The organism is Microbacterium sp. KKR3/1 (assembly GCF_021272365.1).
GTDB classification, from domain to species: Bacteria; Actinomycetota; Actinomycetes; order Actinomycetales; family Microbacteriaceae; genus Microbacterium; species Microbacterium aurugineum.
This window is the reverse complement of record NZ_JAJSDW010000004.1, coordinates 110,710-167,313: the sequence shown is the minus strand read 5'-3', so window position 1 is coordinate 167,313 and position 56,604 is coordinate 110,710. Positions and strand designations below refer to the sequence as shown.

49 protein-coding genes and 1 pseudogene (2 of these 50 cut by a window edge) are annotated in these 56,604 nt (G+C 68.1%); 17 read left to right on the top strand and 33 right to left on the bottom strand.

Annotation, left to right across the window (positions count from 1 at the left end; genetic code table 11):
• Nucleotides 1–2,966, top strand: partial view of a GH92 family glycosyl hydrolase gene (locus LVJ59_RS17375; protein ID WP_232763956.1) — the 3' portion only. It extends 241 nt beyond the left edge of the window; the window shows 2,966 of its 3,207 coding nt (coding positions 242–3,207); the start codon falls outside the window, past its left edge; it ends in the stop codon at nt 2,964–2,966.
• Here the strand turns inward: LVJ59_RS17375 and LVJ59_RS17370 are convergent, their stop codons facing one another.
• Nucleotides 2,967–4,175 (bottom strand): endo-beta-N-acetylglucosaminidase H, encoded by a 1,209-nt coding sequence (locus LVJ59_RS17370; protein WP_232763955.1) that lies wholly within the window; start codon nt 4,173–4,175, stop codon nt 2,967–2,969.
• Nucleotides 4,176–4,401: 226 nt separating this feature from the next.
• Between LVJ59_RS17370 and LVJ59_RS17365 the strand changes: the two genes are divergently transcribed.
• Nucleotides 4,402–4,647 carry a hypothetical protein gene (locus LVJ59_RS17365; protein WP_047524493.1) on the top strand — a complete coding sequence of 82 codons (246 nt, stop codon included), beginning with the start codon at nt 4,402–4,404 and terminating at the stop codon, nt 4,645–4,647.
• 24 nt (nt 4,648–4,671) lie between these two features.
• Here LVJ59_RS17365 and LVJ59_RS17360 read toward each other — a convergent pair whose 3' ends face one another.
• The 3 genes from LVJ59_RS17360 to LVJ59_RS17350 are packed head-to-tail and all read right to left on the bottom strand — an operon-like array spanning nt 4,672 to nt 10,360.
• Complete coding sequence (locus tag LVJ59_RS17360) at nt 4,672–6,306, bottom strand: fucose isomerase (protein ID WP_232763954.1); 1,635 nt, start codon at nt 6,304–6,306, stop codon at nt 4,672–4,674.
• Nucleotides 6,303–8,870 (bottom strand): GH116 family glycosyl-hydrolase, encoded by a 2,568-nt coding sequence (locus LVJ59_RS17355; protein WP_232763953.1) that lies wholly within the window; start codon nt 8,868–8,870, stop codon nt 6,303–6,305. The genes LVJ59_RS17360 and LVJ59_RS17355 overlap by 4 nt, the downstream gene beginning before the upstream one ends.
• A complete protein-coding gene (locus tag LVJ59_RS17350) occupies nt 8,867–10,360 on the bottom strand; it encodes an FGGY-family carbohydrate kinase (protein WP_232763952.1) in 1,494 nt (497 codons plus the stop codon). The genes LVJ59_RS17355 and LVJ59_RS17350 overlap by 4 nt, the downstream gene beginning before the upstream one ends.
• A gap of 194 nt (nt 10,361–10,554) precedes the next feature.
• Between LVJ59_RS17350 and LVJ59_RS17345 the strand changes: the two genes are divergently transcribed.
• Complete coding sequence (locus LVJ59_RS17345) at nt 10,555–10,962, top strand: hypothetical protein (RefSeq protein ID WP_232763951.1); 408 nt, start codon at nt 10,555–10,557, stop codon at nt 10,960–10,962.
• Nucleotides 10,963–10,968: 6 nt separating this feature from the next.
• Here LVJ59_RS17345 and LVJ59_RS17340 read toward each other — a convergent pair whose 3' ends face one another.
• Entirely contained in the window at nt 10,969–11,952 is a 984-nt protein-coding gene (locus LVJ59_RS17340; protein ID WP_047519780.1) for a LacI family DNA-binding transcriptional regulator, read from the bottom strand.
• Between the two features lie 101 nt (nt 11,953–12,053).
• Here LVJ59_RS17340 and LVJ59_RS17335 point away from each other — a divergent pair, with 101 nt between their 5' ends.
• A complete protein-coding gene (locus tag LVJ59_RS17335; RefSeq protein WP_134352431.1) occupies nt 12,054–13,187 on the top strand; it encodes a glycoside hydrolase family 172 protein in 1,134 nt (377 codons plus the stop codon).
• 3 nt (nt 13,188–13,190) lie between these two features.
• On the opposite strand, the gene LVJ59_RS17330 is transcribed toward LVJ59_RS17335, so the two are convergent.
• The 6 genes from LVJ59_RS17330 to LVJ59_RS17305 all read right to left on the bottom strand — a co-directional run bounded on the left by LVJ59_RS17330 (nt 13,191) and on the right by LVJ59_RS17305 (nt 19,459).
• On the bottom strand, nt 13,191–13,631 hold the full coding sequence (locus tag LVJ59_RS17330; RefSeq protein ID WP_232763950.1) for a DoxX family protein: 441 nt from the start codon (nt 13,629–13,631) through the stop codon (nt 13,191–13,193).
• Between the two features lie 131 nt (nt 13,632–13,762).
• Nucleotides 13,763–14,863 carry a DUF4185 domain-containing protein gene (locus LVJ59_RS17325; RefSeq protein WP_134352433.1) on the bottom strand — a complete coding sequence of 367 codons (1,101 nt, stop codon included), beginning with the start codon at nt 14,861–14,863 and terminating at the stop codon, nt 13,763–13,765.
• A gap of 30 nt (nt 14,864–14,893) precedes the next feature.
• Nucleotides 14,894–15,790: a carbohydrate ABC transporter permease gene (locus LVJ59_RS17320; protein ID WP_134352434.1), complete on the bottom strand. Its 897-nt coding sequence runs from the start codon at nt 15,788–15,790 to the stop codon at nt 14,894–14,896.
• A 1-nt stretch (nt 15,791) separates the two neighbouring features.
• Nucleotides 15,792–16,718 (bottom strand): carbohydrate ABC transporter permease, encoded by a 927-nt coding sequence (locus tag LVJ59_RS17315; protein WP_134352435.1) that lies wholly within the window; start codon nt 16,716–16,718, stop codon nt 15,792–15,794.
• A 70-nt stretch (nt 16,719–16,788) separates the two neighbouring features.
• Nucleotides 16,789–18,156 (bottom strand): ABC transporter substrate-binding protein, encoded by a 1,368-nt coding sequence (locus tag LVJ59_RS17310; protein ID WP_232763949.1) that lies wholly within the window; start codon nt 18,154–18,156, stop codon nt 16,789–16,791.
• A gap of 154 nt (nt 18,157–18,310) precedes the next feature.
• Complete coding sequence (locus LVJ59_RS17305; RefSeq protein ID WP_232763948.1) at nt 18,311–19,459, bottom strand: DUF4185 domain-containing protein; 1,149 nt, start codon at nt 19,457–19,459, stop codon at nt 18,311–18,313.
• A 71-nt stretch (nt 19,460–19,530) separates the two neighbouring features.
• Between LVJ59_RS17305 and LVJ59_RS17300 the strand changes: the two genes are divergently transcribed.
• Nucleotides 19,531–20,463, top strand: a complete 933-nt coding sequence (locus tag LVJ59_RS17300; protein ID WP_232763947.1) for a hypothetical protein — start codon at nt 19,531–19,533, stop codon at nt 20,461–20,463.
• A gap of 67 nt (nt 20,464–20,530) precedes the next feature.
• Here LVJ59_RS17300 and LVJ59_RS17295 read toward each other — a convergent pair whose 3' ends face one another.
• The 10 genes from LVJ59_RS17295 to LVJ59_RS17250 all read right to left on the bottom strand — a co-directional run bounded on the left by LVJ59_RS17295 (nt 20,531) and on the right by LVJ59_RS17250 (nt 30,921).
• On the bottom strand, nt 20,531–21,400 hold the full coding sequence (locus LVJ59_RS17295; RefSeq protein ID WP_232763946.1) for a dihydrodipicolinate synthase family protein: 870 nt from the start codon (nt 21,398–21,400) through the stop codon (nt 20,531–20,533).
• On the bottom strand, nt 21,397–23,052 hold the full coding sequence (locus tag LVJ59_RS17290; RefSeq protein WP_131493610.1) for a tripartite tricarboxylate transporter permease: 1,656 nt from the start codon (nt 23,050–23,052) through the stop codon (nt 21,397–21,399). The genes LVJ59_RS17295 and LVJ59_RS17290 overlap by 4 nt, the downstream gene beginning before the upstream one ends.
• Complete coding sequence (locus LVJ59_RS17285) at nt 23,049–23,597, bottom strand: tripartite tricarboxylate transporter TctB family protein (RefSeq protein WP_232763945.1); 549 nt, start codon at nt 23,595–23,597, stop codon at nt 23,049–23,051. The genes LVJ59_RS17290 and LVJ59_RS17285 overlap by 4 nt, the downstream gene beginning before the upstream one ends.
• A gap of 87 nt (nt 23,598–23,684) precedes the next feature.
• Complete coding sequence (locus tag LVJ59_RS17280; RefSeq protein ID WP_131493612.1) at nt 23,685–24,653, bottom strand: tripartite tricarboxylate transporter substrate binding protein; 969 nt, start codon at nt 24,651–24,653, stop codon at nt 23,685–23,687.
• A gap of 121 nt (nt 24,654–24,774) precedes the next feature.
• Nucleotides 24,775–25,437, bottom strand: a complete 663-nt coding sequence (locus LVJ59_RS17275) for a GntR family transcriptional regulator (protein WP_232763944.1) — start codon at nt 25,435–25,437, stop codon at nt 24,775–24,777.
• Nucleotides 25,438–25,486: 49 nt separating this feature from the next.
• Nucleotides 25,487–25,900: a heat shock protein transcriptional repressor HspR gene (locus tag LVJ59_RS17270; protein ID WP_232763943.1), complete on the bottom strand. Its 414-nt coding sequence runs from the start codon at nt 25,898–25,900 to the stop codon at nt 25,487–25,489.
• A gap of 40 nt (nt 25,901–25,940) precedes the next feature.
• Entirely contained in the window at nt 25,941–26,924 is a 984-nt protein-coding gene (locus LVJ59_RS17265) for a DnaJ C-terminal domain-containing protein (protein WP_232763942.1), read from the bottom strand.
• 7 nt (nt 26,925–26,931) lie between these two features.
• On the bottom strand, nt 26,932–27,585 hold the full coding sequence (locus LVJ59_RS17260; RefSeq protein WP_047519806.1) for a nucleotide exchange factor GrpE: 654 nt from the start codon (nt 27,583–27,585) through the stop codon (nt 26,932–26,934).
• 2 nt (nt 27,586–27,587) lie between these two features.
• Nucleotides 27,588–29,453, bottom strand: a complete 1,866-nt coding sequence (gene dnaK / locus LVJ59_RS17255; RefSeq protein ID WP_047519808.1) for a molecular chaperone DnaK — start codon at nt 29,451–29,453, stop codon at nt 27,588–27,590.
• 136 nt (nt 29,454–29,589) lie between these two features.
• Complete coding sequence (locus LVJ59_RS17250) at nt 29,590–30,921, bottom strand: HNH endonuclease signature motif containing protein (RefSeq protein ID WP_232763941.1); 1,332 nt, start codon at nt 30,919–30,921, stop codon at nt 29,590–29,592.
• A gap of 171 nt (nt 30,922–31,092) precedes the next feature.
• On the opposite strand from LVJ59_RS17250, the gene LVJ59_RS17245 reads away from it, so the two are divergent.
• Nucleotides 31,093–31,893, top strand: coding sequence for a MerR family transcriptional regulator (locus LVJ59_RS17245; protein ID WP_232763940.1), 801 nt, complete (start codon nt 31,093–31,095; stop codon nt 31,891–31,893).
• A 29-nt stretch (nt 31,894–31,922) separates the two neighbouring features.
• On the opposite strand, the gene LVJ59_RS17240 is transcribed toward LVJ59_RS17245, so the two are convergent.
• Entirely contained in the window at nt 31,923–32,384 is a 462-nt protein-coding gene (locus LVJ59_RS17240) for a DUF3817 domain-containing protein (protein WP_232763939.1), read from the bottom strand.
• Between the two features lie 145 nt (nt 32,385–32,529).
• Between LVJ59_RS17240 and LVJ59_RS17235 the strand changes: the two genes are divergently transcribed.
• Complete coding sequence (locus LVJ59_RS17235) at nt 32,530–33,450, top strand: helix-turn-helix domain-containing protein (protein ID WP_232763938.1); 921 nt, start codon at nt 32,530–32,532, stop codon at nt 33,448–33,450.
• 16 nt (nt 33,451–33,466) lie between these two features.
• Here LVJ59_RS17235 and LVJ59_RS17230 read toward each other — a convergent pair whose 3' ends face one another.
• Nucleotides 33,467–34,663: an MFS transporter gene (locus LVJ59_RS17230; RefSeq protein WP_232763937.1), complete on the bottom strand. Its 1,197-nt coding sequence runs from the start codon at nt 34,661–34,663 to the stop codon at nt 33,467–33,469.
• 283 nt (nt 34,664–34,946) lie between these two features.
• Here LVJ59_RS17230 and LVJ59_RS17225 point away from each other — a divergent pair, with 283 nt between their 5' ends.
• Complete coding sequence (locus tag LVJ59_RS17225; protein ID WP_232763936.1) at nt 34,947–35,819, top strand: serine protein kinase RIO; 873 nt, start codon at nt 34,947–34,949, stop codon at nt 35,817–35,819.
• Here the strand turns inward: LVJ59_RS17225 and speB are convergent.
• The 4 genes from speB to LVJ59_RS17205 are packed head-to-tail and all read right to left on the bottom strand — an operon-like array spanning nt 35,813 to nt 41,446.
• Nucleotides 35,813–36,769, bottom strand: coding sequence for an agmatinase (gene speB / locus LVJ59_RS17220; RefSeq protein WP_232763935.1), 957 nt, complete (start codon nt 36,767–36,769; stop codon nt 35,813–35,815). The genes LVJ59_RS17225 and speB overlap by 7 nt on opposite strands.
• 48 nt (nt 36,770–36,817) lie before the next feature.
• A complete protein-coding gene (locus tag LVJ59_RS17215; protein WP_232763934.1) occupies nt 36,818–38,434 on the bottom strand; it encodes a thiamine pyrophosphate-binding protein in 1,617 nt (538 codons plus the stop codon).
• A gap of 10 nt (nt 38,435–38,444) precedes the next feature.
• The gene (locus LVJ59_RS17210) at nt 38,445–40,112 is read right to left on the bottom strand and encodes an amidohydrolase (RefSeq protein WP_232763933.1); all 1,668 of its coding nucleotides are present in this window, start codon (nt 40,110–40,112) and stop codon (nt 38,445–38,447) included.
• The gene (locus LVJ59_RS17205; RefSeq protein WP_232763932.1) at nt 40,109–41,446 is read right to left on the bottom strand and encodes an MFS transporter; all 1,338 of its coding nucleotides are present in this window, start codon (nt 41,444–41,446) and stop codon (nt 40,109–40,111) included. The genes LVJ59_RS17210 and LVJ59_RS17205 overlap by 4 nt, the downstream gene beginning before the upstream one ends.
• 221 nt (nt 41,447–41,667) lie before the next feature.
• Here LVJ59_RS17205 and LVJ59_RS17200 point away from each other — a divergent pair, with 221 nt between their 5' ends.
• The 3 genes from LVJ59_RS17200 (at nt 41,668) to LVJ59_RS17190 (ending at nt 45,171) form a co-directional block, all read left to right on the top strand.
• The gene (locus LVJ59_RS17200; protein WP_153243084.1) at nt 41,668–42,564 is read left to right on the top strand and encodes an Lrp/AsnC family transcriptional regulator; all 897 of its coding nucleotides are present in this window, start codon (nt 41,668–41,670) and stop codon (nt 42,562–42,564) included.
• A gap of 145 nt (nt 42,565–42,709) precedes the next feature.
• Nucleotides 42,710–44,116: an MFS transporter gene (locus LVJ59_RS17195; RefSeq protein WP_134352448.1), complete on the top strand. Its 1,407-nt coding sequence runs from the start codon at nt 42,710–42,712 to the stop codon at nt 44,114–44,116.
• 137 nt (nt 44,117–44,253) lie between these two features.
• The gene (locus LVJ59_RS17190) at nt 44,254–45,171 is read left to right on the top strand and encodes a cation diffusion facilitator family transporter (RefSeq protein ID WP_232763931.1); all 918 of its coding nucleotides are present in this window, start codon (nt 44,254–44,256) and stop codon (nt 45,169–45,171) included.
• Nucleotides 45,172–45,428: 257 nt separating this feature from the next.
• Here the strand turns inward: LVJ59_RS17190 and LVJ59_RS17185 are convergent, their stop codons facing one another.
• Both LVJ59_RS17185 and LVJ59_RS17180 read right to left on the bottom strand, forming a co-directional pair.
• Nucleotides 45,429–46,106: a class F sortase gene (locus tag LVJ59_RS17185; protein ID WP_232763930.1), complete on the bottom strand. Its 678-nt coding sequence runs from the start codon at nt 46,104–46,106 to the stop codon at nt 45,429–45,431.
• A gap of 71 nt (nt 46,107–46,177) precedes the next feature.
• Complete coding sequence (locus LVJ59_RS17180) at nt 46,178–47,533, bottom strand: hypothetical protein (RefSeq protein WP_232763929.1); 1,356 nt, start codon at nt 47,531–47,533, stop codon at nt 46,178–46,180.
• A 277-nt stretch (nt 47,534–47,810) separates the two neighbouring features.
• Here LVJ59_RS17180 and LVJ59_RS18145 point away from each other — a divergent pair, with 277 nt between their 5' ends.
• Complete coding sequence (locus LVJ59_RS18145; RefSeq protein ID WP_232763928.1) at nt 47,811–50,207, top strand: helix-turn-helix transcriptional regulator; 2,397 nt, start codon at nt 47,811–47,813, stop codon at nt 50,205–50,207.
• 75 nt (nt 50,208–50,282) lie between these two features.
• Here LVJ59_RS18145 and LVJ59_RS17170 read toward each other — a convergent pair whose 3' ends face one another.
• Entirely contained in the window at nt 50,283–50,855 is a 573-nt protein-coding gene (locus LVJ59_RS17170; RefSeq protein WP_232763927.1) for a MarR family winged helix-turn-helix transcriptional regulator, read from the bottom strand.
• A 103-nt stretch (nt 50,856–50,958) separates the two neighbouring features.
• Here LVJ59_RS17170 and LVJ59_RS17165 point away from each other — a divergent pair, with 103 nt between their 5' ends.
• The gene (locus LVJ59_RS17165) at nt 50,959–51,672 is read left to right on the top strand and encodes a hypothetical protein (RefSeq protein WP_232763926.1); all 714 of its coding nucleotides are present in this window, start codon (nt 50,959–50,961) and stop codon (nt 51,670–51,672) included.
• Between the two features lie 97 nt (nt 51,673–51,769).
• On the opposite strand, the gene LVJ59_RS17160 is transcribed toward LVJ59_RS17165, so the two are convergent.
• Nucleotides 51,770–52,414, bottom strand: coding sequence for a TetR/AcrR family transcriptional regulator (locus tag LVJ59_RS17160; protein WP_232763925.1), 645 nt, complete (start codon nt 52,412–52,414; stop codon nt 51,770–51,772).
• 72 nt (nt 52,415–52,486) lie between these two features.
• On the opposite strand from LVJ59_RS17160, the gene LVJ59_RS17155 reads away from it, so the two are divergent.
• Nucleotides 52,487–53,548: an alpha/beta fold hydrolase gene (locus LVJ59_RS17155; protein ID WP_232763924.1), complete on the top strand. Its 1,062-nt coding sequence runs from the start codon at nt 52,487–52,489 to the stop codon at nt 53,546–53,548.
• Between the two features lie 23 nt (nt 53,549–53,571).
• Here LVJ59_RS17155 and LVJ59_RS17150 read toward each other — a convergent pair.
• A pseudogene (locus LVJ59_RS17150) lies at nt 53,572–54,672 on the bottom strand (MFS transporter); the annotation flags it as partial.
• A 147-nt stretch (nt 54,673–54,819) separates the two neighbouring features.
• Between LVJ59_RS17150 and LVJ59_RS17145 the strand changes: the two are divergent.
• Together LVJ59_RS17145 and LVJ59_RS17140 are read left to right on the top strand one after the other, a co-directional pair.
• A complete protein-coding gene (locus LVJ59_RS17145; RefSeq protein WP_232763923.1) occupies nt 54,820–55,182 on the top strand; it encodes a helix-turn-helix domain-containing protein in 363 nt (120 codons plus the stop codon).
• Nucleotides 55,179–55,493, top strand: a complete 315-nt coding sequence (locus tag LVJ59_RS17140) for an NIPSNAP family protein (RefSeq protein WP_047524237.1) — start codon at nt 55,179–55,181, stop codon at nt 55,491–55,493. The genes LVJ59_RS17145 and LVJ59_RS17140 overlap by 4 nt, the downstream gene beginning before the upstream one ends.
• A 50-nt stretch (nt 55,494–55,543) precedes the next feature.
• Here LVJ59_RS17140 and soxR read toward each other — a convergent pair whose 3' ends face one another.
• A complete protein-coding gene (gene soxR, locus LVJ59_RS17135) occupies nt 55,544–55,984 on the bottom strand; it encodes a redox-sensitive transcriptional activator SoxR (protein ID WP_047524236.1) in 441 nt (146 codons plus the stop codon).
• A 115-nt stretch (nt 55,985–56,099) separates the two neighbouring features.
• Here soxR and LVJ59_RS17130 point away from each other — a divergent pair, with 115 nt between their 5' ends.
• A protein-coding gene (locus LVJ59_RS17130) for an MFS transporter (RefSeq protein ID WP_232763922.1) crosses the window boundary here: on the top strand, nt 56,100–56,604 show its 5' end (the start). It continues 974 nt past the right edge of the window; the window shows 505 of its 1,479 coding nt (coding positions 1–505); the start codon lies at nt 56,100–56,102; its stop codon lies beyond the right edge, outside the window.

Below are 56,604 nucleotides of genomic sequence, written 5' to 3'. Positions count from 1 at the left end.
CGGCCGACGTGCGCTTCGACGACGGATCACGGCTGAGCGACGACTCCGCGGTCCGCGACCGCTACGACTTCCCGATCACCGCCGATGCCCAGTTCGCCGCGCGCTGGAGCATGCCGGAGCAGTGGAATGCGGACACCGTCTCCCTCGCTCCCCGCACCGGAGGACGCGGCACGGTCGAACTCGTGTTCGGCACCGACGCGCTGTCCGACGAGGCGGATGCCGCAGGCGTCACCGGCTTCGTGCAGGTCCTGGTCGAGGAGCGGATCGCACCGTCCGATCCCACTGCCGTCGAACGCGTCGACACCCGACGCGGCACACATGCGGGACCGCGCTTCTCGCGGGGCAACACCATCCCCGCCGTGGCTCTCCCGCACGGATTCACCTTCGTCACGCCGGCCACCGACGCAGCCGACTCCCGGTGGCCGTACCGTCCCTTCGTGCACGACGACGCGCAGGGACGCCGACTCGAAGCCCTCCAGTTCTCCCACCAGCCGAGTCCCTGGATCGGTGATCGCTCGGTGCTGCAGCTGATGCCCTATCTGGCAGATCCGGTGTCGAGCCGCGAGCAACGGCGGCGCTGGATCGTCCCGGGGTCCGAACGCGCGCGTCCGCACGAGTACGCGGCGGACCTCGGCGATGGTCTGACCGTCGAGATGACCGCGACGATGCACGCTGCCGCCTTCCGGGTGCGGTGCGCGGACCCCGACGCCCCGATCGGCTTCGTCATCGATCAGCTCACCGGTGAAGGCCAGCTCGCCTGGACCGGCGCAGACGGGTTCGAGGGATGGATCCCGGAGGGCTCGGCGGACTGGGGCAACGCGCCCCGGTGCTTCTTCGCCGGCACCGCCCTGCGCCGCACGGACGACGGCGTGATCGAGCGCGGCCCGCTCGACGACGACGGACGCGGTCGGGTCGCCGGGTATGTGGGCGGACGCGGATCGCTCGAACTACGGATCGGGATCTCCTTCCTCTCCGTCGCCCAGGCCCGGCACGCCCTGGAGACTGAGGCGCCCCCGACCCGTCCCTTCGAGGAGTTGCGCGCCGAGGGCGCCGCGATCTGGAATCGCCTGCTGGGCCGGGTGTCGATCCCCCCGCTGCCTGCGGAGGAGATCCCCTACCGCGGTCTCGCCGATGAGGAACACCGCGCCCGGATCGCCGCAGCACTGCATCGGATGCACCTGTACCCCAACAGCGCCGGGGAGAACGTCGGGACCGCGGCGGAGCCGCGCTGGCGATTCGCGGATGTCTTCTCCGACTCCGTCGACACGGTCGCCGACGGGGAACTCGTCGTGAACAACGGCTACTGGGACACCTACCGCACCGAGTGGCCGGCGCTCGCCCTGCTCGATCCGGCATCGACCGGCAGGCTGCTCGACGGCCAGCTCGAACAGTATCGACGCGGAGGATGGATGGCGCGGTGGAGCGCGCCCGGCTACGTGGACAGCATGGTCGGCACGTCCAGCGACCAGATCTTCGCCGATGCCGCGCGCTGGGGTGTGAGCTTCGACCGCGAGAGCGCGTTCGACAGCGGATGGCGCAACGCGTGCGAGCCGGGTCCGGATGCGCGACGGGGACGCAAGGGCATCGATCGCGGCCGATTCACCGGCTACATCTCGTCGGAGACGCCCGAGGGCATGAGCTGGAGCATCGAGAACGCACTCAGCGATGCCGCCCTCGGCCGGTTCGCCCTGCAGCTCGCCGTCGGCGCCGGATCGGCCGAGGAAGCCGCTCGCTACCGTTGCTTCGCACGCTACTTCGCCAACCGCTCCCGGTCGTATCGACAGCTCTTCGACGACGGCACCGGGTTCTTCCGCGGGCGGGATTCGCGCGGGGCGTTCGCTCCGGAGTTCGACCCGCGGGCCTGGGGCGGGGACAACGTCGAGACGAACGCCTGGGGGATGTCCGTGGGGGCGGTGCACGACGGAGCCGGGCTCGCCGCCCTCCACGGCGGACCTGTCGGGCTCGGCCGTCACCTCGATGCCCTGTTCGCCGAACCCGAGACCGCGGACGAACGGTTCGCCGGCGCATACGGCACCGTGATCCATGAGCAACGGGAGGCCAGGGCCCTGCGCTCCGGGATGTGCGCGCTCTCCAACCAGCCGGCACACCACATCCCGTTCATGTACGCGTTCAGCGACCGCCCGTGGCAGTCCGCTCCGCTCGTCCATGAGTTCGCGGGGCGGCTGTTCGCCGGGGCCCACATCGGTCAGGGCTTCCCGGGCGACGAGGACAATGGGGAGATGAGCGCCTGGTGGCTGTGGGGCGCACTCGGGCTGTACCCCCTGGAGCTCGCATCGGGCCACCTGCGGATCGGCTCGCCGCTCTTCGACGACATCCGGGTGGATCGGGGGGACGGCTCCTCCCTCCGCATCCGCTCCCGGCGACGGTCCGCCGGGGCCCACATCCTGCAGGAGGCATCTCTCGACGACGTATCCCTCGCCTCCGCCGATCTCCCGATCGATGCGCTCGTGGGGGATGCCGTCCTCGACCTCACGTTCGGGGACGACCCGGCGTCCGCGCTCGAGAAGTCCGGGCGCTCTCCCGTCCTCCCTGCGGTCCCTTGGTGCGCCGATCTGACCGCGACCGAGGGCGAGGGCGAGGGCGAGGTGATCGCCTCGGCTCTCGTCGCCCACCCCGAGCGGGTGTTCGACGACGGGGCTCCCTCGGGTCGTCCTGGCGTCGTCCTGCGCCCCGGCGACTGGGTGGGGTGGCGGTTCCCCGAGGCTCGCGGGATCAGCGACGTCACGGTGACGACGACCGCCTCCGCCTCCTCTGCCGCGCTGCACTGGGAGGCCCTCGGCCCGGATGGGCACTGGCGGACCCTGGCGCTGACCCATCGGGAAGAACTGCGGACCGACCGCACGACGCCGTTCACCCTGGTCGACCGGACCGTGACCCCGGCGCTCCGCGTGCGTGCGGAGTCCGAGGTCACGATCCGTCAGATCGAGCTCTTCGAGCTCGCGTGATCACCCGGTGAGGGTGAAGAGCACCTCGGTGCGGTTTCCCGACGCGTCGAACACCTCGAGCACGTTGGCTCCGGCCACCCCACCGAAGACACCCGGCTTCACGAAGTTCAGGTCGCTCCAGGCGTTATCGGTCAGGTCCTTCGGCACACCGTTGACCGACAGCCTGTCGACCTTGCCGGCGTCGTACAGCTTGAAGCTGACCTTCGAGTACGCGTCGGGAGATCCCGTCGTGAACGCCTCCCCCGGCTTCACGGTCACGGTCGGAGCCGTGCGATCCCGCGGAGCGGCGCGATACTCGGTCGGCTCCCCCTTGAGCTCCTGCGTGATCCCCGAGAGGTACGCCGACTGATCCGTCGCGGTCAGGTTGTACGCCACGTAGACCCCGTATCCGTCGGCGACCGTGCGTCGGGCGAAGTCCGCGGCGGTCGCGGCGCTCGTGTTCGCCAGGTCGATCGCAGCGGCACCGAGGCGGGTGCGATCTTCGAGCCCGGGCACCGTGGGGGCGTCGTACGTCGGGTAATAGGGATTCCAGGCGTAGTCGATCACACCGTCGACGTCGAACGCATCGAAGTCGGTGGTGGTGTAGGACGGGCCGATCGCGTAGAGGCTGATGATCTTGTCCGATCCCAGGCGCTCGCGCAGCGCGGTCGCCAGCCAGCCGAACGACTGCGCGTTGGGCTGCGGGGTGCCGTTCGCGCCGTAGTTCGTCCACTCGTCGTCGAAGTCGATCCCATCGAGGCCGTAGGTCGTCACCGCATCGGCCAGCTCTGCGGCGAAGGCGTCCGCCGCGGCGAACGAGGTGAAGTTCGCGAAACCCGCACCCTGGTGGTTGCCGAGCACGGAGAGCAGCACCTTCGTGCCCTGTGCCTGCAGCGGACGGATCTGGTTCTCCGCGTCCTGGAGCGTCTCGGTGACCCGATCATTCAGGTGCAGATACGCCTTCTCTCCGTCGTAGTTGATGTTGGCGGCGAAGATCATCGCGAGGTCGACGGCGGCGCGCCCGGAATCCGCGAGCGTGTAGTCGGCGACGTTGGCTAAATCGTTCGAGTTCACCTCGACATAGACGGCGAGCTGGGGATCCGCCTCCGCCCCCTCTGCAGCGGTCGCGGGTGAGGCTCCCGCGACGAAGGACATCGCGATCACCGCACTCGCGGCGACAGTGAATCCCTGTCGTAGACGGTGAAGCTTCGTGGAATGTAGCCGACTCATGGCAGATCGTCTCCCTCTTCATCGAAATCGAGATCAGGCCGCATCCGAGCGACCTGCCGCCGACTATATCGCTTAAGCAAGAAGCGGTACAGACCGGAGGGAGGACGACATCTGTCTGTTCCTGCACCCGGTCAGCGATCCGTGGGTTCTACACGTGCGCCGGGTTCTCCACGCGCCGGAACCGGAATACCGTGACATCGTGACCGTCCGGAACGACACTGGAGGCATGCGCTTGAACGACCCGCAGGTATGGACGCTGATCGGAGTGTTCGCCGCCGTCATGCTCGGCGGGATGACGCTCATGACCACGCAGCTCAGTCGCATCATCCGCGCCGAGACCGATCGCATCCACGGCACGCTCTCCGCGCGCATCGACGCCGTCGTCGACCGCCTTGACCGCATCGAGGCGAAGGTCGACGACCTCGACAAGGAGCTCACGAACCTCGCCGTGCGGTTCTGGCGCTCGCAGTGACCCCTCCGGGCTTCCCGTGATCTCTCAGAGGGTGACGTCGCCCACCAGATTCACCTGGATGCCCATCCCCGCGAACATCGAGGCTTTCGCGATGAGTGCCCGATCGGCCGTCTCGGCATCCGGTGCGTAGACGAGCTGCGCGTGGTTGGCCTTGTGGCGGGCCATGAACTGATCCCGCGAGACGCCGTGCAGCACCACGTGCGCGATCGGCCACTCCGGGTTCGTGGCATCCTTCCGGCGCTGCGTCTCCTCGGCCGGGAGCTCGACGACCGAGGCGCGGAAGATGTCGGCCTGCAGGACGCCGTCGGCGATGAACACCCGCGACAGCACGATCTCCCCCGGCTGGGAGACCCCGTTGATCGTCGCACCGCCCGCCGGGAAGAACACGTGACCCTGACGCCATCCCTCCGCGTTCTGCCACCCGCCCAGGTGCGAGGCGGGGACGGAGCCGGAGATCTCGTAGACCCACACGAACTCCCCGTCATAGTCCTCACCCCACCGCACGTCGTGCAGCGTGTTGTCCGGCACGAGTCCCATCGCACGCCACACGCGGTCGGTCACCAGCGCGTCGACAGCCACGCCCTCATCCGCTTCGTTGAAGTGCGGGAAGGCGCGTCCCTCGTGCAGCACCCGGGCACCGTCGCGCGACCTCACCGGCGGGCGCTCCGTCGAGTTCAGGATGCCCTCGGCCAGGTCGGATGCCGGCACCAAGTCCTTCAGACCCTGCTGGTACTGGATCCCGACGGCGTCGAGGCCGAAGTCGTCCGCGATACGAAGCGCGGCGATGTACATCTTCAACTGCCACTGCACCTGCTCGCGCGTGAGCTCGGTGGCGGCATCCGGCCCGAAGCGGAACGTCATGCCCGCATCGATCAGCCAGTCGTACGCGGCGTCCGCCTCTTCCTCGGTGACGGTGAGCATCTCGGCGTAGAGCGCCGACTGCGACAGCCGCTCCTTGTAGATGCCCGTCTTGTTGAGCAGCTCGTCGTCGAAGATCGCGTTGTACATGCCCATGCAGCCCTCGTCGAACACGCCGATGATGGCCTTCTCGGCGAGCAGCTCCGCGGCGAGCGCCTCGCCCAGCTGCTTCTCGGGGCTGTCCGGCAGCTCCGGCAGGGGACGCACGTGCGAGGCGTCGTGCGCGATGGAGCCCGTCTCGGTCCACTCCCGGATGCCGTTGCGGAACCACTCGTCGGTGAAGTCGACCGACCAGGTCGTGGCGTACGGCTTGCCCATCTTGGTGAGGCCCGCGTTCAAGCCGAGGAGGCCGACGAGGCCGGGCCAGTCGCCGGCGAAGTTCGCGACCGTGAGGATCGGGCCCTCGTGGGTGCGGAGACCGGCGAGCACATGGTGGGAGTACTGCCAGTTGGCGATCGCGACGATCAGAGGCGCGTCGACCGGGATGCTCCGGAAGACCTCGAGCCCCATGCGCTGACTGGAGATGAACCCGTGACCGGTGGCGGGGTCGACGCCGAAGGGACGGATAACCTGCCACCCGAGGTCGTCGAGCACACCGGTGACCCCGGTCTCGAGCTCGACCTGGGTGGGCCAGCCCGCGACGTTCGCCGACTCTCGCAGATCACCCGAGGTGATGAGGTAGGCCGTCTTCGGGGCGGCAGCCGGACGCGATGCCGGGGCCGGCAGGGTGTAGGTGGTCATGATTCCTCCGGTGTTGGGGTCGGGGTGAGCGGGGAGCGGTGCGACGCGCCCGCTCGGAGTCGGATATCGCGGCCGATGGTCTCGCCGGACAGCTGCAGTTCGCCGACGTCGAGGACACCGCCGTCGACATGGACGGTCAGAGCGTGGTCGTCGATCTCGACGCGGCCCCAGCCGGTACCCGTCGTGAACAGGCTGCGGAACGGCCCCGGGACCGCCGGGGCGAACGACAGCACACGCGTCGGGGCATCCCACTGCACTCCGCTCGCCGCGAGGAGCAGGGCCCAGGACGCGAGCGACCGGGCGTAATGGTTGCCGCATTCGATCTCGTTCCACGGATTGCGGTGGGTCCCGTCGTATCGGGCACGCAGGGAACGCTCGATGCGGAGCGCGTCCTCGGCCCGACCGGTGTAGAGGAGCGAGGCGGCGACCTGATGCTCGATGCCCGTCCAGACCTCGTCGGAGTAGACGAACGGAATCGACGGTCGACCGCCGCGCGGCCACGACGCCAGCAGCAGTCCTCCTTCGTCGTTCAGCGCATACACCCGCTGCGTGCTCTCGTGGGCCGTCAGGTCGTCCCGATGGTTGTGCGCGACGATCGCGGCGAGTGCGGACACGACCCGGTCGGCGGGGAGGATGTAGCCGAGTCCGTTCACGAAGGCGTGGAACTGTCCGAGGAGCTGGTCCGTGAGGATGCCGTCACCGTACTGGTAGCGGTGCGCGTCGACGTCGTCGATGACCTGGCGGTAGTACTCCCCGTTCCACAGGGTCTCGTCCATCGCCGCAGCGACGTGGTCGGCCCGCGCGGACCACCCGTCCGCGCGCTCGCGCTCGCCGAGGTGGGCGGCCATCCGAGCCCCGGCGCGGAGGGCCGCGAGGTAGACGCCGTTGGCGAGAGGCTCGGCACCGTGGAACTCGATGTCGTAGGTGTTGTGCAGCTCCCCGTCGAGCAGCCCGTCCCCGTCGCGGTCCCATTCGCGGATCGCATAGTCGAGAGTGCGGGCGGCGGCCGGCCAGAGCTCGCGGAGGAAGTCGTCGTCACCGCTGAACCGCCACTCACGATGCAGGCGCAGGAGCGTGCCCAGCTGCCCGTCGACGGCAGGCCCCATGAACCAGGAGGGTCCGCCGAAGACGCGATTGCCGCGGAACTTCTGCGCGCCGGCCGCATCGGTCTCGAGCAGGTACTCCACGCGACGGGCACTCCGCTCGAGAGAGGGGAACAGCCACGCGAGCGTCTGCGCGTACGACCAGACGTGCGTGCATGTGCCCTCGCAGGAGCCACCGTGGTCGAAGGATCCTTCCCACGCCGCGAAGACCGGCCCCTCACCCAGCTCCGCGTTCGGCGACTCGACCACGAACCCGGTCGTGGATCGCACAGCGGCGATGTTCGCACCGACCGCGTCGGCCAGCACCGGATCGAGGCTCCCTCCGTACAGCGCTTCGACGAACGCCTCCGTCGTTCTCTCCAGCTCGCCGAGGTTCGTGTGCAGATGGGCGGCGGCCGCCCACGCATCGGGCCAGAGGACGGCGTAGCGGTTCCGCATGACCTCGTCGAGGTTCGGGTCGGCGAAGACGATGTGCCCGTTCCACCCGCGGCGGCGGTTCGGGAAGCTCCACGACAGCACGAACTCGAAGTCGCGGCTCTCGCCGGGCCCCACGGTGTGCACGACGCCGAGTGAGCCGGTACGCACCCGAGGGAGCTTGGCGAGCATCTCCTCCTCGGTGAGGGGCGCGGCCTCCGCGTCGGCATCGAGCTCGGCGAACAGCCCGCGAGGGCGATCCTCCAGGGTCAGCCGAGGCTCCGCCGCGAGCAGCCCGTCATCGGTCAGGTCGTTCCAGAAGAGACGCGCTCCGTCCGGCCAGTAGCTCGTGACCCACTGCGGCTTGACCGTCGTGGAGCGGTCCGTGGTGGTGAGGCTCAGCGTGCCGTAGCCGGGGTCGTCCTCCGGCAGGTCGATCCCGAAGTCGAGTCCGCGCACGTCGCCGTCGTCCCGCCATCGCACCGTCTGCGTCGCACGCATGCCCCACGGGGCGTCCGGTCCGGGGGCTCCTCGTCCCGCCGTGTGGGAGACGCTGCCCACCACGGTGACCGCGACCGGGACGGAGCCGGGGTTCGTCACGTGGTACCGCAAGACCGCCGCAGGGATGCCCGAGGCGTCGGCGTCGAGCGGCACGAGCGGTGTGAACGCGTGCAACGACACATGCACCGGGAGCGTCCGGTCGGTGAAGTCGACGTCGACCACCGGGTACTCACCGTGCAGGGTCGCCGCGTCGAGGCGCGGAAGACCTGCGAGCTGGTCGAACGCGTATCCGGCGTCGGCATCGTGTCGCCCGCCGAGCCTCGCCTCGAGGACTCGGGTGACCGCCGCACCTCCTTCCGGGGCGGCATGGATCGCGAAGAAGGAATACGGATTGCGGCGTCCCTTGTCGGGAAGGTTCTCGAACTCCCAGTCGCGCAGTTCCCCGCGCGCGCCGATCGAGACGTTGCCCGTTCCGATGCCGCCGAGCGGGAAAGCCGTCGCCTGCGACGTATGCGGGATACCCGGGGCGCGTCGTTCGCGGGTCATGCGGATTCCCCCCGCTGCACGGCGGCGAGCTCATGCACCACATCTTTCGAGCCCTCGTACAGTCGCAGGTACTTGTCGAACAGATCATCGTAGAGAGCGCGCCGCGTGTCGTCCGGCCTGACGGCGTGGACGATCGGATTCCAGTCCGTGATGACCGGTGCCCGACCCGGCGCGGCGGTCGCGCCCGCTGCGAGGAACGCCGCCCCGTAGCTCGCACCGATCGTGGTCTGCGGCACCTCTTGCGCGAGGCCCGTGACGTCGGACACCACCTGCAGCCAAAGCCGTCCCTGGGTGCCGCCGCCGACCGCGACGATCCGCCGGATGTCCGCTCCCGCCGCACGCATGGTCTCGACGTTGTTCCGCACCCCCAGCGCCGTGGCCTCGAGCGCCGCCCGGTAGAGGTCACCGCGCGTGTGCTCCAGGGTCAGCCCGGCTATCACGCCGCGGGCGTCCGGGTCCTGGATCGGTGTGCGCTCCCCCGCGAAGTACGGCAGCAGGAGGAGCCCTCCCGCGCCCGGACCGGATTCCTCCGCCTCAGCGAGCAGTCGGGGGTAGTCCGCGCCGGTCAGCCCCTTCAGCCAGGCGGTCAGCGCTCCGGAGGTGGAGAGGCCGCCGGCCAGGTTGCGGGTGCCTGCGAAGGCGCCCGCCGTGGTCCACATCGACGGCGTGCGCAAGGTGTCTTCCCCCGTCGCGACGAGGAACATCGTCGTGCCGTACATGAGCATCAGATCGCCGAGCTCGTGCGCACCGACGCTGACCGCCTCCGTCCACGCATCGATCGTTCCCGTGATCACGGGCGTACCCGCCGGGAGACCGGTGAGGGCTGCGGCGGGCGCCGTCACCTCGCCGGCGACCTCCCCCGCCCACCGCAGCCTCGGCTTCTCGATGCCGCCCGCATACGTGTTCCACCACGGGTCGTACCAGTCCTCATTCTCGATGTCGTAGAGCGGTGAGAACTGGCTCGCGGACTGGTGGTCGAGGACGTATGCGCCGGTGAGCTTCCTGGCGAGCCAGGAAGCCGGCATGAACAAGCGCCGCGCCCGGGCCCACGCCGCCGGCTCCTCGTCGGACACCCACAGGAGTTTGGGCCCACCCGCCTGCGAGGTCAGGACGGATCCACCGACGCGCGTGATCGCATCGGCACCGAGCTCGGTCGTCATGCGGTCGATCTGTGCGGCGGAGCGGGTGTCCACGCCGTAGAGGATGGCGGGACGCACCGGTAGGTCGTCATCGTCGGCGAGGAGGACGCACGGCCCCATGCCGCTGACCCCCACCCCGACGACCTCCGCGTCCGGTGCTCCGCTGAGCAGTTCGCGGGTGATCGCGATGAACTCCTCCCACCACACGTCGCCGTCCATCTCCACCCAGCCGGTGCGTGGGCGGCTGACGTCGTGCGCGCGCGTCGCCGTCGCGATGATCTCGCCGTCGACGCCCACGAGCGCACCCTTGCTGCTGGACGTGCCGATGTCGACGCCGAGGGTGCAGCGCATGGAGTCCTCCTCGAATCCTGAGCTCGGATATGAAACCTGTGGCCACTGTACGCGAAATCGATTTCATGCCGCAAGGAGCCACGTCGTTCCTGCACATTTCGCGCATGGAGTGCGGTCTCCACAGAGCGTGGGTTCGCGTCGATGCGGCACCGGAATACCGTGACAATCTGGGCTTTCACCCGCAGGATGGAGATGTGCATTTGAACGAGCCCCAGATCTGGACACTGATCGGCGTCTTCGCCGCCTTCATGCTGGGATCGCTCACGATGGTGATCCGGCAGAACGACCGGATGATCACCTCCGTCCGCAGCGAACTAGACGCGAAGTTCTCGAGCATGGACGCGAAGTCCGACGCGCGTTTCGAAGCCTTGGACGCGAAGTTCGACGCCCGTTTCGAGAGCATGGACGCGCGATTCGCGACGATGGACGCGCGATTCGAGGCCTTGGACGCGAGACTCTCGGGCGTGGACGCGAAGTTCGAGGCGCGATTCGACGCGATGGATTCGAAGTTGGACTCGCGGCTCGGCGCGATCGACGGTCGCCTCGAAGACCTCGACAAGGAGGTCGCGAATCTCGCGACGCGCTTCTGGGGGTCTCGCTGATCCCACTCAGCCGCGCGGGCTGGCGGGCTGGATCTCGTTGCGCAGCACCACCGTGCGAGCGGGCTGGCGATCGCCCTTGATGCGCTCGAGCAGCATCCGTGCTGCGGTCACTCCCATGTGCCGCGCGGGCAGTCGCACCACCGTGACCGCCGTGGGTGACAGCGTCGTGAACGGCAGCGAGCCGATGACAGCGACACCGACCTCAGGAGGGGTGAGACCGTGCTCGGTGAGCACCTGGATCGCGCCGACCCCGATGAGGTTGTTGCCCGCGACGACCGCATCGGGAGGTTCGGGAAGCGCGAGCAGCTCTTCCATGGCGGCGCGCCCGCCGTCGACGCGGAATGTCGCGAAGCGTGCCAGTTCATCGAGGTCGAGCTCGGGGCGCGCAGCTGCGAGTGCGGCACGCCAGCCGGCGGCACGTTCCGCTGCGGTGTCGATGTGCTCCGGTCCGCCGATGTACGCGATGCGCCGGTACCCGGCGTCGATCAGATCTCGCGTCGCCGACGTGCCGGCCGCACGGTTCGCCATCACGACGCCATCGATGTCATAGGTCGTGCTGCGGTCGACGGCGACCACCGGACGCCCGGTCGCGAGGATGCTGTCGAGATCAGACTGCTCGTCGGCCGTCGCGATGATGACGCCGGACATGTGCTCGGCGATCGCGATCCGCAGATACGTCGCCTCCTTCTCGACCTGCGCGTCGGAGTTGCAGAGCACGACCGAGTAGCCGGCCTCGGAGGCGACATCCTCGACGCCGCGCGCCATCTCGGTGAAGTAGGGATTCTCGATGTCGGGAATCACGAGCGCGATGACCTCGGAGCTCTGGCGACGCAGCGTGCGGGCGGTGCGGTTCGGGGTGAACTTCAGCTTCTCCGCGGCGTCCCGGACGGCCGCCACCTTCTCTTCGGAAACACTCGTTCCGTTGAACACGCGCGAAACCGTCGCAGGAGAGACCCCGGCAAGTTCAGCGACGTCGTAGATCGTGGTCATGCACCCTCACAGCCTGTCCGGCCCCGCCGGACGTGAAGCAACAGTATCGCGGACGCATCGCTCTCTGGCGTTCCTTCATGAAATCGATTACATTGGCGCCCATGACTTCTGCACCTTCTGATCTGGCCTCCCTCGCGGCGTTGCGACGGATCCAGACCCGTTCGATCTCGCCGGAGAACTTCGACGGTTCCGCTGGGGGCGGCGGCCGGGCGACCGAGGGAACGGGTGCCTCCTGCGCCCGCGACCTCGGCCCCGGTTGGAAGATCTCCCCGAGCATGGACATCAAGGCCGGGGAAACCCTCGAGCTCGCGAACATCGCCGGCCCGGGCAAGATCACGCACATCTGGATCACGACCCACACCGACAACTGGCGCACCCTGCTTCTTCGCGCCTACTGGGACGGTTCGGACGAACCCGCGGTCGAGGTACCCTACGGCGACTTCTTCTGCAACGGCTGGGGTGTGTTCGCTCAGGTGAACTCGCAGACGATCGCTGCGAATCCGCACGGCGGGTTCAACTCGTACTGGCCGATGCCCTTCCGGGACGGCGCGCGGCTGACCGTCGAGAACACGTCCGCCGTCGATGTGCGCGTGTACTACCAGGTGACGTACGAGATCGGCGGCGACCATTCGAACGATGCCTACTTCCACGCCCAATGGCGACGGTCGAACCCGCTCGAGGACCTCACACCGCATGTGATCCTGGAAGGCATCGAGGGCCAGGGCCAGTATGTCGGCACCTACATCGCGTGGGGAGTGAACTCCAACGGATGGTGGGGCGAGGGTGAGATCAAGTTCTACCTCGATGACGACACCGACTACCCGACGATCTGCGGCACCGGCACCGAGGACTACTTCGGCGGCGCGTGGAACTTCGACATCCCGGGTCAGGGCTACACCGAGTTCTCGACCCCGTACCTCGGGATGCCACAGGTCATCCGCCCCGACGGTCTCTACGTGTCGCAGCAGCGGTTCGGCATGTACAGGTGGCACCTGCTCGATCCGATCCACTTCGCGACGGGCATCCCGAAAGTCGACATCCAGGCGCTCGGATGGCGCAGCGGATGGCGGTACCTTCCTCTGCGCGACGACATCGCGTCGACCGCCCTGTTCTACCTCGACCGCCCGACCGCGCGGCGTCCGAAGACACCGACGGCCGACGATCTGGAGGTCCACCTAGGAACGGCCCCGGTGCCGGACATCGGCGCGACGCCTCCGCGTGATCCGCGGGACTGAAGCTCAGGCGAGCCAGGCGGGGGCGCGTCCGCGCAGGGCGGCTCCGTCGATCGAGTATCTGCCCGCGCCGGTGAGGGCGAGCGCCAGCGCGGCGACCCCGAGCACGGCGACGAACTCGTAGCCGCCCTCAGCGACCCACAGCCCCGCAGGCAGATGCACCAGGGCCAGGGCCACGGCCATGTCGATCGTCAGCAGGATCCCGACCGGACGGGTGAGGAACCCGAGGATCAGCAGGATGCCGCCGACGAGCTCGAGGAAGGCCACGACGGGGGCTGCGATCTCCGCCAGCGGCACCCCCATGTCGGCGAAGCTGCCGATGGTTCCCGGAATCGTGAACTCGAAGATCTTCTGCGCGCCGTGTGCGGCGAAGATCGCGCCGACGACGACCCGGAGGACCAGGAGGCCCATCGAGGCAGCGGCGGAGGGGGCTTTGGTGTTCGTCATGAGGAGTTCTTCCTTCGTGGCAGGACACCCGCGCCGGGCGCGGACCAGGGTCGTTCCCTGCCTCCACGCTAGGAAGCGTTGCTTTCCGTCTCCTGGACGCCTCCCGCTCGCTCCGGTGGCGGGAAGGAGCGTCAGACCAGACCCTGCACGCGGAACTGCTCGGAGTGGTAGACGCTGTTGTCCCCCGTGTTCCACTGGCTGACGCTCAGGTGCAGGTCCGACAGCGTCGATCCGGGGATGATGTAGCCACCGTAGAGCTGCGCGACGTGCGAGGCGTCCTCCGTGTTCCATTCGGTCCCGTGCAGCAGGGTGGTCTTCGTGGCGGTGTAGAGGTTGTCGGTCGGGGTGTTCAGCACCATGGCGTCGATCCGATACGCCCCCGAGTTGAACCAGGTGAGTATCCACTTGCCGCCCAGTGGGCGCAGACACATCTCACCGAATTGTCCCGACAGCACCTCGGTGACGGGTTTACCCCACCCCCAGGAACCGTTCGCGAACCCCCAGGGCTGATAGGCAGACAGCGTCGTCATGTCGTTCGACGGCACCCGGTAGAGCACGATGCCCTTGTCGCGCTGGAACCCCGTGCCGTAGATGTACACGTAGCCGTCGTTGCCCTCACCCCAGGTGATGCACTGGAACCTGCCGCCGGCCATGTCGGCCGGGAACTGCAGGCCGGTGTGCTGCCAGGTCGCGCCGTTGTCGTCGGACTTCCACAGTTCGGTCCAGCGCACGGCGCCGAAATGCGGGCCGTTCACGATGGCGTGCAGATACATCCGCGATCCGATCGTGATCACGTCCGAGGGGATGACCGTCGTGAAGTAGGCGTCGTGGGGGTAGTACCAGAGCTGCGGAGCGGTGCCTTGCGTGTTCGCGCCGGCTCCCGCGCATCCGTCGAAGGTGACGCCGGCAGCGAGGTTCGTCGTCGAGGAGTACAGCGCGACGGGCGAGCGCCAGTTCGTGCCACCGACTCCGTCGGCCCAGGTGTCGCCGAACATGAACAGCATCCGCCCGTCCGGAGTGGGGGCGGGGATGCCGAGGTCGGTCGCCCCGATCCCGTACTGCACGGGGCTCTGAGTGCCGGCGAGCACCTTGACCCGCGTGACGGTCAGCCCGGCGGCTGCGGCCGGACTCGGCAGGGCGGTCGCGGCGAAGAACGCCGCTCCCGCCGCCACCGCTCCCTGCAGGACTCCCCTGCGGCTGATCCGTGGTCCCTGCGTGTTCTCGGTCTCCATCGACCTCTCCTTTCGGTACCGCGCGTGTGGCTACTTGAGACCTGCCATCTTGATGTTGCCGATGATCTGTCGCTGGAAGATCAGGAACAGGATGATCACCGGGGCGGCGGCGAGCACGGACCCGGCCATCAACAAGCCGAGCTCGGTGCTGCGCTCGGACCGGAACGTCGCCAGATATTGCTGGAGCACGAACTTGTCGGGAGAAGTGATCGTCAGGATCGGCCAGACATAGGAGTTCCAGTAGGCGAGGAACGCGGTGATGCCCATCACGACGAAGGGCGGCTTCGACAGCGGCAGGAAGATCCGCACGAAGATGCCGAAGCGACCGCAGCCGTCCAGCATCGCCGCCTCTTCGAGACTCTTCGGGATGTTCAGATAGAACTGGCGGATGAAGAACACCATGCCCGCGCTCGCGAGTCCCGGGATCACCAGCACAGCCAGGGTGTCGAGCATCGAGAGACGGGTCACGACGATGAAGCTCGTGAGCAGGATCGTCATCCCGGGGATGAACATCGTCGTGATCACGATGGTCCAGATCGCGCCCTTGAAGCGGAAGTCCAATCGGGCAAAGGCGTAAGCGGCGAGGGAATTGACCGCGAGACTCCCGACCGTGAACAGCACGGCGCCGAAGAACGTCCACGCGAGCGTCCGCAGGAACGTGGGGTCGGCCAGGATCTGCGTGTAGTTCTCCCACAGCCACACCTCGGGGAAGAACTGGAACGGTGTTTCGACGACCTCGGTCTTGGACTTGAAGCCGGCGATCACCATCCAGGCGAGCGGGAAGAGCGAAGCTCCGACGAAGAGGGCGCCGAGTATCACCTTCCCGAGGACGACGAGCCAGCCGCCGGGGGTGCGCGGAGCCCTCCGCGACGCGCGCGGCTCCTTGCCTGCGAGGACGATGCGGGTGGTCTCCTGCATGACGGCCATCTCAATCCACCAGCCTCTCGGAATTGACGAACTTGAAAACGAGAGCGGAGATCGTCCCCAGCACCACGAAGAGCAACAGGGCCGCAGCGATCGAGTAGCCGACGTTCACGTCGTTGCGGAAGTGATTGAAGATGAAGAGGTTGGGCAGGGTCGTCGAGTCCAGGGGCCCGCCCTGGGTCATCACGAGGGGGAGTTCGAATTGCTGGATCGCGGCCACGAATCCGGTGATGAGCAGGTAGAGAACCACGTTCTTCATCTGCGGGATCGTGATGTACGCCGTCCTCTGTCCCCAGTTCGCCCCCTCCATCGCGGCAGCTTCGTAGTACTCCGCCGGGATGTCGACCATCGCGGCGACCATGATCAGCGAGGTCAGCCCCATGCCGAGCCAGATGGCGGGAACCGCGATCGCCAGCAGCGCCCACTTCGGATCCCCGATCCAGGCGATCGGTTCGATTCCGAAGACGCCGAGGAAGGCATTGAGGAGACCACCGGAGTAGTTGTAGATGAGCACGAAGATGATCGATGCGATCACGGCGGAGATGATCGTCGGGATGTAGATGCTCACCTTGAGCAGGCTGGCGGCGCGACGTGAGACGCTGACCACGAGACTCGCGAACAGGAAGGCGAGGACGAGCATGATCGGCACGGTGAGCAGCACGAAGGCGAATCCTCGCCCGATCGTCGCCAGGAACAGCGGGTCCTTCAGCACGTTGGTGTAGTTGCGGACGCCGACGAACTCCGGATCCTTGTAGAAGCTCCAGTCCTGGAAGGACAGGTATCCGGCATAGATCGCGGGCCAGATGACGAAGATCCCGAGCAGCGCCACGAGGGGCAGCAGGAACCAATACGCGGTCTTGTTGTCTCGATAGCGATAGCGATTCTGCCGCTGCCGGATCGCCCTACGCTCTTCCACAGCCTGACTGGCCATACCCACCTCGTCGTGTCCTCGGATGCGTGACCGTCCGGGGCCGGAACCCGACCCCGGACGGTGAGCGGTGTCAGTTCTTCGGCGCCTTGTCGGGCAGTCCGTCGCGATCGATGACGGTCTGGATCGCCGCGTTCGCGGTCTTGATCGCGTCATCCATCGAGGCGGAGCCCTTCATCACCGATTCCATCGCGGTTCCGACAGCGAGGTTGACGTCCCAGGGGTAGGTGGATCCGGGGATGGCATCCGGGGCGATGTCGTCGACGATGATGCTCGACCACGGTGCGTTCGCGGCTTCTTCGCTCGCGGCGACCGCATCCTGCACCGACTGCCGCACGGGGACCTTGGTGAACTGCGTGTTCACGAAGAACGGAACGAGGTTTTCCGGGTCACCGGCGATGGCCCACGAGAGGAACTCGCCGGCAGCCTCCGGGGCCTTGCTCTTGGCGTCGACGACCCACGTGAAGTTCCCCATCGTCGTAGCGGTGCGCCCGTCCGCGTCCGGGGAGCTCGGGAAGGCACCCACCCCGGTCTTGGTGAGCAGGTCGGGGTAGTCCGACCCGATCTCGGACATCATCCACGATCCGGAGACCTTGAACGCGACCTTCTGCTGCCCGAAGTCCTCGCCTGCGACGTAGGCGGCCAGCGGCTGCTTGGGCATGTACCCCTTGTCCCAGAGTTCCTTGTACTGCTCCATCAGAGAGCGGTAGCCGTCGTTGTCGATGGCAGGGGCGGTCCAGTCGTCCGTGAGTGCGAGGTGACCCGCGAAGTTGTACTGCTGCCCCACGGTGGACCAGGCCATGGTCACGGCATCCTGGGCCGGGGAGATGCAGTATTGCCCGTCGGACAGCGTCGGCTGGATCTTGGCGCAGGCCGCCAGCAGGTCCTCCCAGGTCTCCGGAGCCTTCGACGAGTCGACGCCCGCGGCGTCGAGGAGGTCGGTGTTCCAGAACAGCACGGTCTGCGGCTCGAGCAGCAGCGGGTAGGCGTAGTGGGTGCCGTCGATCTCGGAGATGGAGGTGGCGTTGTCGAGGATCTCATCCAGCGCCTCCTGGGGGACGATCGAGTCCAGCTCGTGCACGGAACCGGCGTTCACCAGGTCGTAGAGGTTGGCGGAGCTGGTGTAGATGTCGGGCGCCTTGCCGGCGGCCTGCGCGGCCTTCATCTTCTGATCCCAGGCGTCGGCGGGCACTTCGGTGTCGACGACCTTGATCTTGTCCTGCGAGGCGTTGAACTTCTTGACGATGTCGGCGTACCACTCGTTCTCCACGGGGGTGAACGTGCGATGCCAGAACTGGACGGTGGTGACGCCGTCTGCGCCGCCGTCGCCGCCTGCCGACTCGCCGGGTGTGCCGGAGCCGCAGGCTGCGAGCATGGCGCCCACGGTGAGCGCGCCGAGAGCGGCGAGCGTGACCCTGCGCGTACGAGTGGTGATTCTCATGGGTTCCTCCTCAGGAACGGACTCCTCATCGAGTCGCTGCTGTGTGTTCGGCTGCCGCCGACGAGCACCGGCCGTGCCCGTGGATCCTCAGTGACCGGGTAGCGCCAGAGTAGGCGAAATCGATTTCATGCGCAAGGCTCGATTCGCGCCTCGATCAGCGCGAGCGCTCCAGGTCGGCGGAGAACCAGAAGACGTTGTACGGGTCCCACAGCGATAGCGTGAAGTAGATCCGCCGACCGTCCTCGGTGACGTATCGGGGGTTCAGATAAGGCGAGTAGAGCCCCGGATACTCGGCACGGGGCACGAGCTCGATCGCCTCGCCCCACGGACCCCACGGCGTGAGGCCTTCCCGGATATAGGCGCTGCCGGCATCCGAGTAGGTCATGATCCAGCGCTCCAGATAGGTGGACCACATCACCGAGAGCTCGCCGATCGTTCCCTCCAGGATCGTCTCGGCATCGCTCAGCTCATCGCTCCATCGGGGCTTGTCGCCATCGAGGCCGGCGAAGTACGAGTAGGACGCCTGCTCCTCGACCGCGTCTTCGGCGGCGGGCACCCTCATCAGCTGCACCCCACCGAACCGCCCGGAGGGGATCGACCAGAAGTAGATCCAGTCCCGGCTGCCCTCTCTCACCTCGGCGGTCGCGAACTGCACGAAGTTCGAGTCCCCCGACCACTCGACCCCCTCGACCGGAGACCAGGTGCGCCCGTCATCCCGCGAGACGATCAGGGCGGAGTAGTTCGAGTCCCACGCCCCCGGTTCCCCCCAGAACCGCACCGACATGTACGAGACGTAGATCGTGTCGCCGATCGCGAAGCCGTACGTGGGGATCTTCGTGACCTCACCACCCGCACCGTTCGCATCATGGTCACCCTCGATGAGAGGGGCGGCGAGTCCGATGTCGTCCTCCACCCACCCGTCGAAGTCGATCCCGTCCGCAGGGTCGTCGTCCGTGGTCCACGCGGCGACGTTGGAACGCCAGAAGCCGCCCTGACCGCCGATCGACTCGGGGTCACGCTCGCCGAAGGTGTCACCGAAGAAGAAGAACGTCTTGTCACCGACATTCGTCATCGAGCCGAGGTCGGTACCGGCGACGGAGACCGCGGCGGTGTCGTTCATCGCGTCGGGGCCGGTGAGCTGAGCGATCTCGGTGAGATCAGAAACCCCGTCGAGGACGAAAGGCTTGTCCGGGTCGGAGTCGACGTTCACGGGTCCGTCTCCGGCGCACCCCGCGAGACCGAGGAGAACGACGACGGATGCCGCGAGTGCAGCGGGGCGAGATGCGGTGATGACACGGGGCATGATCCTCCTCGATCGATGACGAATGACCTCGAATCTAGCGAAATCGATTTCAACACACTAGGGTCTTCGGCATGTCAGACTCCTCTTTCGACCGTTGGCTGCGCCCCTTCGGCGACCCGGTGTCCGAGCCCCGCTGGGGACACGTCGAAGGTCTCCAAGTAGGCATCCCCCCGCTCCCCGGTCCCCGAGGCCTGATCCGGATCTTCACCCCGTACCTCGAACACCCCCGCGAGCGGCTGATCAACTTCCTCGCCGTCGAGCCGATTCCCCTGGGCGCGGCCGAGCGCGGTTTCTCGGAGCTGGAGCAGAGCACCCTCGACACCGGCGAGCGAGGGAAGCGCTTCTGGTCAGCGGATGACGCCGCGAGTGCAAAGACCCCCTCGTCCCGGCCCCCGGCACGCGGGCGGATCGCCACGGTCGACGGCATCGAGACGCTCACCGTGTGGATCGGGGTCGAGCGATTCGACAACGGAGCGGACGTGAGCGTCCGGGTGCGCTTCTTCGCGGACCGCCCACACGAAGTGGAGGTGGCGGGCTTCGCCAATGAGAGCTCCGTCGCCCTCTCCCACCTGATCCTCACGGCGACGATGGGGAACTGGGCGCGATTGCGGCGACTTCAGCTCGCCGGCCGTGCCGTGACACCCGCAGACCTGTGGCCGAACTTCTCCGGCACCGGATTCACCCGGCACGGACGCTTCCCCCTCGCCGAACTCACGCGCGAGGGGAGAGCGGCGGTCGTGAGCGCGACGGGTGACGAGGAGGATCCCTGGTCGGTCGATCACTCCGCCGACACCGGGGAGCACTGGCACTTCCTCGGCCGACGCGCGGTGCAGACGTGGCGGGTCGATGACCCCCACCCCGAGCTCGAGGCAGTGGTGAACGCGCGGTGGTCCTACTGGGCGAGCGCCTCGCCGATCCCTGGCGGTCCCGCCTATGAGAACTTCGAGATCATCGAGCCGTTCCGCCAGGGAGCGGCGTTCCGGTTCTCCGTCGAACCCCTCTGAGGAGCGCGAGGCGCCCGCCGGACACCGGCCCGCCGCCTCACCAGCAGCCGTCTCACCGGCAGCCGTCTCACCGGTGCGCGGCCACCACCTCGGCGACGGCGGTGCGCTCGGCGGCACTCGGCTCGGCGATCGCCATGCGGCAGTGCGTGTCGACCACGTCGAGCACGCGGTAGGCCTCCTTCATGCGCGCCATGTCGCCGCCGATGAGGGCGACCACATCGTCGACCGCGGCCTGCGCAGCGGTGATGGCTGCCGCATCCCCCGACCGCCCGGCGTCGGCGAGGGCGCGGAACGGCTTCGGCGTCACGGATGACACCCCGGAGACGACGCCCTGGGCGCCCACCTCGACGGCGGCGATCAGGTCGCGGTCGGCGCCGGTGTAGAGCTCGAAGTCCGCGGGCACGACGGCGCGGTAGGCGGCGATGTCGTCGAGTGAGAGCTCGCTGATCTTGGCTCCCACGACGTTGGGCAGCTCCGCGAGCCGCACGAGGAGCTCCGGCGACACCGGGTTTCCACTCCGCGCCGGGTAGATGTACACGTACAAGCGCCCGTCGCCGACGGCGTCCGACACCGCACGGTAGTACTCGAAGATCGAGTCGTCCGTCGCCTTCAGGTAGTAGGGCGTGAGCGCGGCGAACTCCACGGCGCCCAGCTCACGGGCGATGCGGGTCAGGCGCACGGCCTCGAAGGTACTGGGCCGACCGACATGCACGACCACGCGCATCCGCTCCTTCAACTCGGCCAGAGCGGCTTCCACGATGGCCGCGAACTCGCCGGCGTCCACAGCGGGGAACTCCCCCGTCGTTCCGAGCACGAAGGCCCCCTCGTTCCCCGAGTCGGCGACGAATCGGAAGATCGCACGCGAACCCTCGATGTCGAGGGTGCCGTCGCGGTGGAACGCGGTGGGCACGGCGGTCAGGATGTCGTAGCGGGTCACTTCTCGGTCTCCTCGGAGTTCTTGCGGGACGTGCGGGCTCGACGCTTCGGGGCGTCGATGTTGCGGACGGTGGAGGTGAGCAGGTCGGGCTGCGCGGCGAGCTCGTCGTGCGCCTTCTCGATCTGCTGGATGCTGTCGTCGTGGAGGATCGAATCCGCGAGGGAGCCGCGCTCGGCACGGGGGCGACGAGCGGCGCGGATCGCCGGCATCACGATCGAGAGCACGGCCAGGGCGAGGAGCACGAGCGCGATGGGGCTGACGACCTCGAAGAACGGACGCGTGGGCAGGATGGCCAGCGTGCGGGCGAGGTTCTCTTCGGCGAGCGGTCCGAGCAGGAGCCCGAGCACCACGGGGCCGGCCGGCACCTGCATGCGCTTGAGCATCACCCCGATCACACCGAAGACGAGCATCGTCACCACGGTCGAGAGGCTGTTGGAGGTGGCGTAGGTACCGATGATGCAGAAGATCAGGATGCCGCTCCACAGGTACGGCTGCGGCACGTCGAGCAGCTTCACCATGCCCTTCATCCGCACCAGGCTCAGAGCGAGGGACAGGATCGTCGCGATCAGCATGATGCCGACGATCGAGACGACCAGGTCGGGGCGGTTCGTGAAGAGGGTGGGTCCGGGTGTGATGCCCCAGATGATCATGGAGCCGATCATCACGGCCATCACGGAGTCGCCGGGGATGCCGAGTGCCATGGTCGTGGTGAGGGAGCCGCCCAAGGTCGCGCTGGAAGCACTGTCGGACGCGGCGACGCCCTCGATCGATCCCTTGCCGAACATCTCCGGACGCTTCGACACCTTGCGTGCCCGTTCCCACCCGATGAGACCGGCGATGTCACCGCCCGCGGCGGGGATGAGACCGACACCGAGTCCGACCGCGCCGCCGACCGCCGTGGCACGACCGCTCTGCTTCAGCTCGGACCTGTTCGGCAGCCAGCGACCGAGGCTGGAGATGGGGCGCACGCGGGACGCGCGATGCGTGAGCAACTGGTCGAAGAGTTCCGCGATGCCGAAGAGGCCGATGATCACGGCGATGAAGTTCACGCCCTCGACGAGGTCGAGCACCCCGAAGGTGAAGCGCTGATCGGCCGTCGCGGCGTAGGTGCCGACGGTGCCGAGCATGAGGCCGAAGAGCCCGGCGAGGATGCCCTTGAGCATCGACTTCGACGAGATGCCGATCATGATCGAGATGCCGAACACCACGAGGGCGAACAGTTCGGGGGACTTGAAGTAGTCGCGGGCGAAGCTGGCGATCGGGACGGCCGCGACCGCGAACAGCACCAGCGAGGCGAGGATCCCGACGGCCGAAACGATTGCGGAGATGGTGAGGGCGAGACCTGCCCTGCCCTGCTTGGCCATCGGATAGCCGTCGAGGGTGGTGGCGATGGAGGCGGGCGTTCCCGGGGTGTTGATGAGGATGGACGGCACCCGATCGCCGAAGTTCGCCGCGACGTAGATCGTCAACAGCACGGCGAGGCCCTGCACGGGCTCGAGGGTCATGGTGAATCCCGCGGCAAGGGCGACGGCCATGGTCGCGGTGATGCCGGGGAAGGCGCCGACCATGAAGCCCAGCATGAGCCCGACGAGCATGTAGAGCAGGATCGAGATGTCGAGGAGCGAGTTGAGCCCCTCCAGGAGCGCGTTCACAGGGGGATCCTCAGGAGCAGCCCGAACACGACGTAGACGAACGCCGTGACGGAGGCGGAGTAGATGATCAGGCTCAGCCAGCGGCGGTGACGGTAGAGGAGCATGAGGGAGGCCATCAGCAGGGCTGCGGCGATCGGGAAGACCTCGATGCGGTACCCGAAGAGGATGACCGACCCCAGCGACCACAGCGCGATGAAGGCGCCCGTGATCACCAGCGTGGCGATCACGCGCAGGTAGCCTCCGGGCTGGATGCGCTCGAGGTCGTCACGACCGGGTGCGGGGCGGGTGATCGCGATGGCGAGCAGCGCGATGGCGACGACGACTCCGGTGACCCCGATGACGAGCGGCCAGAAGCGGGCATCGATCTGACCCGGAGCGGCCTCGCGGCGCAGCGGGATCTGCGTCGAGAGGAAGAGATATCCGGCGGTGAATGCCAGGGCGAGGACGGCGAAGACGATCTCGAGAGGTCGCGACGCGGTCGCACCCTGGTACTCGTCGCCCGCGGAGGCGTCCGATGCGGAGGCGTCCGATGCAGAGGTCGACATGACGCTCCTTTCGTGATCCGAGAACTGAAGGAGAGCACTGCGGGGCCGGTGATGAGCCCGGCCCCGCAGTCTTCTCTACCGGGCTCCTCAGCCCAGGAGGTCCTTGAAGAGGTCGAACTGCTCGTCGACGAACGTCGTCCATTCGGCGGAGTCGCGGTACACGACCAGGTTTCCGGCGTCGGCCTGGAACTTCTGGTAGCTGTCGGATTCGACGGCCTCCTTGACGGCGGCTTCGAGCGTCGACTTCACGTCGTCGGGCAGACCCTTGGGCGCGTAGATGCCGCCCCAGCCTCCGAAGACGACGTCTTCGCCGATGGCCTCTTCGACCGTCTCGACGTCTTCTGCGTCGGGGTGGCGCTCGTCGTTCATGACGGCGAGGATGCGCACCGCGTCGCCCTGGGCGAGAGCCTCGCCGAGGCCGGAGACGGCCGCGACGGTCTCGCCGGATGCGGCTGCGGCGACGGCCGTCGCTCCGCCGTCGTAGGGCACCGGAGTGAAGTCGGCGTCGGTCGCGGCACCGAGTCCGAGGGTCGCCGCCTCCCAGATGGAGCCGGCGCCGGAGTTCGCGACCGTGACGGCACCGGACTGCGCCTGGGCGACGAGGTCTTCCAGCGTCTCGATCCCGCTGTTCGCACCGACGGTGACGACACCGGGGGCGAGCATGATCTGGCCGAGCAGGTCGAAGTCGTCCGGCAGCACGTCCGCGCTCTGCGTGGTGTTCAGCATCGCGATCTCGACGGGCGCGAATCCGATCACGTAGCCGTCGGGATCCTGCGCACCGACGTACTCCATCGCGAGCGCTCCGGCGGCACCCGGCATGTTCTCGGGGATGACGCTGACGTCGAGGATCTTCTCGAGCTCCGTGGCGAGTGCGCGCGACGAGAGGTCTGATCCTCCCCCGGGGTTGGCCTGGATGATGAGCCGGATGTCCTTCTCCGGGTAGGTCGATTCGGCGCCCTCGCCCTCTTCGACCTTGGTGCAGGCCGAGACGATGAGAGCGGTGGCTGCGAGGGCGGCGATCGCGGCAGCCGCCCGGGTGATGCGCTTGCGGGGCATCTTTGCTCCTCTACGTGGGTCGACCTTGTTGTCGACTCCCCCGACCGTAGCAGTGTTGACTGTTAACAGTCAACACTGGGACGAGAGGTGCGCCGCAAGGGCCGCAGGCACGGCCCCGCACTCAGGCGTGGGTGGCGATCTCGCTCAGCATGCGTCGACGAGCACCGTCGAGGTGCTCGGACAGCACCTTCGCCGCCTGCGCCGGCGTGCCGGTGCGCATCACCTCCATGAGCGTCACGTGATCATCGGAAGACTCGTGCAGGTCTTCGTCATGGTTGATCGTGACCTCGAGCAGCGCGGTGAACGTCGGGAGGTACTGATTCCATGCACCCTCCAGACGCGGGTGATCGGCGAGCGCGTAGATCTGCGAGTGGAACTCGAGATCCGCGGTGACGAATGCGGCATGGTCGCCGCGGTCCGCGGCCTCGCCCATGCGGTCGACGGCCGCCGCCATCGCGGCCCAGCGCGCCTCGTCGTCGACACGCATGGCCCGCGAGAGGGCGAGCTGTTCGAGCGCACCCCTCAGGCTGTACAGCTGATCGACGTCATCCCCCGTGAGTCCCACGATGTACACGCCGCGGGGACGCTGCACCTCGACGAGCTTCTCGAAGCTCAACTGGGTGAGCGCATCGCGCACGGGGCCACGGCTGACCGAGAACTCCTCGGCGAGCGCTTCCTCGGTGATCCGCGCGCCGGGGGCGAGTTCGCCGCGCACGATGCGCTGGCGGAGCACCCGTGCCACCTGGGCGCCGAGGGATTCTCCGCGCGTGACGGTCTGCGTCATGGTGACCTCCTGTTAACTGTTGACAGGATACACACCACGAGATCGGTGTCTAGGCGTGTCCGCGCGAATCCCAGAGCACGACGTCGGTCGAGCGGCGGATGCGACGGCCGCTCGGCACGGGCACCACCCCCGCGGATCCGGCGGCGAACACCCGCACGCCGGGGCGGTTCTCGCGCTCGGTGCGTAGAGCGCTCTCGAGTGCCGCGATGCGGTTGCGCAGCGCCCGGTTCTCGTCTTCGAGGTCGAGCAGACGCGCGATCGCGGGGAGGCTCACACCTTCCGAAGAGAGCTGGGCGACCTCGCGCAGCTGTTCGATGTTGCGGGCGGAGTACCGACGCGAGCCGCCCGACGTCCGTCCGGGGACCACGAGTCCGATGCGGTCGTACTGCCGCAGGGTCTGCGGGTGGAGACCGGAGAGCTCGGCCGCCGCCGCGATCGCGAACACCGGGGTGTCAGCGTTCATCACGAACGCCTCCGACCCCGGTGCCCACTTCGACGCTCGGTCATCGACGCGCCTTCGCCATCAGCTCCGCCCGCGGATTCTCCTTGGGCTCGAGCTCCTGGAACTTCTCCAGGGCCTCCCGCGCGGCGTCGTCGAGGTGCGTGGGCACAGCGACCTGGAGTTCGGCGAGCAGGTCTCCGGTTCCCTTCGCCGTTGCCACACCACGGCCCTTGACGCGCAGCACCCGCCCGGAGGGGGTGCCGGGAGCGACGCGGAGCTTGACCACGTCACCGCTGAGCGTCGGGACCTCGATCGTCGCGCCGAGGGTCGCTTCAGTGAAGGTCACCGGGACCACGACGCGCAGGTTGAGCCCGTCACGCGTGAAGACGGGGTGCGGGCGCACCGAGATCTGCACCACGATGTCACCGCTCTCCCCGCCGTCGGGTGAGGGACGGCCACGACCGCGCAGACGGATCTTCTGCCCGTCTGCCACGCCCGCAGGGATCTTCACCTTGAACGGCTTGCCGTCATCGCCCTGCAGGGAGATGGTCTCGCCCTGCACGGCGGTGACGAAGTCGAGCGTCGTACGAGCGGTGACGTCGGCACCACGCTGCGGTCCGCCGAAGCCGCGGTAGCCACCGCTCGGCTGCCCGAAGCGTCCGCCTCCGAAGCTCGCACCCTGCCCCTGGTTGAACATCGCGAAGATGTCCTCGAAGTCGGCCGTCTGCCCTCGGCCCTGCTGGCCGAACCGGCTGAACACGTCTTCGAAGCCGCCGGCACCCTGGCCGCCCGCCGTGAAGCGGGCGCCGGAGCCCATGGCGCGGATCTCGTCGTACTCTTTGCGCTGTTCGGCGTCGGAGAGCACCGAGTAGGCCTCGCTGATCTCCTTGAACTTCGCCTCTGCTTTGGCATCACCCTGATTGGAGTCCGGGTGGTACTTCCGCGCGAGCTTGCGATACGTCTTCTTCAGATCCGCATCACTGACGTCCTTGGAGACCCCGAGGGTCTTGTAGAAGTCCTTGTCGAACCAATCCTGGCTGGCCATCGATCACCTACTCCGCAGGGACAGCGACGACGACCTTCGCGGGGCGCAGCTCGATGTCACCGAGGCGGTAGCCCACCTCGACGACCTCGAGGATCGTCGTCTTCTCGGCGCCGGGGGTCGGCTGCTGGAAGATGGCCTCGTGGCGCTGAGGGTCGAATTCCTCACCCTTCTCGCCGTATGCGGCCACCCCGAGACGCTCCACGACCGCACGCACCTTCTCGGCGATCACGGCGAAGGGCGTGCCCTCGACCAGGTCGCCGTGCTGAGCGGCACGGTCGAGGTCGTCGAGCACCGGGATGAGGCCCTTGGCGGCCTCGCCCTTCGCCCGCTCGATCTCGACCTGGCGCTGCTCCTCGGTGCGACGACGGTAGTTCGCGTACTCGGCCTGGAGGCGCTTGAGGTCGTTCAGCAGCGTCGACTCGAGGTCGGCGAGCACGGCGTCCTCCGCCGCGGCCTCACCGGTCTGCGTCGCTCCGAGGATGTCATCGACCGTGAGGTCATCGACACCGTCTTCGGGAGTCTCGTCCGACCCCTCGGCGGCCTTCGCCTCGGTGGAATCCGGGTTCTGCGGCGCGGGGCCGGACGCCTGAGCGTCCGACCCCTCGCTGCGACCTTCGGCGGACTCAGGATTCTGGTTCTCGTCGAAGTTCTTGTCCGTCATGATTACTTCTTCTCGTCCTCGTCGTCGACGACCTCGGCGTCGATGACGTCCTCGTCGGAGGAGGGAGCGTCACCGGTCGGGGCCTCGCCGTCAGCCGAAGCGTCGGCAGCAGCATCCGCCTGCGAGGAGGCGTAGATGGCCTCGCCGAGCTTGGACTGCGACTGGTTGAGCTTGTCGAACGCGGTCTTCACGGCCTCGTCGTCTTCGCCCGCCAGCGCCGTCTTGAGCGCTTCGACGTCGGCCTTGACCTCGGTCTTCACGTCTTCGGGCAGCTTGTCGTCGTTCTCGGTGATCAGCTTGTCGATCGAGTACGCGAGCGTCTCGGCCTGGTTGCGGACCTCGGCGGCTTCACGGCGCACCTTGTCCTCAGCCGCGTGCTCCTCGGCCTCGCGCACCATGCGCTCGATGTCTTCCTTCGACAGCGAGGAGCCGCCGGAGATGACGATCGACTTCTCGGTGCCGGTGCCCTTGTCCTTGGCGGACACGTGCACGATGCCGTTGGCGTCGATGTCGAACGTGACCTCGATCTGCGGGATGCCGCGGGGAGCGGGAGCGATGCCCGTGAGCTCGAACGTGCCGAGCGGCTTGTTGTCGCGGGTGAAGTCGCGCTCGCCCTGGAAGACCTGGATCGCGACGGACGGCTGGTTGTCGTCTGCCGTGGTGAAGGTCTCGCTGCGCTTGGTGGGGATGGCGGTGTTGCGCTCGATGAGCTTGGTCATCATGCCGCCCTTGGTCTCGATACCGAGGCTCAGCGGGGTGACGTCGATGAGGAGGACATCCTTGCGCTCACCCTTGAGGACACCGGCCTGGAGAGCGGCGCCGACGGCGACGACCTCATCCGGGTTGACGCCCTTGTTCGCGTCCTTACCGGTCTCGCGCTTGACGAGCTCGGCGACCGCGGGCATACGGGTGGAACCACCGACGAGCACGATGTGGTCGATCTCGGACACCTTGATGCCGGCTTCGCGGATGACATCCTCGAACGGCTTCTTGGTGCGGTCGAGCAGGTCCTTCGTGAGGTCCTCGAACTTCGCGCGGGTGATCGTCTCGGAGAGCGAGACCGGGCCGGACTCCGTGAGCGACAGGTACGGCAGGTTGATGCTCGTCGAGGTGGAGGAGGAGAGCTCCTTCTTCGCCTGCTCCGCGGCCTCCTTGAGGCGCTGCAGCGCGATCTTGTCGCCCGCGACGTCGACGCCCGTGGTCTCCTTGAACTGCTTGATCAGGTAGTCGACGAGACGCTGGTCCCAGTCGTCTCCACCGAGACGGTTGTCACCGGCGGTCGCACGCACCTGGATCGTGGAGAAGTCGTCGTCCTTGCCCACCTCGAGCAGCGAGACGTCGAACGTTCCGCCACCGAGGTCGAAGACCAGGATGAGCTCGTCTTCCTTGCCCTTGTCGAGGCCGTAGGCCAGAGCGGCCGCGGTCGGCTCGTTGATGATGCGCAGGACGTTGAGACCCGAGATCTCCCCGGCCTCCTTGGTGGCCTGACGCTCGGCGTCGTTGAAGTACGCGGGGACGGTGATGACCGCATCGGTCACCGTGTCACCCAGGTATGCCTCGGCGTCGCGCTTGAGCTTCATGAGGATGCGCGCGGAGATCTCCTGCGGCGTCCACTTCTTGCCATCGACGTCGAAGCTCCAGTCGGTGCCCATGTGGCGCTTGACGGAAGCGATCGTCCGGTCGACGTTGGTGACGGCCTGGCGCTTCGCGGTCTCACCGACGAGCACCTCCCCGTCCTTGGTGAAGGCCACGACCGAGGGGGTCGTGCGGAAGCCCTCGGCGTTGGCGATGACCTTGGGCTCGCCACCCTCGAGGACGCTGACGACGGAGTTGGTGGTTCCGAGGTCGATACCGACAGCACGTGCCATGTGTTCTCTCCTTTGTTGGAAGTTCGTTGGGATCGGAAATCTGCGGCGATCAGGGAAACCTGAGTCACGATGACTCAACTGTACGCCGGCGCTCTGCAGGTGTCAAATCAACTTGATACGAGTCGACTCAACTTTTTCAGAAGGGCGCGAGAATCGCCGGATCCTCCGTGAACGTGACGGTGTTCTGGGGAGGGGGCCGGTCCACGTAGACCTTGCCGGTCGGGCTCGTCCAGGCGTAGATACCACCACCCAGGGGCTCGACCACCCACGGCGAATGATGCTTGAGCACGTGATGGCGACGACACAGGTGACCGAGGTTCGACTCCTCGGTGGCTCCCCCGAGCGCGGCCTCGTGATGATGGTCGATGTCGCAGTCCACGGACGCGTACCCGCAGGTCGGGAATCGGCATCGCTGATCCCTCGCCCTCAGATGCCGCTTCAGATCCGGACCGGGACGATAGCGGTCGACCGCGAGGACCGCGCCGGTGACGGGGTGGGTGAGGATGCGGTCCCAGCCCGCTGCCGCGCCGGCGATCCGACGGGCGGTCGCAGGGTCGACCGGAGTGCGGCCGTTCAGCTCGGCCGGAGTCGAGTCCTCGCCGATCAGCGTCGTGACGGGGACCGTGATCGACACCGTTCCGCGAATCGCCGCCAGGAGCCCCTCGCCGCGATCATGTCCGGCCGGAGCGCCGGTGAGGAGCAGGTCGAGAGCGAGATCGGCGCGGCGCTGCGCGAGGGTGCGCTCGTCCGGCTCCGGAGCCGGGAGCTCCGGGGACTCGTGCTCCGTGGACTCACACTCCGGGTGCTCACGCTCCGGGGACTCGTGCTCCTGCACCGCCTCGGACATCTGCGTGAGCCGCTCGAAGACCCCGTGCACGAGCGCCGACGGACCGAGCAGGCCGAGCTGCGTCATCCCGTCTCCGACGTCTTTCACCCACACGGATCTCTTCTCCCGCGCATCGAGGTGCCGCTCATCGATCGACCGCGCCTGGAACCGTTCAGCCACCCGCCGAGCCATTCGGCCGACACGAGCGGGAGACTCGATCTCGGCGAAGGGGATGATCTGAGCCGCATAGGCGGCGCGGCTCGCCGCATCGGGCAGGTGCTCGCCCGCTTCGCAGACGACTCGGGCGTGCGCCGCGCTGATGCGACCCGCCCCCTGCGCCTCCCAGACCAGCGGGAAGTGCTCCACGACCCAGGCCGCGTCGGCCATCCGGCGCTGCACCGTTCGATCACTCACCCGCAGGGCCGTGGCGAACTCCGCGGCGACCGTGCGGGCCGACATGTCTCCGTGATCGGGATGCCCCGCCTGCGCGGCCACGTCGAGCGCGAGCCGCGACCCGACCGCCAGGATGCCGTCTCGCGCGGCCTGCAGACTGCTGATCGTGCGCTCGACCTCGACGAGCATCTCGGTGAGCGCGGCAAGAGCATCCACCTGCTCGAGGGTCGCATCCGCCAGCGCTGTCATACCTTCAGTGAACCAGGGACCACTGACATTGAAACACCCAGATCAGCGCCAGAAACCAAGATACCGGAATGGGGCTGGGAGCACCTTCCCCTCCGCCCTGGACGAGCCGACCGCAGACCGGACCGAGGCGATACTTGACCCTGACACGGTGGCAGACGGGAGAACAGACACATGTTGTCCATCGGAGCGTTCGCGCAGATCGGCCAGGTGACCCACCGCATGCTGCGGCACTGGGACACGGCCGGACTGCTCGTGCCCGCCCACGTGGACGAGTTCAACGGCTACCGCTCCTACGACCCGTCGCAGTTGGAAAGGCTGCACCGGATCGTCGCCCTGCGCCAGCTGGGCTTCGGCCTCGACGACATCTCGGCCATCCTCGAACGGGGAGTCGATGCCGAGCGCATCGCCTCGCTGCTGCGGATCCGCCGGGCAGAGGTCGAGCAGGAGCATCGGATCGCCGCGGAGAGACTCGTCGACGTGGAGAGGCGCCTCCACCTCATCGAGAGAGAGAAGCACATGTCACGGATCGAGATCGTCGAGAAGCCCCTGCCCGCCGTCCGGCTCGCCGCCGTCCGCACGGTCGTCCCCGATCAGCCGGCCGTCGCCGGTGTGGTCGGTTCCGCCTTCGACGCGGTGGCGGACGCCATCGGCGGCGAACATCCCCTGACCACACCGATCGCCCAGTACACGACGCTCGACGACGGACTGGAGGTCATCGTCGGCTACACCTATGCGGGCCCCGCGCGCGAGGAGTTCGACATCATCGAGCTCCCTGCGGCGGATGAAGCCGTCTGCGGCATCCACCTCGGCTCGATGGAGCACATCGCGGAGAGCTGGCATGCGATCCACGCCGAGATCTTCGCTCGCGGCCTCGTGCACGACGGTCCCTGCAGGGAGCTCTACGTCCGCGCCGTCGGCGACGATCAGTCCGACTGGGTCACCGAACTGCAGCAGCCCGTCCGACGCGCCTGAGCGGAATCACGCACTGAAGGTGTGCGGGCTCACTTGCCGCCAGGAGGACCGATCAGCAGCAGGATGACGTACAGCGCGACGATGCCGACCACGAGCAGCACCGCGAGCACCCACGGCCGCTGCAGGAACCAGCGCATCAGCCGGTCGTACCACCGTCGATCACGCGGATCCTCGGTCGCCGCGAGGCGCCAGGCTCCGGTGACCCGGCGGGTACGGTGCAGCCAGATCTCCATCGGGATGGTCGCGTAGGGCACGACGGCGCTCGCGACGGCGAGCACGCCGACCCCGACATGCCAGCGCTGGTTCAGGGCGACCAGGATCGCCGTCGCCGCATAGCTCAGGAAGACGAATCCGTGGATGCCTCCGCCCACCGTCACCACCACGCCGGGGGCGCCGACGGCGCGGGCGATGATCGCGGCGATCAGGATCGTCCAGGTGATCGCCTCCGCGATCGCGAGGACTCGGTACAGACGGTCGGGGGTGCGGAACACGGTACTCCTCGGGTGGGGTGCTTCCACCGTATCCGTCCCTCCATCCCCCTCGAATCAACCGAATGGTTGAGTCCGTCAAGACGGTGCGACCCGTCTCGCGCACCGACATCGGAATAGCAGCCCGCGCGACGACGTTGCCGAAGGCATGGTGACAGTGGATGCGGATGCGCTCTCGCACGTGCTCGGTGCGGTCGATCTCCGCGTCGGCATCGGACGCCGATCGTCGCTCGCCGCGGGAGCGCTGCTGCCGATCCCCGCCGACGCCATCACCCTGGTCTACATCGTCGCCGGCGCCGTGCGGGGACATCCTCCGCTCGGAGACGGCTGCCGTCTCGACGTCGATCCCGATTCGCAGCGACTCCGGCTCGACAACACGGAGGCGCGCCATGACCTGCTCGTGACGGGCGACGCGTTCCTGACCCTCGGCCGGTCGCCATTCGCGCTCGAGGCACACGACGAGACGATCCTCATGATCGCCGACATCGAGCTCGCAGATGTCGCGTCACCCCTGCCCGCACTGCTGCCCCCGTTCCTCACCGTGACCGGCTTCGACGCCGTGGAGCCCGCGGCCGCCGCCCTCGCCCTGAACATGGGGGTGATCGACCACACGGTCACACCCGCCCGCCAGGGGGACCCGGTGATCTGCCGCCTGATGGCGACGACCGTCCTGTTGTCGGTCATCCGTGCCTGGGCGGCGAACGGCTGCGCGCCCACCGGCTGGCCCTCCCTGTCGAGCGATCCCTTCCTCGACCGCGTGGTCGACGCCATCCACGAGGAGCCCGGGCGCGACTGGACGGTCGAGCGCCTCGCCGGGATCGGGGCGATGTCGCGCTCGACCTTCGCCGAGCGGTTCCGCAGCGCTGTCGGACGCTCACCCGCCGACTACGTCACCGAGGTGCGGGTCGATGCGGCGAAGCGGATGCTCGACGCCGGACGCTCCGTCTCGGACATCTCCCGCGAGCTGGGCTACGCCTCGGACGAGGGATTCAGCCGCGCATTCCGACGCCGCACCGGACAGACCCCCTCGTCCTGGCGCCTCACCAACCGCACTCCCGTCCCGGCCTGAGCGACACCCGCCCGGGTCAGGCTCTGCTGCTGACCCGATTCGATGCGCCGAACAGCACCGCGCCGGCGAGCAGCGCGACGGCACCGATCACGTAGACCAGTTCGACGTTCAGAGTGTCGACGAGCAGCCCACCGATGCCGGCGGCGAGCGTGATCGCGCCCTGGAACCCCACGACGACCAGGCTGCCCCCGGCTTCGAGCCGATCGGGCATCCGGTGTCCGACCCAGGTGTTCACGACGATCAGCCAGGACGAGAAGAAGAAGCCCCACACCAGCACGACGATGCCCACGCCGACGATCGATCCGGAGAAGAGGATCATCGCGGTCACCGACACGGCGATCACCAACGGCGCGAACACCGCGAAGAAGGCGAACGTGCGGTCGATGACGAGCCCGATCGTGATGTTGCCGAGCAGTCCGCCGACGCCGAACAGCGCGAGCAGCACGACGATGGTCGAGGCGTCGACGTCGGGGATGCGCTCCAGCGCGAGGCGCACGTAGGTGTAGGCGAGGAAGTGCCCGAGGACCACGAGCACATGCCCGACCATGCCGAGGCCGATGCCCGGGCGGCGCAGGGTGTCGACGAGCAGTCGCAGACTCGACGCCTGCTCCGCCGGAACGGAAGGCAGCGCGAACCGCAGCACGGCCGCGAGCACGACCATGAGCACGCCCGCGAGGGCGAAGACGGCCCGCCAGTCCATGAGCTCACTGAGCATGACGCCGAGGGGCACGCCTGCGACGGTCGCCAGCGACACCCCGGCGGAGGTGAACATGACGCCGCGTCCGAGGTTCGCGGGCCCCGCGAGGCGCGCTGCCACGGTGATCGACATCGCCCAGTACGCGCTGATCGCGGCGCCCAGCAGGAAGCGCGCCAGCAGCACGATGATCAGATTCGGCGCGATCGCCACGATGAGGTTCGACACGGCCGCGGCGAGCGCCATCCACAGCAGCAGCGACCGGCGGTCGAGGCGCGGGAAGATCAGTCCGACCGTCGGGGCGACGACGAGTCCGACGAGCGCGGTCACGGTGACGGTCTGTCCTGCCTGGCCCGGGGTGACCCCGAGACCGTCGGCCATCTCGGTGAGCACACCGTTGGGCAGGAACTCGGCCGTGACCAGCAGGAAGCCCATCAGCATGAGCACGATCAACCCGCCGTAGCGGATGCGGGTCGCCGCAGAGGAAGACACGGTGGGAACGGGGGCTGTCGTGGTCATGGGTCCACGCTCGCAGGATCCGGATGCCGCCGCCCGACCAGGCGTCCGCGGCATCCGACCGATCGTCCGGAGCGATCCCGGCCGGTCGGGCGTTGACCTCCGCCTCTGGACACGCTCGCCGCGGACGCCCTAAGCTCGACGACGCACCGGGACGCGCCCGGGAAGCCCGAGCGGAAGGAGCCGAAGACATGAACACGGTCTTTGTCGCGCTTTCCGCCGACCACCTTCCCCTCGAGGCCACCCGCTCCTGATCCTGGCGTGGCCTCCCCTCCTGGAGCCACACTTGTCTGATCCCTCCGCTTCCTCGGAAGCCGCGTCGTTCGACGCCTCCTCCTTCGAAATCCTCGAAACCGAACTCTCCTTCGCCGACGTCGACCCCGGTGAGGGCCAGCGCTGGTCCACGTGGCCGGCGATCACCCCGTCCGAGCGCGGGCCCGAGCCGTGGCCCGCGTGGGTGGTGACCTCGGCCGGTGCGCTCGACACCGAACGGGGCGTCCTCAAGACCGGCAAAGAGGCCGACGTGTTCCTGATCGAGCGCGCCGTGCCCGGTGATCCGGCGCAGCACACCCTGCTCGCCGCGAAGCGCTATCGCAGCGCCGAGCACCGCAGCTTCCACCGTTCCTCGACGTACACGGAGGGGCGCAGCACCCGGAACACCCGTGACACCCGCGCCCTCGCCAAGAAGTCGAGCCACGGTCGCGACGTCGCAGCCGCGCAGTGGTCCTTCGCCGAGTTCGAGGCGCTGTGCCGGATGTGGGAGCTCGGCGCGCCGGTGCCGTACCCCGTGCAGGTGAACGGCACCGAGGTGCTGATGGAGTTCCTCGGCGACGCCGACGGCACGGCCGCACCCCGGCTCGCCCAGTCACGCGGCGACCGTGCCGCGCTTCAGGAGTGTTACGCGCAGGTCGTCGATCTGATGCGGATCTTCGCCGCAGCCGGCTTCGCCCACGGCGACCTCTCCGCATACAACCTGCTCGTGCATGAGGGCCGGGTGCGGGTGATCGACCTGCCGCAGATCGTCGACGTCATCGCGAACCCGCAGGGACTCGACCTGCTGCATCGCGATTGCGTGAACATCTGCGACTGGTTCACCCGACGCCGCGTCGACGCCGACCCCGAGGAACTGTTCGCCGAGCTGCTCGCGGCGCTCTACTGAGAGTCAGACGCCACGCGGGCGGCCAGCAGCGTCACGAGCTCGTACACCACATGGCTCGCGGCGATGCCGGTCATCTGCGCGTGGTCGTAGGCGGGCGACACTTCGACCACGTCCGCGCCGACGATGTTCTGCGACGTCAGGGCACGCAGGATCCGCAGCAGCTCCCGGCTCGTGAGCCCCCCGGCCTCGGGCGTACCGGTGCCGGGCGCGTGGGCGGGGTCGAGCACGTCGATGTCGATCGACACGTAGAGCGGCTTGTCACCGATGCGCTGGAGGATGCGGGCGATGCCGGCCTCGACGCCGTGCTCCTCGATGTATTCGCTCGACACGATCGAGAAGCCCAGGCGCTCGTCGTCCTCCAGATCCTGCTTCGAGTACAGGGGGCCTCGCGTGCCGACGTGACAGCTGGCGGTGAGGTCGATCAGTCCCTCCTCGCTCGCGCGGCGGAAGGGGGTGCCGTGGGTGACGGGTGCCCCGAAGTAGGTGTCCCACGTGTCGAGGTGCGCGTCGAAGTGCAGCACGGCGACGGGGCCGTGCTTCGCGGCGACCGCGCGCAGCAGGGGCAGCGCGACGGTGTGGTCCCCGCCGATCGTGACGATGCGCTGCACCTGCTCGCCGAGAGCCAGGGCCGCGCGCTCGACCTCGGTCACGGCTTCCGTGAGGTCGAAGGGGTTGACCGGGATGTCACCCGCATCCACGACCTGTGCGATCGCGAACGGCGACACGTCCTGCGCGGGGTTGTACGGCCGCAGCAGTCGCGAGGACTCGCGCACGTGCGACGGACCGAACCGCGTGCCCGGTCGGTAGCTGACGCCCGAGTCGAACGGGATGCCCACGACCGCGATGTCGGCGCGCGGCACATCTTCGATCCGCGGCAGCCGCGCGAAGGTGGCGATACCGGAGTAGCGGGGGTTCACGGACGCGTCGATGGGGCCCACGTTCTCGGTCATGGCTCGTTCCTGTTCGTCGGGGAGGTCAAGAGAGGGAGGTCACGAAGTTCAGAGGGCGCTCTGCGGGAGGTGCACCAGCTGCACGCCGCCCTCGGCGATCGCGGCCCGGATGCTCGAGGCGATGTCCTCGCGGCGCTCCACCCGGCGCCCGGTCGCGCCGAAGGCCGTGGCGAGCGCCGCCCAGTCGGGCTGCACCAGATCGACGCCGATGGGGGTCATGCCCCGATCGACCTCGTTCTGACGGATCTCGGCGTACCCGCCGTTGTCGACGCACACGATCGTGACGTCGAGACGCTGCTCGACCGCGGTGACCAGCTCGTTCACGCAGAACATCAGCGCGCCGTCGCCGATCACCGTGACGACCGGATGCTCCGTCTGCGCGACTCTGGCGCCGATCGCCGCCGGGAGGCCGTAGCCGAGCGTCGCATAGGTGGGCGTGTAGAGCAGCGAGTGCGGATGGGCCGACTGCAGCACGCTGCCGAGGGCCAGATAGACGATCTGGGACGAGTCGCCCGCGACGATCGCATCCTCGGGAAGGGCATCCGCGATGATCTCGGCCAGGGCGACCGCCTCGGGCGCGGTCTCGCGCATCTCGGCGGCGATCGCGCTCCGCTCGGCGGTGAGGTCGCGCGGCGGGCGGGTTTCGTGCGGGACGACGGCCAGCAGCGCCTCCACGACGGCAGCCGCGTCGCCCGTGATGCCCACCGTCGCGGCGAGGTTCTTATCGTGCTGCGTCGGCGAGATGTCGACACGGATCACGGATCCGCGGGCTTCGAGCCGCGGCGCCCACAGCTCGGCCTCACCGAGCTTCGAGCCGACGACGAGCAACACGTCGGCATCCTCCGCGACGGCGCGGGCCGCGGCGAGGCGCAGATTCGAGCCGAGCGAGAGCGCGTGCTGCTCATCGACCACGCCCTTGCCGTTCAGGGTGGTGAGCACCGGAGCGCCGAGTCGCTCGGCGAGGGTCGTGACCTCGTGCGCAGCATCCACCGCTCCCCCACCGGCGACGATCACCGGGGCCTTCGCGGCGACGAGCAGACGTGCCGCCTCGGCGAGCGCTGCCGGCTCCCCGGACGCGCGGGCCGGGACCGGACGAGGCCGGCGCGCCTCGGCGGAGACGTCGGCCGGCGCCTCCAGCACGTCGAGGGGGATCTCGATGTGCACGGGCCGGGGACGCCCGGTGCGGAACAGGGCGAACGCGTCGTGCACCGCATCCACCGCCTCGGCGGCACTGGTCACCCGACGCGACCACTCGGCGATCGCGCCGACCATGGCCGTGGCATCCTTCGTCTCATGGAGCGTGCCGACGTCGGCGAACTCGGCGCCGAGCGGCACTCCCGGGGAGAGGACGATGAGGGGTCGCGATTCGCAGAACGCGGTGCCGATCGCGCTCATGGCATTCTGCAGGCCGGGACCGGACGTGGTGATGACCACGCCGGGGAGTCCGGTCTGCTGTGCCCAGCCGTCGGCCCCGTAGCCGGAGCCCTGCTCGTGACGGTTCGTGACGGCACGGATCCCGAGCTCGGCGAGCGGCCGGTACAGCTCGAGATTGTGGGTGCCGGGGATGCCGAAGATCGCGGTCACACCGTAGGCGCGGATCGTCTCCAGGACCGCCCGGCCCGCGGTGTCGGCGTACTGCTCGGCCGTCGTGGTGTCGGAGTTCATCGGATCATCCTCACACCCGATGACGACGAACGCCGTCGACCCAGGTCTCGCGCACGGTGATCGCCGAGATCTCCTCGGCCGGAACGGACAGCGGATCGCCGGACAGCACCGCGAAGTCGGCGTACTTCCCGACTTCGAGGGAGCCCAGATCGTCGTCGCGGCCGATCGACGCGGCGCCCTCGATCGTGTGGGCGCGCAGGGCGGCGAGCGCGGAGATCCGCAGGTCATCCGGTCCGAGGGTGTGTCCGCGCCGGGTGACGCGGGTGACGGCGGTCTGGATGGCCTCGAGCGGGATCGGCTCCGCGACCGGCGCATCCGAGGAGATCGTGATCGGCACGCCGGCCCGTTCGAACTCCCCGAGCGGGTTGAAGCGCTCACCCGGGGTGCCGATCGCCTCCTCGACGCCCTCGCCCCAGTTGAAGTAGTGCTGCGTCTGGTTGACCGGACGGATGCCCGAGGCCGCCATCCGCGCGATCTGCTCGGGAGTCGGCAGACCGCAGTGCTCGATGCGGTGCCGGGCATCGGCATCCGGATGCTCGGCGAGCGCGGACTCGATCGCCGACACGACCATCTCGATCGCGGTGGGTGACTGCGCGTGCGTGGCCGTCTGCAGGCCCGCGGCGTGCGCCTTGCGGATGAGCCCGGCGTACTCGGCAGGCTCGTGGTACAACTGCCCGGTGCGGCAGGGGTCACCCACGTAGCCATCCGGGAAGTACGCGGTCCAGCCGCCCAGCGTCCCGTCGGCGTAGAACTTGATGCCCGCGAAGCTCAGGTGCGCGTTGCCGAACTGACCGACGAGCCCCATCTCGAGCGCCTCATCGAGCAGGTGCGACAGCAGGTACATCGACACCCGCAGTTCGAGGCGCCCGGCCTCGGCGAGACGCAGGTACATGTCGAACTCGCGGCGCGTGACCTGGCAGTCGCCGATCGAGGTGACACCGCCGGCGAGGAAGCGCTGCGTCGCGGCATCCAGCTGGCGCAGGTGCTCCTCCGGCTCATCCGCGAGGTGGAAGTTCGGACCGTGGTGGCCGATCTTCACGCCGTGCACGCCCGTGAGGATGTTGCAGGCGGCGTCCGACAGCTCACCCGTCAGCTCGCCCTCCGCATCGCGGAAGAATTCGCCGCCGTCGGGGTTCGGGGTGTCCCGGTCCACGCCGCCCGCCTGCAGGGTGTACGAGTTCACGACGCCGCCGTGGCCGGACGCATTCATGAGATACACCTCGCGATCGCTCGCGACCTCATCGAGCTCGAAGCGGGTGGGATGCCGCTTCTCCGCCAGGTTGCGCTGCTCGTAGCCGTAGCCGCGCACCGGCCGTCCGGCGGGCAGGTCGGCGGCCACCGCCTTCAGCAGTGCCACGATCTCGGGGATGCTGCCGGCCTTCTCGGGTCCGCAGTCGACCCAGGTCATCATCTGCCCGAACATGAGCGGATGCGCGTGGGCGTCGACGAACCCGGGGACCACGACCGCGTCACCGAGGTCGATGCGCTCCGGGGAGAGCCCCGCCCGTTCGACCGCCGCCTCGCACTCCGCGGGGGTGCCGATCGCGAGGATCCGTCCCCGGTCGGTCAGCATGGCCGTGGCCGTGGTGGCTGCGGCATCCGCGGTGTGGATCGCCTGCGCCGTCAGGAGGGCGGGTGTCTCCTGCGCGGAGCGGTCGAAGGGGGTGAGCTTTCTCATGGCAGCCTGTTCGCGGTCGTGTCGGTGCGGGCGGTGAAGGAGGCGGTGACGGGGGCCTCGTCGGAGTGCTGCGGCGCGAGACGCGTGCAGACACCGGCGATGAGAGCCATACCGATGAACATCGCGATGACCGACCAGATGCTGCCCGTCCAGGCGATGAGCTGGGTCGCGAACCACGGGGAGAACCCGGCCCAGACCGCCGCGCCGACGCCGTAGGACAGCGCGATCGAGGTGTAGCGGGCCTGCGGACGGAACATCTGCGAGAGCAGCGCGGCGATCGGCGCGTAGGTGGCGCTCATCGCGATGCGCACCAGGGAGGCGAACAGGAAGATGAGCGGTTCGACTCGGCCGGGCAGGATCAGCAGGAACGGCACGAAGGTGAGCACCGAGGTGAGCAGGCCGAGGTACATGACGTTCTTCCGGCCCCACTTGTCGCCCAGCCAGGCGACGGGAAGCGTCACCACGAACTCCACGAAGGAGGCGATGGTCATGGCATCGAGGATGACCTGCTCGCTGATCGCGACCGTGTCGCCGGTGGCGTACGCCGTGGCGAAGGTGGTGGCCAGGTAGTAGCCGCCGGTCGAGATGGGCAGGATGCCGATGCCGAGGAGGATCGGACGCCAGTTGGTGCGCAGCGCGAAGGCGAGCGGCATCGACTGCTTACGGCCCTCGATCTTCGCCTCGAAGACCGGGGACTCCTCGACGCGGTAGCGCACCCAGAACCCGACGCCGACCAGCACGATCGAGAGCAGGAAGGGGATGCGCCATCCGCCGTTGATGATGAAGTCGTCGCCCATGCGCGTCATGACGGCGAAGATTCCCGACGCCAGCAGCGCACCGGCCGGGTTGCCGAGCTGCGTGAAGCCGCCGTAGAAGGTCTTGGACTTCTCGGGGGCGTGCTCGACGCTCATGAGCACCGCGCCGCCCCACTCGCCGCCGACCGCGAGGCCCTGCACCGCACGGAGCAGGATCAGGAGGATCGGGGCGAGGATGCCGATGTTCTCGTAGGTCGGCAGGCAGCCCACGAGCACCGTGGCCGCGCCCATCATCAGCAGCGTGATGACGAGCGACACCCGGCGTCCGAGCTTGTCGCCGATGTGGCCGAAGATGATGCCGCCGAGGGGGCGGACGAGGAAGGCGACCGCGAAGGTCGCGAAGGCCGCTGCGGTCTCGGCGAGTCGGTCGCCGCTCGGGAAGAAGAGGGGACCGAAGACGAGCGCCGCGGCGGTCGCGTAGACGTAGAAGTCGTACCACTCGATCGTGGTGCCGACGAAAGCGGCGATGCCGGCGCGTCGTGCCCGGCTGTGGGTACCGGTGCTGGGTGTGGAGGTCATGAGGGTGCCCGCTCCTTTGCGGAAGATGTCGGATAGCGAAGGATGCTACGGACGTGCGGAGCCGTCGGCAAGGTCAGAACTCCAGCGAGAATGAGCATTCACTGGATTTCTGATTATGAAACCATGCAATGCTTCCCTTCACGACGGCACAAGCGCTTCTAGACTGAACAAGCGCGCGACGATCCGTGCGTTCGCGGGAATCTGACGAATCGAGGGCGACCATGGATTTCGACGCCGAACTCATCCGCGCGCTGCAGGAAGACGGTCGTGCCAGCATCCTCTCACTCGCCGAGAGGCTCGGACAGTCACGGGCGGCGGTCGCGGCGCGGTTGCGGACGATGCTCGCCGACCGCACGGTCCGGGTCGTCGCGGCCGTCGATCCGGTCTTCCTCGGGCAGCACGTGCTCGCCCACGTCTCCCTCCGCACCGACGGCACGGTCGAACACGTCGCCGAGCACCTGCGCGATATGAGCGAGACCGTGCTGGTCTCGGCGGTCGGGGGCTCGCACGACGTGGTCACCGAAGTGCGCGTCGGGTCGATGTCGGAGCTGCACGATCTGCTCGCGCTCATCCGTGCGATCGACGGCGTGCACGATATCAGCACCATCATCTACTCGACCGTGATCAAGGGCTTCTTCGTCTCCGAGTACCACGGTGACGTCACCCTCGACATGATCGACGAAGCCCTGATCGAGCGACTCCAGGCGGACGGACGGGAGAGTTTCCGCGCCCTGGGTGAGGAGGTGCGCCTCTCCCCCTCGGCCGTCGCCACCCGGGTGCAGCGACTGATCGACGCTGGGGTCATCAAGATCAGCGCGGTCGAGGCACGCGGGCTCGCGCATCGGCAGCTGTCGATGGGAGTCGGGATGACGCTCGGAGACGACGACGGGGCCGTGATCGACGAGCTCCGGCGCGGACGCGGGGTGGACTTCGCCGCACGAACGCTCGGGCGGTTCGATGCGGTCGCGACGCTGGTCGAGCCCTCGGCCGGTGCACTGTATGCGAGCCTCGAACGCCTGCGCGCTCTGCCCGGCGTCACCCGGATCGAAGCCTGGCTCCACCTGGCGGTCCTGAAGGAGGACTACGCCCGCACGCTCCGCCCCCTCCGTACGGATTGAGCCCCCTCCGCGCGGCCCCCGCACCGGTGCGGGCTCGAAAACGCGCCGCTGCGGGCCGTCGGAGGCGCACTTCTGATCCCGCACCGGGCGTGTCGACGCGGCGCGCCGTCACCGGACGTTCACCGGAGGCCGCCAGACTTCCCCCATGAGCGAACCCGAATCTCGCCCTGGCGTCCCCGAGCCCGCAGCGACCGCCAACAGTGGTGCCGTCGCCGTCGTCGGCCTCGATCTGCGCGGCGAGACCCCCGCCCCCAGAAAGCAGGTCTACTCGTGGGCGCTGTGGGACTGGGCGACGCAACCGTTCAACACCGTCATCCTGACGTTCGTCTTCACCGCGCTCTACCTGGTCAGCGAGTCCTTCCTCCCCGCCGACATCGCGGCTCTGAGCGAAGACGATCCGGCCCGGCTCGCGGCGGAGGCTGACCTCGCATCCGGGCTCGGCCTCGGATCCACCATCGCCGCCTTCGGCATCCTGCTCCTCGCGCCGGTGCTCGGACAGCGTGCCGATGCCGCGGGTCGGCAGAAGCTCTGGCTCGGGATCGGCACCGGCGCCCTGATCCTGTGCATGCTGGGACTGTGGTTCGTGGAGCCGGCCCCGAGTCTGTTCTGGCTGGGCGTCGCGCTCATCTCCGCGGCGACCGTGTTCCAGGAGATCGCGGCGGTGAACTCCAACGCGATGCTCATCGGCATCGCCACCCCACGGAACGTCGGCCGCATCTCGGGTCTCGGATGGGGCTTCGGCTATCTCGGCGGCATCATCGCACTGGTGATCGTCGTGGTGCTGGACACCTTCGACTGGTTCGGGATGTCCACCGACGACGGACTCGCCTACCGGTTGATCGCGGTCGGCTGCGCGGTATGGGCGATCATCTTCAGCATCCCGATCTTCCTCAATGTGCCGGAGCCCTCGCTCGGACGCCCGGAGCGCAAGGTCGGCTTCTTCGCCTCCTACCCCCTCCTGGTCAAGGACGTCGCCGGGCTCTACCGCAACGAGGAGACCCGGCCCACCTTCTGGTATCTGCTGGCGAGCGCGGTGTTCCGTGACGGACTCGGCGGTGTCTTCGCCTTCGGTGCGATCATCGGGACCGCAGTCTTCAACTTCGGCACGCAGGACATCATCATCTTCGGCATCGCGGCGAACCTGATCGCCGGAGTCTCGACCATCGCCGCCGGACGACTCGACGATCGACTCGGACCGAAGCGGATCATCCTCGCCTCGATCGGCTCGATGATCGTCGCGGGCCTCGCGGTGTTCTTCCTGAGGGACGCCGGGTCGATGGTGTTCTGGGTCGGCGGCCTCATCCTGTGCGCATTCGTCGGGCCGGCTCAGGCAGCGGCCCGGTCGTTCCTGGCCAGGGTCACCCCGGCCGGCCGCGAGGGCGAGATCTTCGGCCTGTACGCCACGACGGGCCGCGCGGCGAGCTGGATGGCCTCCGGCGCCTGGACCCTGCTGATCGTGCTGACGAGTCAGACCGCCTTCGGCATCCTGGGCATCGTGATCGTGCTGCTCGCCGGCTTCCTCCTGCTGCTGCCGGTGAAAGCGCCGCGCTGAGTTTCAGCGGTGCGGAGCGCTCCCCGTCCACAACTCCTCAAGAACTTGGCGATAAGGCACCCTCGCGCCCCAATCTGCGGCGTATCACCGAAATTCTCCTGAGTTGTGAACGCCCATCGCGGGAGTACCCTGACCGCGTGACGGTGATCCTCGCCTTCCTGGCCAACATCCTCGTCGCGGTGGCGAAGTCCGTCGCGGCGATCATCACTTCGTCGGCGTCGATGGTCGCTGAGGCGGCGCACTCGTGGGCGGATGCCGGGAACGAGGTGTTCCTCCTCATCGCCGACCGCCGCGGGGCGAAGGCGAAAGACGCCCGGCACCCACTCGGTTACGGGCGCAACGCGTTCGTCTGGTCACTGATCGCCGCGTTCGGGATCTTCACGGCCGGGTCGATCGTGTCGATCATGCACGGCATCCAGGAGTTGTCCGACACCGGACCCGTGGAGAGCCCCGTGGTGGCCTACGTCGTGCTGGGTATCTCGTTCGTGTTCGAGGGTGCGTCGTTCACGCAGGCGATGGTGAAGTCCCGGCGTCTTGCGAAGGAACGCGGCTCCTCGACCTGGGACTTCGTACTGGAGACGAGCGACACCACACTCCGCGCCGTGTTCTTCGAGGATTCCGCTGCGCTCATCGGCCTCGCCCTGGCAGGTGGGGCGATCCTGCTTCACCAGATCACCGGTGTCGCCGCCTGGGACGCCATCGGATCCATCCTGGTCGGCATGCTCCTCGGCGTGGTCGCGATAGTCCTGATCCGGCGGAACATCGCGTTCCTCGTGGGTGCGACAGCGTCACCGGAGCTGAGGGCGCGCGTCGGGCGCGCGCTGCTCGACCTGCCCGAGGTCGAGCGGGTCACCTATCTGCACATCGAGTACGTGGGACCGAACCGGCTCTTCATCGTCGCCGAAGTCGACCTGGCCGGCGATGCGCGCGAGCACGACGTGGCCCGGCAGCTGCGCGACCTGGAACAGCGGATCGAGGAGCACGATGCCGTCGAAACCGCGGTGCTCTCCCTCTCCGTCGACGACGAACCCTCGGTGGGGTTCGCGTCAGCCTGACGAGGAGCCCCGCGCCGAGGTCGCACAGGGGAATGCGGTGGCTGACTGGACCGCGACCCGAGCGCGTTCCCGTCAGCCACCGCACGGGCGACGTAGGGATGTCTACCCGGAGGTATCCCAGGGAGGGGATACCGAGCCTGTGTGCTCTTCTGGGGTGGAGAGGCACAGGCGGCGCCTCTCTGATGGGGACCAGAGAGGCTGGCTTCTCGTCAATTCCCACGTATTCGAGAAGCCGTCGATTCCGAGGCCTGCTGGCGTTAGCCGGCGTCTCGGTTGTCTGAGGGTGATGGGGAATCGGCCAGGTGCGCTTCGATCACGACGTTCTGTGTGGAGGCCGTGCTCTGCGGGTTTTGCAGACACGTGATCACCACGAGACGGCCGGGTTCAGTCGCCCAGACATCGGCCTGGGCGGGGAGGTCGGATTTGTCGACGGCGAAGGCGCTGTCAACGACGTACTCCACACCATCGACGATGATCGATTCTCCGTTGTCGATCGCCGGGCGGGCGTTGTCGACGTCGATCAGGTAGTTCCCGGGCCCGACGCCGCCGCCACGGAGGGAGTGTGTGACGACGTACACGGTGCCGGTGGATGCGTGCGCAACATCAACCCCGCGATTGGCGACGCGGTACACGGACGTGAATCCCGGCGGCGTGACGCTGCCGCCGACCTCGTTCAGCTGCCCGAGGGGCACGTCAAGACCGGCCGACGGAACCATGAACCTGGCGCCCGTGTCGGCAATGGGATGGCTCTGCACTGAGTCAAGGCTCGCAGCGCCGTCATCGTCGAGCTGAACAGTGTTCCCGTTGAGGTCTCGTACCGGTGCCGCCGACATCGACGGAACCGCGGCGAACCCGACAGCGCCCGCACCGATTGCCAAGGCGAGGGCCGCAGCGAATCCGGACCACGCTACGCGCTTCAGAGTCTTCTTCTGCATGATTCCTTCTTCTCAGATTGATGCGGGCGGAGGACCGCAGCACCATGGGTCGCTGCGGTCCTCCGGATTCGTCAGGCCTTCTTGTTCAGAGCGCGCAGTGCGAGTGCGCCGAACCCTGCCATGAGCAGGGCCGCGCCACCGGCGATACCGAACCACAGCGTGGGAGCCACGTCACCCTCGCTGATGACCTTTCCCCCCGTGTGGACCGACGGACCGGCCGCGGGTGCGGCGTTCCCGCCGTTGTCCGCGTTCCCCCCGTTGTCGGTGTTGCCCCCGTTGTCGGTGTTGCCCCCGTTGTCGGTGTTGCCCCCGTTGTCGGTGTTCCCCCCGTTGTCGGTGTTGCCACCGTTGTCGGTGTTGCCACCGTTGTCGGTGTTGTCCGCGGCGACGACCGGGATCAAGAGGTGGGCGTTGGGGTCAGCGCTTCCGACATAGCTGTAGTTGACGGTGTCGACACCGCCTTGGAACTGGCCGGTCTCCGGGTCGAAGGAGACGGTTGCCGGGTCGGCGCCGAACAGGTTGCCAGACGAGCTGGCACCGTAAAGGGCGTCGAGCGTCGAGCCGGCTGCGTCATCCGCGACAGTGACCGAGAAGCTGATCTGGTCTGCTTCGCCGTTGCCGAGCGCTCCACCTGCCTGCGATCCGCTCCAGTTCAATGTCGTACCGTCGATCGTCGCGGCACCCCTGGAAGCCTGGACAGATCCCTCGACGAGCGTCGCGTGGTCGAGGACACTACTGAGGTCGGCCTTGACGTCCGCCGTACGCGTGTTGAGATTCTGGTTCTTCGCGGTGATCGTGTAGTTCACCACGTCGCCCGGTGCGACCGACTCACCCGGAGCGATGTCGGAGGTGAGGCTGACGTTGAGCGCGTAGTCCATCTTGTAGTTGAACTGAAGCGGAGCGCTCGTCGATACGCCGGAGTCGACGATGCTGGCGGTGACGGTGGAGCGCTCTACGACGACATCGCCGTCCGTCGCCTTGAGTCGATCCGGACGCAGCCCCGTGACCATGCCCTGCGTCGCTTCGCCTACCAGTGTGGCGGACGCGTGCGCCGGCAAGGAGACTGTCCACTCGCGGGTCGAGGACGTAGCCTCACCCGTTGTAGATTCCAGGGTCGCCCCCTGGGAGCTGCTCAGCGTCCAGTCAGTGCTTGCGGCATACGCGAGAGAGGTTCCCTGTGCCGCGTCGAGGTCGACCTCGACGTCCTGGGCCGCGTCGGTGTTGTTGGTCACAGTGATGGTCGCGTCGCTCTGCTGCCCTTGCTGCAGAAAGTCTGACCCGACCGACGTCGCGACGGTGAGGTCGTCAACGGTCGCGGCGCTGGCGGGCACGGCAAGCAGGGCACTGCCCGCAGCGATCGCGCACGTGGCAAGCGTTCCGGCGAACACACGCCGTCGGGCCGCTCGATTGGTTGTGGTGGAAGGCACTGGAGATCTCCTCGGGTTGTCTCGGGTGATGTGGATATCGCGCTGGCACCCGACGGTCTTCACGTCGACGGCGTGCGCTCACGGGAACGATGTTTCGCTGGTTTATCGACGCCACGTAGGGGTAGCCGCCGATTCACGTAGCGAGTTCGGAGAATCAGGTGCGGTACGCGAACGCACAGCGGAAAGGGCTCCGAAGACACGTGTCGATTCAGAAAAGCTCGACGACGTCGCGGAAAGGGCGGCCAGAAGCAGAGAGCGATTGAGTAGGCTCAAGGGCGTGAACGAAGGTGCACCTGCGGACGGGTTCGTCCGATCGGTTCTCGACATCGTCGCCGCCGGTGTCGAGGTGCGCCTCATCGGCCAACCCCTGTCGGGAAAATCGGCGACAGTTCGTCGGCTAGAGATCCTCGCCGGAGAACGCGGCCTCCAGACGACGACGGTTCGCGGCATCGCCCCCCTGCGATCACTGCCCTACGGCGCATTGACGGCCGCAGGAATCGGCCTCGGTTCCGGCGGATCCGCGACGTTTCCTGACGCGCTTTCAGACTTGTCGGGCGCGAATCGACTGCTGATGGTCGACGATGTCGACCTCATCGATGATCTGTCCCTGGGTGCAGTGCTCGCAGCGGCACAACGCTCCGGGCGCCCGCTGGTGACGACCAGCCGCAGAGCCGGCGTCTTCGATGGAGCTCGACCATCGACGATCGTCAATGTCCCCGCCGCGACCTACGTTGACACGCTCGCTCTCGTCGGCGCAGAGCTGGGCGGGCAAGTAGCACCGAGCACCGTCCGCCGCGTGCATGGCAAGTCTGGTGGTTTGCGCGGGCTCGCCGTACATCTTGTGAAGATCGCACGACTCGAAGGCACCATTCGCTCGATAGATGGCGTGTGGACCGCGACCGACCGCCTCTGGACACCCTCGATGCAAGGACTCGTGACTCCCTACCTCGACGGCCTGTCGACTTCTCATATCGCCGCTCTGCGCGAACTCATCTCGGTCCAACCACCGTATGTCCTGGGCGCGAGGGAGGCAGTCGGCGACGATACATACACCTGGTTGCGTGATGAAGGCCGGCTTCGCGAGTTCACCATCGCCGGCTCGAGGATGTTCACAGTCTTCCCGTCGCTCCTCGCCGAGCACTTCCGCTCCACAGCCCAGGGGGTGGAGGAAAGACTGGGTTACACGGACGTCGCGACGCTGTCGAATTTCGCACAGATGGACTGGCGTCGCGAGATCGACAACGTTGCCAGACAAGTCGACCAGCCCGCGTCACCCGCCACGATCATCCGCACGCTGCGGATGGCCATCGCGACCGGCGCGGACATCGACCCCGCGACGTTCACGCACACACTCGCGGGCACGAGCCCGGAAGATGCTTCCGCGGCGCTGTGGGAGGCGTTTCTCTGGATCGTTCGCGGCGATGAGGCCCGCGCCGACGAAACGTTCGCACGCACCCTCGCAGCACACCCGCACCTCGCCGGATTCACGGACTCCGCGCGCGCGCACGCCGCCTTCGCCCTCCACTCGGACGCGGGCGCCGCAGACGACGCACCCCCGGTCGGCGGCCACGACCTCAACGACGACGGATGGGCGATCGTCCGCGCCGAGACCGCATTGGCCGCCGGGCGGATCGCCGACGCGCGTGTAGCGCTCGACCATCTCTCCGGCTCAGGCTCCGCGTACTTCTCGTCTTTCGGCGATGCCCTCACCTGCCTGTCACTCCTGATCGAGGGTCAGCTGGAGGAAGCCGCGAGCAGGTCGCTCTCCGCGATCGAAGTGGCCATCGAGCAGTACAACCTCGAATCCATCAGCATGTACGGCTACACAGCGGCGATCAGCTTGTACACCGCGGGACGGGACGACGAACTCCTGGCGGTCCTCGACCTGCTGCTTTCGATCGTCGTCCGCACCCCGAGCATGCATGGCAGCTACACGCAGGGGATCCTCGGTTGTGCCGCAAGTCAATCCAGCGATGACCGCCTCGACGCGTCCGCCGAGGGGCTTGCCACCCAGATGTCCATCGTCAGCGAACGCCCCGGGGCCTGGCCGTTCGCTTCACGCGCATTCGCTCTCGGAGTGGTCCGCAATACAGCCATCGACTTCGGGCCCGCACGGGAAGAAGCGGAACACCACCTCGACAGCGGGCTTATCACCAGTGGCCTCGTGCACGAAGCGATCATCGGGTGGCTGCAGCCTGCCCTCGTTGATACCACGCGGGTGCGCAACGCGGTGGATCAGACCGACTCGCCACTGCTGCGAGCCCTGGGCGGGCTGGCGCTCGCGGCAGCAGCCAGAGACGAGCCCGAATTGACCAGACTCGCCGACGAGCTCGCCGTCCTCGGAGCTCATCGCGCCGCACTCGGTGCTCGTATCGCGATAGCCGCAGGCGCTGATACGGAGCTCCAGCCGGCGCGTGCATTCGGCGCACTGTCATGGGCATTGCAGAAGGGACTCTCGCCAGGGCTCATCAAGCGCGTGATCCCTATGCAGTGGATCTTCACCGAACGCGAGATCGACATCGTTCCCCTCGCGAGCGCGGGATGGACCACCAAAGACATCGCCTCGCACCTCGCCATCAGCAGCCGCACCGTCGAGGGCCACCTCAGCGCGGTCTACCGGAAGCTCGGCATCGCTTCACGCGCCGAGCTGCCACCGTGCGCACTCTTCGACTGATCTCCCGAGAAGATTCCGGTCAGAGGCCATGCGCCACGACGAGATGGCAGCGACAGCTTCCCGCGCCTGACGGCGTCAGCGCTGCCAGTTGTCGGCGAGCTTGTTCAACAGCCGGGCGAGTTCGCCGCGCTCCTCGTCGGTGAATGAGGTGAGCGCGGTCGTCAGCATTTCGCGACGCTCACCGCGCATGCCGCGGGCGAGGCGGCGGCCTTCGTCGGTCAGTGCGATACGCGTGCGCCGCGCATCGTCGGGGTCGGCCTCGCGACGCACATAGCCGCGCTCGACACCTTGCTGGACGAGCCGTGACGCTCGCGGCTGATCGACGCCGATCGCGGCACCGAGGTCGCTCACGCTGAGGGGAGTCGCCGCCGCGGCCAGCGCCTCCAGCATCCGCATGCGGGCAGGACCACCGAGGCGCCCGGACGGGTCGGCCATCCACGGCGGCATGCCCGGATGGCCGCGGTGGTGATCGAAGTGGTCGTGCACGTCGTCGCCGTGAGTCCCCTGCGGTCCGCCGTGCCGACCGTGGGGACCGCCTCTCCCGCCGTGCCCCCGATCGCCCGGACGACGTCCTCGTAGGCGGGACAGCGCCTGCGCGATGGCTTCGGCCGGATCCGATTCCGCGGGTTCGTTCTTGTCGGTGGTCACCCTCCGATTTTACATGCGACTTGACATGCATCGTTACTGCATGTCACACTACATGTACATGCACTGTGACATACACATGCACCCCGACAATGAAGGACTTTCCATGAACACCTCTGAATCACAGAACCCTGAAAACACCAGCCGCCCCTTCGGCTACTGGCTGAAGGCCGCCGATCGCCTCATGGCGGCCGAGTTCGCCACCGCCTTCGACCGCGAGCACGCGAACCGCCGCGACTGGCGGATGCTCAATACGGTCGACGGCACCGTCGCCCCGGATCGCCCACTCAAGGCGCACAAGCTGCGCGACCTGATCGAGCGCGGCTGGATCGCCGCCGACGGCGAGGACTGGACGCTCACCGACGAGGGCCGCGCGGCGAAGGATCGCCTCGGCACCATCGTCGACGAGATCCGCGCGAAGGTCGCCGATGCCGTATCCCCCGAGGACATGGCCACCACCCTCGCGTCGCTGGAGAAGATCGCGCGCGCGCTCGGCTGGGACGAGGAGACCCCTCTGCCCCGCGGACGTCGGCACGGCTTCGGCGGCCCCCGGCATGGTCGCGGAGCTCGGCACGGCTTCGGACGCCCGTTCCGCCGGGGCTTCGGCCCGGGTATGGACGCCGAGTACGGATGCCGTCACGACGACGGCCACGGCGAACGGCACACCCACGCGCAGAGCCACGGCCACAGCCACGGACACGGCCACGGCCACGCCCACACGCACGGACACGGCCACGGACACCCCCGCGCCGGACGGATGGCGCAGCACGCGTTCGAACGCGGCTTCGAGGCGGGCTTCACCCGCGGTCGCGACGCCTGACGCTCCGGCCACCATCGACGAGACGCCTCATCCGACAGCGGGTGAGGCGTCTCGTGCGCCTGGGGTCGACGTCAGAGGTCGGCGTCTGGGGCCGGCGTCAGAGGTCGAGGAGCGCCACCGCGGACTCCGCCGCGCCGGCACCACGGAGGCGAGCGCGGATCGCGGCGGCCGCAAGCGCGTAGGGGCGCTCATCGTCCATCAGCAGCGAGCGCGCATTGGCCTCCTCGTTCAGAGCGACCAGTTCGAACGCGAGAACCTCCGCGTCGGCATTGATCTCCCCCACGGCGACCGCGTGGCGGATCTGAGCTTCGATGTAGCCGTACCAGTCGACCAGTGCCGCACGCACCGCATCACGCACGGGCCCGGACTTCGAGTCGACGTCGGCCGCCGTGGCAGCGAAGAAGCACCCGCCGGTGAAGACCCGATCCCTCGAGTACGCGAGGGAGTTGCACAGCAGCGCGGCGAGGCGGTGGACACCCCGCGGATGCTCCCGGGCGGGCTCGACGATCTGCGCGGTGAAGATCTCCCGCGCGGCCTCGACCGTGGCGAGCTGCAGGCCCTCCTTGCTTCGGAAGAGCGTGGCGATGCTGCTCTTGCTCGACCCGGAGGCTTCGGCGAGCCGGCCGATGGTCAGCCCGTCCAGCCCCTCGACGGAGGCGAGGTCGGTCGCGCTGTCCAGCACGATGCGGCGCGAGGCATCACCACGCGCTCGCCGTCCGTCCTGCACCGCATGAATCGACATCCCCCTAGTATACGAACGATCGTTCGCCTAGTATACGTATGATCGTTCGTATTGTTGGGCGAAGGAGTCCCCATGCCGTCCCTCCCCGCACTGCTCACCCGCAGCATCCACGCCGCCGCCCGCGTCTCACCCGCGCTCGCGGGCGACCTCGCCTACCGCCTCTTCTTCACCACCTCCCCGCGGATGCCGGTGCGCGAGGCCGATGCCCCGACACTCGACGACGCGCGCCGCGGGACCCTGCACGTGCGAGGCATCGAGGTGTCCACCTACGAGTGGGGCGGCGGCCCTCACGCGGTGCTGCTCCTGCACGGATGGCGCGGCCGAGCCTCACAGTTCGCCCCGCTCGTGCGCGAACTGGTCGCGGAGGGGTTCCGCGTGGTCGCGTTCGACGCACCCGCGCACGGCGCCTCCGGCGCCGGTCGCACCGATGTGCGTGACTGGGTCGACGCCGCCGAACAGCTGCACGCCGCGCACGGACCCTTCGCCGCAATCGTCGGGCACTCGTTCGGCGCCTTCGCCGCGTTGACCGTGGCCCGGTCGACCGTGCCGACCGGCGCCGTCGCCGCGATCGCCGGTGCGGCCGGCCCCGACGCCTTCCTCGCGGAGTTCGCGAGAGAGCTCCGCCTCGATCCCGCGACGACCGGGAGGCTCACGGAGCGATTCCATCGGCGGCTCGGTCTGGACCGGGCCACGGTCTCGGCGCGCTACGACGCCGCGCGGCATCCGCTTCCGACGGAGACCGCGCTGCTGGTCGTGCACGATCGCGATGACCGACGGATGCCGGATTCCGACTCCCTGCGTCTGCACGAGGCCCACGGCGAGCGCTCCCGCCTGCTCCGCACCGAAGGGCTCGGTCACACCCGCGTGCTGTCGGCGGATGCGACCCTCGATGCGGTCGTCGCACTGGTGACGGGCGGACTCGAGGCCGTCGATGCGCTCGGGTCGATCGCACCGGATGAGACTCAGGCCCGTCGACGGGCTCCGCGCCGCACCACCGGAAGAACCGCGGCCGCCACGACCACGACGGCGGCAACGAGCACTGCCACGACGAAGCCGCCGGTGACGAGGACGGCGGCGATGGTGCCGAACACCGCGATCCCGAGCCCGCCTCCGAGCGCGAATCCGACTTCCTGAATCGCGCCCACCTGTCCGGCCTGGTCCTCGGTCGTCGCCTCGAACAGCGCCGTCGCGGCGAGTGTCGCACCGACGCCGAACCCGAGACCGACGAGCACGAGCGGGATCGCCACGACGGCCGGGTCGAGCGCGAGCCACCCCAGCCCCACGGCCTGCAGGACGAGCGCCAGCACCGTGAGGGAGTTCGCCGACAGCACGCGCAGCGCCAGCGGCGCCAGCACGCCCCCGATCGCGATGGCCGCGGCCTGGGGCAGCAGGGCGATGCCCGCCTCGGCCGCACTCTGCCCGCGGGTGTCCTGCAGGTGCAGACTCACCAACAGCACGGAGGCCGCCGACGCGCCGCTGCTCACGACGATGCGGATGATCGCAGGGCTGAAGCCCGGGATCCGGAAGAGTCCCATGTCGATGAGCGGATCGCGGAGCCGACGCTGCCGACGCACGAAGAAGATCAGGCTCGACGTCGCGATGAGGGCTGCGATCCCGGCCGAGAAGGGCGCGGCGAGGGCCTCGTGGAGCGCGAAGACGAGAGCGCCGAGCGCGAGGATCGAGGACAAGATGCTCGGCACGTCCCAGGAGGGCAGCAGGGCACTGCGTGAGTCCGGAACGAGCCACAGGGCCAGCACTCCGGCGATCACCGCGAGCGGAACGCTGCCCAGCATCAGCCAGCGCCATCCCGGCCCCTCGGCCAGCAGCCCACCGAGCACCGGACCGAGTGCGCTTCCCGTGCCGAACGTCGCCGTCCACAACCCGTAGGCGAGGACACGCTCGCGCGCCTGGAACTTGGCACCGATCGTCGAGACCACTCCCGCGACGACGAAGGCCTCCGCGACCCCCAGCAGAGCACGGACGACGATGAGCAGCAGGCCGCTCGTGGCCATCCCACCCACGGCGTTGAGCGCGGCGAAGGCCGCCAAGCCGATCAGGACGATGCTCTTGCGTCCGAACGCGTCACCGATCCGGGAGGCGAGGATCAGTGTCGCCGCCAGAGAGAGGGCGTACACGTCGACGAGCCAGAGTCCCTCGATATCGGTCAGTCCCAGGTCACCCCGGATCGCGGGGAGGGCGGTGGAGACACTGCTGATCGCGAGAGCGCCGATGAGGATCCCGAGCAGGAGCGGGACCATCGCGAGCCAGAGGCGGACGGATGAGCGGGACGGGACACGGATGGGGGTTGTGGTCACACCCTCAGTCTGCAAAGGTACACACAGGAGCCACAAGTACGGTCATTTCTGATACCTACGGACATTTTGGATACTGTGGAGGGCCGACAGGTGAGAGAGAAGACGGAACGGATCGTCCGCGAGTGGACCGAATCGTGCGACGCCGAAGTGTCGATCGCGGTGCTCGGGGGCGCCTGGAAGCCCAGCATCCTCACCCTCCTCGGCGAACATGAGGTACTTCGCTTCGGCGAGCTCGGACGGCTGCTGCAGGATCCGACCCCGCGCGTGCTCACGCGTCAACTGCGCGAGCTCGAGGCCGACGGCCTCATCACCCGGACCGTCTACCGCGAGGTGCCCCCGAAGGTCGAATATCGACTGAGCGAGCTGGGTGCGAGCGCCGGGCAGCTGCTGACCGAGCTCACCCGCTGGGGGACTCTCTACGCAGGACGACAGCGCACGGCGGTGGACGCATGATCACGTGTGTCGTGACGTACACGATCGATCCGAAGAAGATCGACGCCTTCGAGTCGTTCGCGCGCGCGTGGATCGAGCTCGTGGGACGCCACGGGGGTGTCCACCACGGCTACTTCCTCCCGTCCGAGGGAGCGAGCGACGAGGCCCTCGCCCTGTTCACCTTCCCCTCCTTCGCCGACTACGAGGTGTACCGGGCGAGGTTCGGGGTCGATCCGGAGTTCATCGAGGCCGACCGTATCCGGGATGAGAGCGGCTGCGTGCTGCGCTACGAGCGCACGTTCATGCGCCCCCTGCTGCCCTCCGACCTCTGACGTCCGGGCCCTGACGACCCGGGCCTCTGACGTCCGGGCTCTGACGAGGTTCAGATCCGGCGCGGGCCCGGACCGTCGTCGGCGAGCGCATCCTCGGGGTTCAGCAACCGGCAGGCCTTGAGCGACAGGCACCCGCAGCCGATGCAGCCGGTGATCTCGCGACGGAGGTGCTCGAGCTGGGTGCGACGGATGTCGAGCTGCTCACGCCACAGCCTTGCGACCCGCTGCCAGTCCCGCTGAGAGGGCGACTCATCGGCAGGCAGGCTCTGGAAGACCTCGTGCACATCGGTGAGGGGGATGCCGAGGCGTTTCGCGACCACGATCAACGAGATCCGCCGCAGCATGTGCCGCCGGTATCGGCGTTGATTCCCTGCGGTCCGGGTCGACGAGATCAGCCCCAGTTGCTCGTAGAAGTGCAGGGAGGTCGCCGGGACGCCGGTGCGCCGGACGACCTCGCCGATGGCGAGCAGATCGTCGGGTTCCAAAGACATCGCCGCCTCCTCTTGACCTCGAGTTTACTCGAGGTATTAGCGTGACGATCGGCCGCCGAGAACCGGCGCCGACGGGCGAGACCAGCGCCCGCTCCGACGCCACGAAGGGCAGCCGATGACTCAGACACCGCACCGCACGCACCCCGCCGGAAGCTGGCGCGAACTGCTCGGCAGCCGCTACGCGCCGATCGCCTCCGTGCTCGCGGGAGGCGTGCTCCTCGAGGCGAGCAACGTCTATCTCACGACGAGCCTGCTCCCCACGATCGTCGGGGACATCGGTGGCGCGGAGTTCTACGCCTGGACGATGACGACCTTCCTGCTGGCTTCCGTGGTCAGCTCGATGATGGTCAGCCGAATCCTCACGCAACGGGGTGCGGTGCAGGCCTACCTGTGGGCACTCGGCCTGTTCGGACTCGGCTCGCTGCTCTGCGCCGCGAGTCCGTGGATGTGGGCACTGCTCGGCGGTCGGGCCGTTCAGGGCCTCGGCGGCGGTCTGCTCGCCGGACTCGGCTATGCACTCATCCAGCGCACCCTCCCCGAGCGCCTCTGGGCACGGGCCGCCGCCCTCGTGTCGGCCATGTGGGGCGTCGGCAACATCGTCGGCCCGGTGGTGGGAGGCG

What these genes read in the sequence shown, in the direction of transcription:
- LVJ59_RS17330 (WP_232763950.1), bottom strand. Translation starts at nt 13,631, where the DNA reads ATGACGAACACCAAAGCCCCCTCCGCCGCTGCCTCGATGGGCCTCCTG.
- LVJ59_RS17305 (WP_232763948.1), bottom strand. Translation starts at nt 19,459, where the DNA reads ATGCCCCGTGTCATCACCGCATCTCGCCCCGCTGCACTCGCGGCATCC.
- soxR (WP_047524236.1), bottom strand. Translation starts at nt 55,984, where the DNA reads ATGTCTTTGGAACCCGACGATCTGCTCGCCATCGGCGAGGTCGTCCGG.
- LVJ59_RS17195 (WP_134352448.1), top strand. Translation starts at nt 42,710, where the DNA reads ATGAGCGAACCCGAATCTCGCCCTGGCGTCCCCGAGCCCGCAGCGACC.
- LVJ59_RS17355 (WP_232763953.1), bottom strand. Translation starts at nt 8,870, where the DNA reads ATGACCCGCGAACGACGCGCCCCGGGTATCCCGCATACGTCGCAGGCG.
- LVJ59_RS17250 (WP_232763941.1), bottom strand. Translation starts at nt 30,921, where the DNA reads ATGACAGCGCTGGCGGATGCGACCCTCGAGCAGGTGGATGCTCTTGCC.
- LVJ59_RS17340 (WP_047519780.1), bottom strand. Translation starts at nt 11,952, where the DNA reads ATGACCACGATCTACGACGTCGCTGAACTTGCCGGGGTCTCTCCTGCG.
- LVJ59_RS17215 (WP_232763934.1), bottom strand. Translation starts at nt 38,434, where the DNA reads ATGAACTCCGACACCACGACGGCCGAGCAGTACGCCGACACCGCGGGC.
- LVJ59_RS17280 (WP_131493612.1), bottom strand. Translation starts at nt 24,653, where the DNA reads ATGCCCCGCAAGCGCATCACCCGGGCGGCTGCCGCGATCGCCGCCCTC.
- LVJ59_RS17320 (WP_134352434.1), bottom strand. Translation starts at nt 15,790, where the DNA reads ATGGCCGTCATGCAGGAGACCACCCGCATCGTCCTCGCAGGCAAGGAG.
- LVJ59_RS17335 (WP_134352431.1), top strand. Translation starts at nt 12,054, where the DNA reads ATGACTTCTGCACCTTCTGATCTGGCCTCCCTCGCGGCGTTGCGACGG.
- LVJ59_RS17260 (WP_047519806.1), bottom strand. Translation starts at nt 27,585, where the DNA reads ATGACGGACAAGAACTTCGACGAGAACCAGAATCCTGAGTCCGCCGAA.
- LVJ59_RS17310 (WP_232763949.1), bottom strand. Translation starts at nt 18,156, where the DNA reads ATGAGAATCACCACTCGTACGCGCAGGGTCACGCTCGCCGCTCTCGGC.
- LVJ59_RS17245 (WP_232763940.1), top strand. Translation starts at nt 31,093, where the DNA reads ATGTTGTCCATCGGAGCGTTCGCGCAGATCGGCCAGGTGACCCACCGC.
- LVJ59_RS17140 (WP_047524237.1), top strand. Translation starts at nt 55,179, where the DNA reads ATGATCACGTGTGTCGTGACGTACACGATCGATCCGAAGAAGATCGAC.
- LVJ59_RS17265 (WP_232763942.1), bottom strand. Translation starts at nt 26,924, where the DNA reads ATGGCCAGCCAGGATTGGTTCGACAAGGACTTCTACAAGACCCTCGGG.
- LVJ59_RS17235 (WP_232763938.1), top strand. Translation starts at nt 32,530, where the DNA reads ATGGTGACAGTGGATGCGGATGCGCTCTCGCACGTGCTCGGTGCGGTC.
- LVJ59_RS17300 (WP_232763947.1), top strand. Translation starts at nt 19,531, where the DNA reads ATGTCAGACTCCTCTTTCGACCGTTGGCTGCGCCCCTTCGGCGACCCG.
- LVJ59_RS17350 (WP_232763952.1), bottom strand. Translation starts at nt 10,360, where the DNA reads ATGCGCTGCACCCTCGGCGTCGACATCGGCACGTCCAGCAGCAAGGGT.
- LVJ59_RS17205 (WP_232763932.1), bottom strand. Translation starts at nt 41,446, where the DNA reads ATGACCTCCACACCCAGCACCGGTACCCACAGCCGGGCACGACGCGCC.
- LVJ59_RS17210 (WP_232763933.1), bottom strand. Translation starts at nt 40,112, where the DNA reads ATGAGAAAGCTCACCCCCTTCGACCGCTCCGCGCAGGAGACACCCGCC.
- LVJ59_RS17230 (WP_232763937.1), bottom strand. Translation starts at nt 34,663, where the DNA reads ATGACCACGACAGCCCCCGTTCCCACCGTGTCTTCCTCTGCGGCGACC.
- LVJ59_RS17165 (WP_232763926.1), top strand. Translation starts at nt 50,959, where the DNA reads ATGAACACCTCTGAATCACAGAACCCTGAAAACACCAGCCGCCCCTTC.
- speB (WP_232763935.1), bottom strand. Translation starts at nt 36,769, where the DNA reads ATGACCGAGAACGTGGGCCCCATCGACGCGTCCGTGAACCCCCGCTAC.
- LVJ59_RS17370 (WP_232763955.1), bottom strand. Translation starts at nt 4,175, where the DNA reads ATGAGTCGGCTACATTCCACGAAGCTTCACCGTCTACGACAGGGATTC.
- LVJ59_RS17325 (WP_134352433.1), bottom strand. Translation starts at nt 14,863, where the DNA reads ATGGAGACCGAGAACACGCAGGGACCACGGATCAGCCGCAGGGGAGTC.
- LVJ59_RS17270 (WP_232763943.1), bottom strand. Translation starts at nt 25,900, where the DNA reads ATGAACGCTGACACCCCGGTGTTCGCGATCGCGGCGGCGGCCGAGCTC.
- LVJ59_RS17365 (WP_047524493.1), top strand. Translation starts at nt 4,402, where the DNA reads ATGCGCTTGAACGACCCGCAGGTATGGACGCTGATCGGAGTGTTCGCC.
- LVJ59_RS17185 (WP_232763930.1), bottom strand. Translation starts at nt 46,106, where the DNA reads ATGCAGAAGAAGACTCTGAAGCGCGTAGCGTGGTCCGGATTCGCTGCG.
- LVJ59_RS17360 (WP_232763954.1), bottom strand. Translation starts at nt 6,306, where the DNA reads ATGACCACCTACACCCTGCCGGCCCCGGCATCGCGTCCGGCTGCCGCC.
- dnaK (WP_047519808.1), bottom strand. Translation starts at nt 29,453, where the DNA reads ATGGCACGTGCTGTCGGTATCGACCTCGGAACCACCAACTCCGTCGTC.
- LVJ59_RS17275 (WP_232763944.1), bottom strand. Translation starts at nt 25,437, where the DNA reads ATGACGCAGACCGTCACGCGCGGAGAATCCCTCGGCGCCCAGGTGGCA.
- LVJ59_RS17315 (WP_134352435.1), bottom strand. Translation starts at nt 16,718, where the DNA reads ATGGCCAGTCAGGCTGTGGAAGAGCGTAGGGCGATCCGGCAGCGGCAG.
- LVJ59_RS17155 (WP_232763924.1), top strand. Translation starts at nt 52,487, where the DNA reads ATGCCGTCCCTCCCCGCACTGCTCACCCGCAGCATCCACGCCGCCGCC.
- LVJ59_RS17285 (WP_232763945.1), bottom strand. Translation starts at nt 23,597, where the DNA reads ATGTCGACCTCTGCATCGGACGCCTCCGCATCGGACGCCTCCGCGGGC.
- LVJ59_RS17160 (WP_232763925.1), bottom strand. Translation starts at nt 52,414, where the DNA reads ATGTCGATTCATGCGGTGCAGGACGGACGGCGAGCGCGTGGTGATGCC.
- LVJ59_RS17200 (WP_153243084.1), top strand. Translation starts at nt 41,668, where the DNA reads ATGGATTTCGACGCCGAACTCATCCGCGCGCTGCAGGAAGACGGTCGT.